Origin of the sequence: Thiothrix nivea DSM 5205 (genome assembly GCF_000260135.1) — a bacterium.
Taxonomy (GTDB): domain Bacteria; phylum Pseudomonadota; class Gammaproteobacteria; order Thiotrichales; family Thiotrichaceae; genus Thiothrix; species Thiothrix nivea.
In genome coordinates, this window is record NZ_JH651384.1 from 407,063 (window position 1) to 464,733 (window position 57,671).

The window sequence follows — 57,671 nt, forward strand, 5'->3', positions numbered from 1 at the left end:
AGGTATTCCCACTGGTTGAGGCAGTATTCCATCGCCTTGCGGGTGAGGCCGCCTTTCATCACCTTGCCGACCTGCGTTTCCAGCCAGGTTTTCAGTTCGTTGAGCAGGGGCACGCTCAACTGCTGGCGCAGGCGGTATTTCTCCGCCGTGTCCAGGCCCTTGATGTTGTCCTCGATGCGGTAGAGCCTGCGGATCATGCCCAGGGCAATATCCGCCAGGGTGGGTTTGCCACGGGCCTGTTTGCCGCCCGCCGCCTTGACGGCCTCCACGAACTTGCGGCGGGCATGGTCCCAGCAGCCAATGCGGGTGATGGCGTTGTTGCGGCACACGGCGGCGTAACCGGAATAGCCGTCGGCCTGGAAAATGCCGTGGAAGTCCATCAGTAGGCGTTCGGGGACGCTCCCCGCCCGGCTGGGGTCGTATTCAAACAAGACCGCCACCTGGTTCGGCGGGCCGCCCCGCACCACCCACATCCATTTGTCGGCCTGGGCGGTTTTGCCGTCCTCCTTCAGCACCTGGATGCGGGTTTCATCGCCTTGCAGGTAAGCGCCGCTGTTCTGGGTTTCGCGCAGCAGGTTGAGCAGGGGTTTGAAGCTGTCCTCCAGACGGATGATCCAGTGGGCCATGCTGCTGCGGCTGAGTTCCGCGCCGTGGCGTTTGAAAATGCCCTCCAGGCGGTACAGGGGGCAGGCCATCGGCGTATTTGGCGATGATGACCTGCGTCAGCAGGTTGAGGCTGGCATGGCATTTGCCCAACGGATGGGGCGGACGGGCGGCGGCGACCAGCGTTGGCCCGCCATCTGCCGTTGCCGGGGCGGGATCCTGGCTGGCCCCGGCGGCAAACACGGCTTTTTCCTGCCAGTATTCCAGCACCACCAGTTGCGCTGGGATGTAGTCCAGCTCTTCCTTGACCTTGGTGAAAACCGTGCGGGTCGCCCCGGCTTTTTCCGCATCACCCAACAACAGCTCCACCCGTTGGCGCTTCAGCCCGGGCGGGAAGCCGCGCTGGCGTTGGCTGGGGCGGGGCCTGGCGGGTTCCGCCTCCGGCAGTCGTCCGGCGATGTCCTCCAGCGCGGTTGCCAACTCGGCTTCATCAAACAGGTCAATCTGGAAGGGGAGCTTTTCAGACTGGGCGCTAAACCGCTGTATTTTGGCCAGGCGCAGCATTTCTTCCAGGAGCTGGATATGGTGGTCACGCTGTTTCAGGACGGCGGCAAATTCCGCCTCTTGCTGCGCCAGCAACTGGCGCAGGCGGGCAGCGTCCAGGTCGCTATGGGATGTGGTTTTGGGGGCTGGCGGCGGTGCTAAATCCATGGGTTAAATGATAACAAAATCATCAGGATAAGTCGCTAAAACAGCGCCCCGTAGCACAACTTTTTATGCCCTTTGAGCAGGCTGATGTCATAACCGTCCAGCAGCCAGTTGATCTGCTGGGCCGTCAGCGCCATCACCCCGCCATCCCCCGTTTGCGGCCAATGGAACTTCTCTTCCGCCAGGGCTTTGTAATACAGCACAAAGCCATTGTCTTCCCAATACAGGCATTTGATTTTCGTGCGCTGGCGGTTGGTGAAGGCGTACAGCGCCCCGGCAAACGGGTCGTGGCCCAATTCCTGCGCCACGATCGCCGCCAGCCCCTGGGCGGCCTTGCGGAAATCAATGGGCGGGCGGTAAAGGTAAATGTCCGGCATCTCCCCGGCGGGGCGGAAATAACGGGCCATTACAACTGCCCCAGCAACCGGCGCAGCAAGGCCACATTGCCGGGGTGGATATTCCTGATCACCAGGCCATTCGGCAGGGACAGCTCCAGGCCATCGCCCGTCCGGGCGTCTGTCCCCGGCTGCGCCGGGCGGACAGTCACGAAACCGGAAGGCTCTGGCAATACCGGGCGTTTGCCATCCCCGGGCGGCTTGCCCGCCGTACCGCATAATTTGCGCCGCCAGTAGACAAAGCCGTGGTAACTCAACTGTTCCTGTTCACAATACTGGACTCCGGAAAGGCCGGAGGACTGGAAGCGTTGGAGCTGGGCTTGCCAGTACGCCAGACGCCCATCTTGACCTGGATTCATCGTGTTCTCCCATGCAATCTGTTGCTGATGGGCTGAGTGTCCGGGATTACGTGGGGCGCTGAAAGGAGGGGGATTTAGAAGCGCTTACGCTTCACGGCTGGCATTGTGGCAGGCAGCCCTACGCGCCATCGGTGGGCGGAGCCAGTGGTAGCCGTCAGCCATGATAGGGTCTACTGCGTGGAACGGTACAATGACATTTTCCCGGATACTCCCGTCACTCAGGCGTACATCGCCGATGATGTGGTGGTTGCTGGATTCGCAGGAGCGGGTTACTCCTGCTTGCGACAGACCGGAATAGGCAAGTAACAAGCAGAAGTAGGTGAACAGGATGGTATTGCGCATTATCGTGGCTCCACTGTTATCAGTTTGGCTGATCCTCATGTCAATGTGTAATTAACTAACAGGAACATTTCTCGCGGTATGCTGCTGGGCGCATTGAATTGAAACCTCCATTCGGTAAGTCCCATGTTAATCTCCGTAACAGCAGCCGTGTTAAGCCCAGCAATAGCCGCTCCAGCAGTAAATGCAGCAGCATCCCCCGTTCCCTCTGCTAGTGACACACCATCCAGTATTTCGGAAGAAAACAAATAAACATTGGCTGCCTTGGCTTGACGGGAACCATTGCTGGCAAAAAATGGGAAATGTCGCAACACGTCTTTTAATACGACGGTTCTCACCTCATCTGTTGCATTCATTGCCCGATACCACTCAGTGGCGTAATCATGCTTTAGATCAATGAGTGCAAACAATCCCTCTTCACGGCTCTCAGTTTCAACCGCTGCAAGGTATTTCAGGGCTGCTTGACTGGCAATTCCCTTGAGTTTGTCACCACCATCAGAAGCAACGTAGCGCACTTGCATAACAACATCTGAAATACTGCTGTAGTCAAATTGACGAATAGTAGACGGCAACTCAAGTCGCCATTTGCTAATGACACCCGCCCCTTCAAAAGGAAGATAGCGTTCATCCCGGAAACTCAGTTCAAAAACGCCACTGTCACCTTGGGCGCTACTGGCTGCAATGGAAGAAATTGGAACCCTGACTGTCTGGAAGCGGTCATCAGATTCAACTTTTTCAAGGTAGTCATCAGCACTTTGGGCAAGAGACTTGATCCGATACTTATGTTCCAGCAAACGTAATGTGCAATTCAGGTTGGTATAAGGGCCAACAATGCACGGGATGGACAATGCCACACTTTTGATTTGACGACGGAAATGCCCTGGATAGTCAAGATCAAACAGTACCTCTGGCAACGTGAATTCACATACTCCGGTTTCACGCAGCGTCAAAAAGGCAAAGGGATTCAATTGACGAAGGGAAACCGTTTTGGTGACCTCAAAGTCATGACCTTTACGTTCCTGGTAAGCCCTTTCCATTTGCTTAAGCGCGAGGTATAGATTTTCACCCGCAAACAAGCCATCACGCCCGGCCTCCCAATAACCCGCCCGTACAAAATCGGAAGTTGCCAGACCCCGCTCAAAGCAGAACGCACTTTCTGCCCGTTTTGCCAATTCATAGGCCAGTGTATAGGCTTGGTAATAAATGTTCCTTACTTGCGCCTCCATCCAGGCATACAATTCACGATTGGTGTACTTGTTTTGCAAGAAGTCTTCAATTTCCTGCGCATGATCAATTTGCTTTTGCTGGGTTTCCAGTTCCCATTGAGCCATGGCCAGGCGAATCTGCTGGGTAGTGATTTGCTTGTCGATATTCATCAACTCATAACCCGCCGAATTGGCTTGCATGATCCGGTCTTGCAGAACACGGGTAAGACCACCTTTCTTTCCTGCATTCGAACTACCAAAAGATATATCACTTGCACGGACTTGAAGCCCTCTTGCAACTGCTTGTGTTGCATTACCAAACATCTGTCCGTGAATTGCTACACCAGCACCAATACCAAAAGGTTTTGCATCACCACTGGCAACTGGAATGGCATGAAGGATGCTGGCTAATGTCTCTACAACACCTATTTCTCTTTGCCTATCCTGGGCTGCGTTTGCCTGATCCAGCTCTTCTTTCTCAAAAGAAATGAGCTTTAAACCTCCCTCATCTACTGGGACAAGCTGTGAATTTTGCAATTCGGTGAAGTCATCGCCTTCGCCCGGAATTTTGGCTATATCCTCTCCAATGAGTTGTAGGTAATGCCGCAAACGGTAGACTGACCCCGTTCTTGATTGCCGAAGTGACTCAAGGGACTTTTCAGCTTCTTCCAGTTGCAGTTTTCTGGTATCCAGCAAGCGTTGCGTCATGACCCGCTCCTGAACCGCACGTAACTGAGAAAGTGCTTCGCCTTCGCCTTTTTCTTTGGCGGAGAGGAATGCAGCGCCTAATGCTTTCACCTCATTACACATTTCCATGGCGCGTTGCAGCAGGTAAGGAAAACGGTAATTGGGCATTGGTGCATTCAAATCACTGAGAACGCTGGCGATGCTTAAGCCTTGTGCCGCCGCTTGTACCAACAAAGCCGGATCAATCGGTGGTTCAAACAAGGGTAATTTACGGAATACACCCTCAATGTTTTGACAATGGCGAATCTTGAACAAACGGTCGTCGATGGTTTCACGCAGTTTGGTCAGTTCTGGGTTATCAGGAATGCAGAAATACAATGCGCTTGCTGATCCGAAAATATTAGTCAGCGCAACAGCTGCATCGTGACCGTCGTCGTAAGCGTCTGGTTGGTTACTGAACGGGAATGCCAGTTCCAGTTCCACCATCGCATTGCTGAAGGCATCCCAGCGGTCGATGAGCGAAAAGTAGGTTTGCGGCTTGGTGCGACCCCGTTTAGGAATACGCTGTCCTTTTGAACCATAGGCGTGCGATGCCAGAATATACAGCTGGCTGGCTTGATTGATGGTTTCAATCGTATCTTGTTGGAACAAATGATCGCCCCACGCAATCAGAATCTGGATGTATTTCATTGCCACCCATTTCATGTACGCGGCTGGGCGGCTTCTGGCTACCACATGCGGCTGGAAGGGGTTGTTACGCCATTCGGTAATCGCGGTATCCGGCTGGCCTGCCTGTAGTGAGAAGAATAAGCGCTCCAGTACCCGCTCAGGGTTAACCTGCATGAAGGGTACGAATTGCCAGAAACGCGCCCTGTCTTCACCATCAGCAAACGGATTCAGCACATAATGGCACATGTTCAATGCCTGCTCGTATTGCTGTGATTCCAGTAAGCGTTCAACTACCAGCATGGGGGCATGGAAATCTACTTCCCAGTTATAAATAGCGGAAGGGCTTTTGAGTTCATGGTATTGATTGCCAGCATCACCACCAAAACGATCCTGAAGATTTACCGAAGCAGGAAGATCATCTAAAGCCTTTAATAACGTTGGCAAATAGCGAGAACCGGCAACGAGTATATCAGCATCTTTATGGGTTAATGTTTGACCATTACTAACCTGAACATCGTTTGTAGTCTCAGTAAATACGCAAGAAGAACCATCTGATTGCAGAGACTTGATTGTCGATGGGCTTTCGTTATAGTGAAAAATGGTTTTTGCAGTTGGAGATTGCGTTGGGTGGTCGTTGGACTTTCCCATCTGCCCGTTTTTGAAAATAAATTTTACTACGCTTTTATTGTTAGTAGGCGCATCATCAGCCGGATAACGATATACATCAATTGCAACGGACGTATCCTCTTCACGAGGAATAAACTGATAATTACTAATTTTTGGTAGTATCTTTCTTGTTAGCTGATATGACCCAACATCCTCAATAGGTTCCTCCTTACTCTCCGGCCTGAAATCAGAAACAGCTTCTGTGGACAGTTGTTTTTGTGTCCAACGACCGCTCCGATATTCTGTCCAGCACAGCTTGATTTCCCAGAACTCGGATATTCCAGTATCGGCAAAAGGTGATTTACCTAACTCTTCTATGGTTGGGGCTCGTTCACCACTCTCACCTGTTATCGTAACTTTTGCTGCCTCAGTCTTTTTCATGAATTGGGGGAAAAAGACTAATAGCCGCCCGTTGGCAACGATTGGGGCGAGATAAGTACCGAAGATTTTTGGTTCATCCTCGGTTTCCTCGGTTTCATAACTGGGAATATCAACCTGCATCAGTTCCCATGGCGTCCAGTAGCCCGTCTCTGTGCCTTTGGTGCGGTAATAGAACTGGTAGGGGGCATTGCGGGTTCTGGCAAAAACATGCAGCACTTTTTTATCCAATTCTTCGTAAAGCCCAACCACTTTCAGGTAAGCGACGCCATCGACCTTGAAGACGTAACTTTTGAAAGCCTCTTCAACATTATGCTCAGTGAGATCCCGCTGTAGCAGTTCTGATTCCAGCTCCTTGAAGAATGGGCTTTTATCATCACGCAATTCAGAGCGAATCCAGTTTTCCGGGTACAGGAAAACCTTGCGGTTAGCTTCCCAGACCCGGTAGCGTTGCATCCATTCCCAGCGTTCGCGATTAAGGACACTATGCCCAACGCCGGACTCAAGCCCTAGCAAACAACGTTGGATAAACAGTTGGACGCTGGAAATGGCCTGTTTGATGCGCGAGGTTTCCATGCAGGGTTCCATTTGCACATCAATCAGGAAAAACTCGAACAAACTGTCTGCGTCGATAACACCCCATTCGCGCAGTTCAGGCTGAACCAATAAATAAGCAATCAGTGCATCGCGTTGTTTGGCGCGTAATGTATCGCTGAGTGGCTTCACGACCTGTTCCCAATCAGATTGCTCAAAACGTGCCCGCGTAATGTGACGGATGTCCTGGGCAATGCGATGCATTGGCCAGAACTGTGACCCCGGTTTTGCCCAGGTAAACAACCGTTCAATATCAACAGCGGTTTTGTCTGCGATATGGGAAGCATCCAGCAGTTTGGCGAGGTGCATCTCATTGACGAAATGGGCAGACGTATTGAGGTTGAAATGATCGGACGCCAGCAAGCTGGAGACACGGCTTGTCTCCATGCCCAAAGCAGCGGCTACACGGGTGCCCAATATCGCCGGGTTATCCTGGGTATCTGTCTGGCTTGCCCATGCAAACAGGTCAAGCAAGCCTTGCGCTCCGCCGGAAACACGCCCACGCACTTGAACATAGGCTAACAAACGTAATACCTGCGGCAAAGTGAGCTGATTGAAATCAAGCCCGGAGAAATCCGCCGCATGGTTGTGTAAATAACGCAGCTCATCCAGGGTCAGGCTTAAACTGTTGATTAATGAAGCGCACTTCGACACTTGGCGTAATGCGGTAGCAATCGCCGTCGAGGCATAATCGGGCAATAGGGCCGATGCAGGAACAGCTGTGCGTGGCGTAATAGCCGTTTTCCACTGCAAGTTAGCTGCCGGGAAAGGGAGTGAAATTGGCGACAAGGTTCCGGCATGTAACAGCACTGGTTCAGAAATCCAGACATCGGAAGGGTCTTCCTGTTGCGTCGGAAAATCAAGCCGCAGGCCATCAAGCACGGCTGATGGTTGAGTATCACGGTTGGTGACGATAAAGGTATAGGTGTCAGTTCTGGGCGGAATCAGATAACCACTAAAACTGCCTGCATCGGTAGCTGGTTTTTCCCGCAGGGACTCGAATACATGCATGGCAGGCGCAGCTGGGTTCCCTGACGCCAGCACTTCCGTCAATAAGGCTCCAGCCAGTGGCTCGTTGAGTCCAGTCGCCGCTGCTACCTCAGCCGCAATCAGACGTTGTGACAAACGCTTACGCAAAATGGGCAACAGGGTTTTCAGCAAATAGCGGCGTTTAACAGAGGCGGTATTTTCGGGTGCGTCCGGGTTTTGTGGATCGTTGACGTCACCAGCTAGCAGTATTGTCTTGGCGCTTTCTTCCTCCCCGGCGAACAAGCCGGATAACACATCACCAAAGAAGCGTCTTGCCTGCTTATCTACCCTGTTAATAGCAGCAAGCCAGGCAGAATCATGGCTTAGAGACTTGGCGATGTCCAACAGTGGTGGAGTCAACCTGCCGGTTATTTTGAGGACTGCACTGGGTGAACCGTTGCTTTGCCTGGTGGTGTATATCAGCCTGCCAAGCAGGGATTCTGGAACGGTTATACTAAGTCCGGCAGGTGCGTTGGTACTATAAACCGTTGTGCCGTCAATTAATCCGACAATATCTTCTACTATCGGCGCATCAAACAACAGCGCTGCTTTGCCTCTTAGTAATGGCGTATCAATACCGCCATTATCGTTATTATCAGTGGGCAAATCGGGATGAGCCAGCCAGATTGCACCCAAACCATCATACAGTTTCTTGCTGAGCAACAGCGTAGCGCGTTGTGACAAACTCAATGGGCGTAACGGGTTTTCGTCATCAGCCACGACAAATGCCAGTTTATTGAAATCCAATCCTGCCGCTTCAAGCTCTGTCCATCGGGTCAACAAGCTTAATGTCGCAGCCGCGCTGACAAAAGGATTACCATAAATAGCGAAGACTTGTGGCAGTTCAGTGACACGCACACGCAGGAATTTAAACAGGATGCTGTGCCGATAGAGTGCTGATACGGTATCTAACCTTAGTACATCCGGTACATTCAGTTGGGAGAGTAAGGGGATTTCCCTGAAAGATTCCCCCGCAATGGCTACACTTGTCTTATCGACAAGCGGAGTCCCTATCCCCATGCCCCCCGAACCCCAAACAGCTAACCCGATCCTGAGTGAATCCCAGATAGCCGACCTGAAACTGGCGGCCTCGAAAATGTCTGGCAGCACCCGCCGTGCGTTCCAGGCGGACATGAGCCGGAAATATTGTGCAGGCAACGCCCGCCAGACTGAAAGGTGTTTTGGCTGGGGTCGGGAGGGGGTGCAGTTGGGTTTGGAGGAACAGCGCAGCGGCATGGTTTGCGTGGGTGCGCAGGCGGCGTATTGTGGCCAGAAGCGCTGGGAGGAAACCCAGCCGGAAGCGGCAGCCGCCTTGCTGGCGCTGGCGGAAGCACATAGCCAGCAAGACCCGACATTCCGCAGCAGCATCGCCTACACCCGCCTGACGGCGGCGGAAGCCATCCGGCAGTTACAGGCCATGGGTTTCAGCGGTGGACAAGTGCCCGCCCCCAGCACCATGGCGCGGATACTCAACCGGAATGGCTACCGCCTGCGCAAGGTGGAGAAAGCCAAGCCGCAAAAAAAATTCCAGAAACCGACGCCATCTTCGCCAATATCCAGGCCAACGATGGGCAGTTTGCCGATGGGGCGGTCAAACGCCTGAGCATGGACTGCAAGGCGACCGTCAACATCGGTGACTACTCACGGGGCGGGAAAACACGGGGTGACAATAAAGCCGCTGACCATGAGATGGGCTGCAAAGAGAAATACATCCCTTTTGGCGTACTGGATGAGGACAGTGGGCAGGTTTACCTGACCTTCGGCAGTTCCAGCAAACCAGTGACTTCATCGTGGATTCCCTGTGCCGGGTATGGGAACAGATGCCTTCTGCTGACAAGGACGCCTGCCAGTGCATCCAGATCAAAGCGGACAATGGCCCGGAAAGCAGCGGGATCAGGACGCAATTCCTCAAGCGCATGGTGGAATTCGCCAACCATACCGGTAAGACAGTCCACCTGCTGTACTACCCGCCTTACCACAGCAAGTACAACCCGATTGAACGCTGCTGGGGATTCTGGAACAACACTGGAACGGCACCCAGCTCAAGGATGCCGAAACCCTGCTGGAATGGGCAAAAACCATGACCTGGAAAGGCATCAACCCCATGGTCGAATTCAGTCGCAAGGTTTATGAGAAGGGTGTGACCCTCAGCAAAAAAGCTATGGAGGCTGTTGAGGCGAGGCTGGAAAGAAATGCTGCTTTACCAAAATGGGACATTCTGATTCGCCCTGTTTTTGGGTAATGTCTTTGAGGTAAATCACCTAAGGCGTTAATATCGTCCCGTTTGAGTTTTAATGCGGCCATCAAGACGGGTAAATGGTCGCTGATTGTCTGTTCCTTCGTCAGGTAGTTACCATCGTCATCGGCCACGAATACCGGGTCAATTGCGCGGATGTTATGCGAGAGAAAAAGCTGGTTGTACAGGGATTTTTCCCCGGCAGTGGAAATATTTCCCCAAAACGCGAGCACCGTTGCCAACGGTAAGCTGGTGCGCTCCATGACCTGAATGACTGCGGGGAGTTGGTGTATAAACGCAGGGCTGATATCAGCTAATTGATCGGTAAAATCAGGGCATACCCAAGGTTCCGGGGTGGCATCGGCATCATGGCCGCAAGTGTTGTTACACCCGCTGCCATCGGTATGGCATTCTTGCTGGAAGACATCAAAATCAACAAAATTATTATGGGCAGGCGATTGTGCGGTGTCTGTTTGACTGGTTACGTCCACATCGCTTAGGGCGGCATTCATACCCAGACCTGTCAATGCCTTGTCAACCTCATCAATGCTCCAACCCAGCTTGCGCCATAAACGCAGGAAACGTTGCATCCGGTCATATTCCCCGGCTTCAACAGGCGTACCATCAAGATGTATCAGGCGTACAGGCTCAAGGTTGCAACTGTCTTGAGGTGGTAGCCAAAGAACAGGTTGGGGAGTGGGAAAGTATCCGGCAAAACCCGTTCCTGCTGGAGGTTGAAGCATGTGATTCGCAGAATCATTATTACTGCGAACCAATTTACCCCCGGATATAGCATAAATCGTGTCTTTCCCATTTTCATCCAAAATTGGAGAGTTTATTGTACTTGGATCAGGATAAGAACTGGTTTCATCTGCTTTTATTAGATATAAATACCCTCCAACGTTCACTTGGGGTGAAACATAATAAGCAATATTGCCAGTCGCCCTATCAATTACTCTCCCATCATTCATAAGTTGAAAGACTTGTGAAACCTCACGCACAGTCGGAAACTCACTTGAATTATCTTCAGTATTTGTAACAACATCAAAACTACCGAAGACGGGCAGTCTTGGCTTATCTCCTGAATCCAGGACAATCAATTTGCCGAGACGCTCAAAGTAACACTGTACCCAACGGGTTAGCTCTTGTGGGTTAAATGAAGGTTCATTGGCTGTTGGTTGTTGGCAATCCCCGCAATACTGTTCCAGTACATATGGGGCGCGAACATTGACTGTTTGAGAAAGCAAAGCATCGACGATAGGTTGTAATCGTTCACACAGTTTAGCTTCTGAATTTATCGAATTTTGCAAATAATGATAGCTGTAGCGAATACTATCGAGAATCGCTCTGGGTCTGCCTTCTGGCATAACAGGGTTGATGAAACGGGTTTTGAGTAATTCAACCAAATCAGCATATTCGATACCTGTACGTTTTAGAAACTGCTTTTTAACAAAAGTCAGCCCTAAAGGGTTATCTTCATCAGCATTAACCATATCCTCATCGGTTGCATAACCATAATATTCATGTATTTGCCTGACACCGATTTTATTGCGGTATTCGTCAACACTAAGCTGCTGATGTTGTGTTAGTTCAAAATAAGGTTTTGGCCAAAATGCTTCACGGGTGAGGATGATATATTCCTCTTGCGACATCTTGAGAAACTCTGCATCAGCAGCACGCTGGAGTATCTGCTCATGAATACTTTGAAACTCGTTGCGTGCCTCACCGGATGTAAAAGAAACCGTCCCCTCTGGTGTTGCCGCGCGAAACGTATTCACCAGTTCAAAACGGCTGGTTTTCAAATACTCCAGATAAGTACGGATAGCATCCAAGGGCTGGTGATAAGGCAGGGTAAACGGATATACCGCATTTTTCAGAACACAATAAGCCTCATAATTGGTATGTTGTGGCTCTGAAAGCAATTCCGGCGTAGTTTCACCATCCACGTTAAAAGCATTGAGCGTGACCTGTTTTTTCCCTGCGTCACTATCGCGGTAACGGCTTTGATAGACCACGAAACTTTCCATCACTTCGTTGGCTAAATCCACATATGGCAACACTTTGAAGGTATTGTCACAGGTCAATTCCAGACAGCCGAGATCGGGGCGACGGCGGAACAGCATTTCTACAGGTGTACCTGCAATGCCGAAAGAAGGAGCCTTTACCTCTGGATCAAGATTATTGTTGCGCAGGTATTGCAAAAGCTCAACGAAATACGCAGCAGGCGAGTAAACCGATAAACATTCATCACACTCGCAGAAATCGAGACTGCCGAATAGCGTTTCCAGATTCAGGCGTTCGGCTGCCTCCCCCAATGCGGAACGAACACTACCCAAACGGGCAAAACGTTCTTCTGGCGTAGCCACCCCATCAACAATGGCCAAACCGGAACCACGCACAGCTTCGCGCATGGCGATGAGCGCCTGTTCGTTACGCATCCGGTTAATCACCGCAGCGGTATGGATTTCGCCAGCAAGCTCAGGCGACCCCAGATCAGCACTCATTGTGGTGACAAATGCGGAGCGCGGCATTTCAGCAATATCAAACGCGGAATTCAGGTGCGTGGCAGCCAGTTTAGGCAGTGCTTCGGGGGTAGGCGTGACGGAGGCCAGACGAATCAGTCGCCCGACCTCTGCAATCGCAGCGGGGGAAGCAGGTGGTGAGCTTGTCTCCTTGTCCACGGATGGTTGGCTGTTAGCGTCCACATTACGCAAAGCCAACAGCGGTTTTGCTGTTGACGGGGTGCTGCTATCCAGTAATGCCGCCACTTCTTCTTTGCTGGCATCGCCTTTTAGCGGGAGTTCGCCAGCACGTACCATCCGCGCCACCATCGCAGCAGGATGGGCGCGAAACAGGCGGGTGGCAAGTTCTTTGGCAACGGTCGCTCTTATTTCATTTTTAGCTGCTTCGTCATTATTTTCGGCGTCAGATTCAGCGTCTGGGTCAACCATTGCTTCCAGTTCAGCGGGGCTAATTGTTCTTGCCACATCAGCAATGGATAGTAACTTCTTATTCGCCGTAAGCTTTTCCACGACAGCAACACGGTTGCCGCTCCATTCGGCCAGCTCACTGGCAAACTCGACTTTTGCAGCCATCGCTTTCGGTAATTCCTTTTTCACGCTATCGAGAGCGGCATTTACCTCACCCTTACTATCATCCAGTGCAGTGCGCAACACTGCTTGATACTTCTCGCCGAGTGCTGCTTCAAGACAGTGTACTCGCGCTTCTTGTACTTTGTTTTTCATCTCAATATCTCCTTGATCCTGTTAGCAGCACTTTCTTCACAATAGACTCATGGCCTATAAACCAATTTCTTCGAAATTACTCACCCCCATTGAACACCCAACTCCGAAGCATTAGTGAACCTAATAATCTCGGCCACTAAAACCATTTAAACTTTAAATTAACAATCAAAAAATCATCTTAACTAGCCTCTCAATCGAGTCTGACCTCTTTGATTAAAAGAAAAGTTCTAATAAAATCTGAGGCTCAATATGCGTTTCAGGGTCTTATCCCAACAGCAGCGAAAGCAAGGACTGTAAGGCAGCTTGCCCCCGTTTCCTGATGTTGTGAAGAGACTCGAAGAATGCAAGGTAACACGGTAGCTTTTCTTGTGAGATCCCCCGATGAGGTCGTAACCATGAGCGTAACAGTGACCAAAAACCTTCCATCGTATTGACGTGGACTTCATGGAAACCGTCACCATCTTCGTCACGGGCATATTCGCCTGCGCCATGGTTGACGGTTTTGTGGGCATAGCCCCATTCTTCCAATCGGCTGTAAATGTTGTACTCATCGGTGTAGACCAGCGTGCCTGCTGCCACCGTTTCCACAATCAACGGCTTGATCGTCGTCTGTTTCACATTCGCCAGCATACGGATCACGACCTCCCCGGAACGCTGGATCATGCCGAAAATGGGTGGTTTGTCCTTTTCCAGTGTCCCACGCCCCGGCGCACCTTTCAGGGCGCGGCGGCGACCTTCACGCCCAGCATCCGCGACGGCTTCGGGGTTTCCCTTGTGTCCAGCCTTGACATAAACCTCATCAAATTCAACATTCCCAAACAGGTTTACTGGCGTTTTTTTTCTCGACACCACGCCGTAACTGTTCCGTCATCGCCTGAACATCATCCTTGTTCAACCCCAATTCGCGGGCGATTTGTTGGTTGGACAGGTTCAACGACATCAGGTACAGGCACAACACCCACACCTTCAGCGGCTGGTGGTGGCCTTCAAACACCGTTCCCGTCAGGTCATCAAAACGCTTTTGGCAATCCTTACACTGGTAACGCTGGCGTTCCTGCTGGGTGTCATCCTTGCCTCGACGGATAGTGTCCTGTGAACCGCAGTGCGGACAAATCACCCCATTAGGCCAACGCACGGAACGGACTTGCTCGAAACAGGCGGCATCACTGGTCAGGCTGGAAATACTGATGAGCGAGGTCATAAAGCCTCTCCTTGGCTATCGGAAATGACTAACTTTACCGCTATCCATCACGTTTGCAATGCCGGGGAAAACAAGACCCTGAAACGCATATTGAGCCAAATCTGATCTAATATCGTTCCTGTACTTCTTTCTATTTGTCCTATCCTTCTAGTTATTTCTCGGCTTATTGACCTATCTAACGATTGTCGTTGCGCTCTATACTCTGCCAGTGGCATCCTTCCACCTCGACTTACAGATGAACTAATAATATTCGAAACAAAAGACTCCGTTAGATCATCAATATTATGATGATCAACACCTAGCGAAGTAAGATTTTCATTACTCACAACGTCAGGATTTCCTGTATGTCGTCGCCCCCTTGAAAGAAGAACGTTACTACCTCCTGGTGAAACCCTATTCTCCTGATAAAAGTTATAATGCAGACCAACATTATCAGGAACGCTGGTTTCAATGGGATTAAATAACCCACATGAAGGGTTATCGAACACACTAAATGCCGGATCAATGGTAACTAATAAATCAACATTTCGATGTTGCTCATTGAACTCATGACTTAAATCCATTGCAATTAATCCTCCATGGCTATATCCAACTATGATTATCGAATCAAATTGATAACCTAACTCAATTTCTCTTTTGTCAAGCCAATCTAATGTCGCTTGAGTACTTGTAAAATTAGTCAAACCTGGTCGAACATAGTGTGCCTCAACGTCAATATTATCAGGATGGTTCGCCTCTTGATGATCTAAAATTCTACCTATAGTCGTATCACCATCTCTTTCTTGCTCACCAGATGTTGGCAACCCCAGCACTCCTCCATCTATGCCAATTATTAGCACTCTTCTCCTTAAATGTGGATCTCGTGGAGTAGATTCTGGTACTCGTGGAGTAGATTCTGGTACTCGTGGAGTAGATTCTGGTATTGGAGTCCCGCAGTTATTACACGGAGAATCACCAACGCCACCAGGTAATCCTGGCATTGAGTACTCAGAAGCAGATGCTTGCAATCCATTCTTATCATTTAATGAAATCGGTAAATTTTTAACGTACAAATATTCATTTAATCCATCTTTAATACCCATGGGGTCAGAGGAAATCCACCGTACCAACCGTGGCAGATAATATCTCGCAGTGTGGTAACTCAATCCTGTTTCTTCATCGCGTTCCATTCCGGTATAGCGGTAGCGTTTTTTGGTGGTGCGGATGTCGGCATTAACGGCGTGATAAGCGGTTGTGCCGTAAGGGTGATATTCTTCGTAGGAAATAATATTGGCAGCCGCGTCCATTTCCAGCGCGACGGAGCCAAGGTGATTGCCGTATTGGTAACGGAACAGGGTAGTGTTGGTTTCAAGCCGTGGGTTATCGGTGGATAGCACGTCTTCGACTATCAGGATGCGCTGGTCATCGGCAAACAGATGATGGGTTTCGATTTCTTCCACCAATGCGCCATTTTGCCAGCGGCGGTATAGCTCCATCCCGCCGAGATAAAGGCGTTCTTCCACCCGGTTGGCATTATGCTCAATGCGCTTGCGGGTGCGCTGCTTGCCCGCATCGTAGTTGTACCAAGCCACCCCGCCCCCGCCCAGATTGACGTGGTGGATCATGTCGCGGTAATCCCAGCGCAGGTAAAACGCTTCCCCCACCCGTTCCAGATTCAACATGCTGCCGTGGGTGTCATAGTCATACCGCAGCGACAAGGTGGGTTGCGCCACATAAGGCGCATGACAGGGCGCATCCGGCGGCGCAATTTCCCCCGCCCGCCCGGTTGCCAGCAAACGGTTGCTATCCAGCGCATACTGATAACAACGCTTCCAGCGCAGATTGCCGCCGCCGGAATGCGTCAGGCTGAGGATATTCCCCACTGCGTCATACTGGTAATCCTCCCGATACCGCTGTAAAGCCTCCGGGCTATTGGCAAACGGAATACCCCCAAGTGGCTCAAACGGCGTATTCTCCCGCTGCACATTGTTTTGCGTGGCATGTTCGCGCCCCTCGGCCTGAATCAGCCGGTACAGCGCGTCATAACGGTAAGCCCCATGCGGCGCGATGGCGCTGTTATTGAAATACACCGTCTGTTGCGCCTCATCGCGGATCGCCACAATATTCCCCACCGGGTCATAGCTGTAGCGCAAATCCTGCAATCGGCGTGAACCCGTCAGTGACTCAGTTCTCAGCCGCACCAGCCGGAAGGTCTGCGGGTCATATTCATAGCGGCTTTCAGTGTTATTGCCATACCTCAGGCTTGAGCGCTGCCCCTTGGCGTTATAGCGGATAAGGCCGATAGCCTCAGTCACCCGACCCCGCACCGCTAACGTTTCCCCCTGCAACACCCCGCGCTCGTTATAAGTGGGCGTATACACCGCCGCCTGACTACCTTCCCTATGCCAGTTTTCCAGCCGGATCATGCGGTTGAGCGCATCATATCCGGTACGCTGGATAAAGGTTTCCGCCTCCAGTTGCGCCGTGGCCGCACCCTCTGCCCAATCCACTACCGGCGCGGTGTAGGCTTGTGCAAGCTGGCGGCTGGTTTCCAGCAGGTTGCCCTTGAAATCAAATGCCCGGTTAGTCACCAGGCCACTGGGGTCATAATGCTGGTAAACCTGCCCACGCAGATTATGTGTCTCAGGCTCTGGTTGGGATTCGCCATAGACAAACCGCTCCACCACCTGCCAGCCCGCGTCATTGATGGATAACTGCTGGGTCAAAGGGCGGTGCAGCGCATCATAGGTATTATGGAATACCCGCGTTTCCATCACCCGGGGGCTATCTGTTTGTATCCGCTCATTCTGATCCCAGGCCAGAAACGGTTTGCCCGCCGCATCGGTAATCATCCAGCGTGCGCCTGCATCCATGCTGTACTGGTACAACAGGTTGCCCGCGATGTCATAACACGGCGCAAACCCGCTGACCGGATCGTCTGCCTGATTGGCAGGTACGGGCGGGTAAATGTACTGCATCACCCGGTTGCCGCGTGCATCCTGAATCCACAACGGTTTGCCCTCGGTATCCAGACGGGTGAAGGTCAGATACTGCTCATCGTGCAGGACGCCAGCCGCATCGGAATAACGGTTATGCGCAAGGCTCACCACTTCGCGCCCCAGCTTGTCCAGGAAGGTACGGGCAGGCGTTCCGGCATAACTGGCTACCTGCTGCATCAACGCCGTATCACCAACATGGCTGCCATACCAGACATTGCCAGACTCCAGCACGGTGTCGCCGGGGTCGTAACTGCTGACATGCCAGGGTGAAAATTCCACCCGGCTGAGCGTGCCATCCGGCAATTCAGTACGCATCACCCGTCCGGCGGCATCGTAATACAGGATGGGCGTAACGCCTTCCTCACGCGGCTCTTCAAAACGGTGATCGGGTATGTCCTCACCCGTTACCGTGCGGCTGGTGCTGAAATAAGGCTCGTATTGTTTGACCGGCTTGCCCTTGTTATTGAGGACAGTCTTGCCATTGGCAATCCAGCGCAATGCCCCGCCAGCCTGTTCCGGTTCAGCCTGTACCTTTTTCACCAGCACATTGCCGCCACCATCCGAATACTCGAAGGCCACCTGAAGCGGGCTGGGGTTGCCATCCGACTGGCTGACATGCCGTTCGCGCACAATGCCGCAGGCGCAAGCCGGGTGTTCGCCCCACACGGTCACGCTATTGCCATTGGCATCAGTACGCTGGACTTCGCCGAAGTAGTAAATGTGCCGGGATGTGGCATTACCCAGCCATACCCGTGTCTGTTCCGCATGAGCAGCCGTATAAGGGCTGCCAGTAAAAAATGCCGCCAGTGTGGCGCTATCTGGATCAAGCTGGGCGTTTTCCAGCCCATCCAGATGATCTCCTTCGCCTTGTTTGCCACGACTGGCGGTAATTACAGGTAAACCCAACAAGTCAAAGCGGGCTTCAGTTTCATTGCCGTTCATATCACGCAGGATGCGTGGCGCAAGCACCCGATAATCAAACGCCTCGATGGATGCCCGATTACCTATCGGGTCAGTGCTGGCGGTAATGAACAAATCATCCTGGTCATATGCCAGTTCCGTCGTATTGCCAAATGCATCGGTATAGCGCTCCGGCAGGTAGAAATGCCGGGCGGCATCGGCAGAAAACCCGGCGATACCGGAACGCATCCAGTATTCACCACTGCCCGTTTTATCGGAAAACCGCGCGGCCAGATTGTTCCCGCCCAAATAGCCGCTTTGGGAGGCATCATCCAGCATTTGACGGCTTGGGGAGTTTGTTTCCAGACGGCCAGCAAACACCCTGTCCAGCAGGTCGCTGGTCAAAGCCAGCTTGTAGCTTTCAAACGGCAGCCCCAAACGGCTCAATGAGCGGAAGGGTAAGGGGTTGATCAGGTCATCATTGAAAAACAGGGTTCTGACATGCTCAACGCAACGTTTTTGCGGCAGGTTGCCCGCGATGTCGTGATACGCAATCTCCACCAGCGCGGTTCTGCCATCCAGCGGCTGGTATTCCTCACAGAAGGAATACTGATTCCGTAACTGGGCAAGGCTGTAATACAAACTGCCGGAACGCAGGGGAATGCCGGTCACTTCATAAGTTAAAACCTCACAGGGGACGGGTAGACGGTAAACATCAGGGGTATTTACCCATTCCTCAGCGCGGGTCAGGTGATTTTCCGTATACAGCAGATGTGGCTCGCCCTGTTGCACCGCTATGATCTTTGCCAACGCTGCTTCAGGCAGCCCTGTTTCTGTGTAGGGTTGCCGCCGGGGATAAACGGCAGCTACTGCCTGCAACACATTGCCGTGATTATCTGTGGTGAGGTTCAGGGTATGGGCAATACGCGGATCAGGTTCCGGCAAGACTTCGGCAGGGTCGGCGGGCAACGCCAATTCGTAGTGATAGGTCAGGGCTTCACTTTCTGTTACCAGAAAAACGGCATATCGGTTATTGCCCCGCTCCTGCAAACGCCGGATATGGCAATTGTGGAAGGCGGTGGAAAACAGCTTGACCGGCAAATGTTCACCCCGCTCCAGCGCCGCCACATCCAGCTCATAGATTTCCTGCCGCAGCATCATGCCTTTGCAAGCCCGCAACGCTTCCCGCCATTCACTATCACTGAGGTCATGATCCGCGAAATCCGGTTCCGGTAACGGATGTTCCCGGTAAGACGTATTGAAACCGTTGGGGAAATATTCTTCCCCGAAGTGACTCAGGATTCGCTGCCGATCAAGGAATACGCCAGTGTGGAACCAGGTGACGGTTTTGACCGGAGGCTGGTAAAGGGTTTTGTCCTGGCTGATGTAGGGGCTGCTGGCATTGCCTGCGGAAAACTCCCCGTAGGCTTCCACATCCACCTGTTCCACCCGACCGAATCCCCGGAATTCACGTTCCACGCCATCAAAATAACCATGGTGGTAACTGTATTGGGTCGTGAAGCGCGTGCCACGCCATTTATCCGTCACTGTTACCTTTTCCACACAATGTACCGGAAAAGGTAGGCGGGTAATCCACGGCTTGCCAGCCAGCTTGTCCTGCAAGTAAAACCGGGTGGATGGGGTATATTCAATCCGGGTTTCCAGCCCCAGGTTATTACGGCTGGCAATCAGCAGATGCGGTTTTTGCCCGCCCATCAGGTCAAGATAACGTAACGGTTGGCGAGTATCCGCAGGCAAAGGCGATGACCACACCAGACAGGCTGTGCCATTCCCCAGCAGGTCAACCACCTGCACATTGCCAATATTATCGGTAGCAGGGAAATGACGGATGTCATGCCTGTTACCCCAAGTATTCCCGGACAGATTGAAATAGACCTGGATGTTATCCCTGCCCAGATACAGGATGTCCGTTACGCCTGAACCATCAATATCCGCCAGACGGATACGTTGCTGATTAAACAAATCCGGGTGGTCGAACCACGGCGCTGCATCCATGCTTATTCTGGAGCCAAAATGCCCATACCCCTGATTCGGCCAATAGCACACCTCACCATTACGGATACGTACAATGTCAGTCAAGCCATCACCTGACATATCCGCCAGAAAAATTGACTGGGTTCCATCGGCAAACACAATGCGGGGGCCGTGCTCTTCATCCAGCACCTTGCGCACGGTTTCCGTTAGCCCGAAACCTGCCTCGCCCAATGAGGGATACCAGCAGAATAGCTCGTCCTCACTGATCAGGATGTCGGCATGACCGTCACCGGTCAGGTCAACAAACTTCAGATTTGGATTTGCCCAGTCGATATTGGGCAGGGAGCGGAATGGCTGGAACCACTCCCAGTCATCCAGGGTTGTGCGCTCATAGAAGCCAGGGGTGGTTCCGGCAAATGTCACCGCCTCAAGCTGGCCATCGCCTGCCAAATCCAGAAACTGATATTGCCCATCTCCGGCTGTCATCAGCGAGGGTTTACGGGCAACCATTTCCTGTGATGCGAAACGCGCCCGTGTCTGGAGTTCCCCCTGATCATCCCGGAACGTATTCAAGGGGCTGTAATTGCGTTTATAAAACCAGCCTTCCGCCTGCTGTGTCAGGATGCCGGACAAGCCCTCTCCATCCAGGTCAAGCCACTGATAAACCTGCCCATCCAGCCCGGCTGGCAAATTTTCCAGGCTTTCCTTATCCAGTATGCATAGCTCGCCACTAATCTGTGCCTGACTGTATTCAAACTCCAAGGGTGGCAACTGACGGGATTGATAACGGCCATCTGCCTGCTTGTGATAACCGGATTGGGTGACTGAGCGGATAACGCTATAGTGTTGGTCGGTATAGTGAAAATCTGTGGATCGCACCAGACAGTTCCTGCCCACCTCAGCCTGTTCAGGGAAATGGTGGAACATCAGCACCCGTTGGCAAAGACGGGATGTCCTGACTTCAAACCCGGCACGATAATTGGAAAAAGCATCCGGGCGATACGGCCACTGCCCTGTTTCATCTGGTGTCGGTGTGTCGCCCGTATGTTCGCCATAATCCAAGACGACCTCAAACATCCAGTCTGCATTGAGCAATTGATCGTTTGATAAAAAAACCGGGCGATTTCCCTGCTCATCCAATAAGGTAAGTTTGTTGCCATAACGGATGCGCTTGATATAACGGTTGGCGGTAATCTCAGTACGATTGCGTTGGTGCAGAAGGCTTACGTCAACACCGTCAGTATTTTCAGCTTTATAGTCATACAGAACAGCATTGCCTTTGTCGTCGCGGGTTTCACTGAGCAGCCAGCTAAAAGTTCTCGTTCCATCTGCGGGATCAGTAATCCGTGATCCGGTATCACGACCATAAATGCTTAGAATGTTATCTTTGGAAAAGGAACGCCAATGGACATCACCATCGCGGTTACGTGTCCAGCACTCAATACGGGCAAACAGACCTTCGACGCGGGGGCGATATAATCTGACCTGATAGGTTTCTGAATCAACTTCCCTGCTGGAGAGGCTATTCAGCGGTACAAGGTCTTCAGAGCCAGAAAGAATAAAACTATCGGAATTCTCTCCATCCCGATATTGCGGTAAACCTTTGTCAGTCCTGCGGGTAATGGATGGCAGGGCAAGGTTCCACCCCAGCCCGAAAATACCATTACCCGCACCAGAATCGTAACTGAGGGCAAGTTGCGGGCCGAATCCATTTCTGCCCGGACTCGTTGCAATTGGTACGGATAATGAACCTGTGCCGGTGACGGGATTGGCAGCAAACTTTTCCCCCATACCGCGAATGGCACCGCCTCCTTTAGGCAGTGAGATTGCAGGCGCGGTTACCCGAAAATTATCCTCGGAAGTATTTTTCTGGTCATGTTGTTCTTGCACCACCAATCTCCTTTATATGCGATATTTTTATACTTACTCGGCAATTCATCCATTCGCCAACCCAATCATCCGCTCCACAACCGCCGCCAACGGCACGCCTTCCCCCGCCGCCCTGACTGCCGCCGCCCGCCAGCTTTCCGGCATCACCTGCCCCTCACCCCATTCCCCGCTCGCCATACCTTCATAGCGGCTGGCAGCCCGCGCCCCCGCTGGCGGCGTCCACAGAAAATCCGGGTGTTCCCGCGTATACCATTCCCCACCAATAATCCTGCCAGCCACATCCAGTTCCAGGTCGTAGTAATAATCAACGTCCGCCAACTGCCATGCACGCCGCATATCGGCGATTTCCTCCGGGCTTTCGACGTACTGAATTTCCACGGTTTCCGGCTCATTTACTTCCGCCGGCTCAATCGCATACGTCACGCGCATGATGACGCCGACAACAGATACCGCCTCAGCACTACGGAATTTATGGAAAATATCGCTGGTGAAATCCGCCATGCTGACTGTCGCATCAGCCAACACATCGGTTTGTTGCAAGGTATGCGGATTAAAGTAGGTATAACGGTAGGCCTGGAGCGGCTGGTTCCAGACTTCATTGCTGAAACTGGCATCCATGATCATGCCGCGCTGGGAAACCCCTATCTGGTTAATGACCGCCAAATGCCAGGCTCCCGGATTGGTATCGGCACATTCGCTGGCAATCAAACGCCCACCCAAAGTATGGAATTCATTCGTTGCCTCATCCCATTCCTCCCAGGACAGGGAAACAGGAACCATACCTGGTTGAGGTACGTCTTCCGGCAGTTCCTCACCCTCGCCTCCACCATAACGTTCACGCTGTCTTGCAATATCTTCGGCCACAAAGGGATTGAACAACTGAATCGCCCGTTGGGTATCAGGGTCATATTCATAGGGTGGTTCCAGATTGCAACGCCCACCAATGAAACGCACGCCAGGCGCGGCTTTTGCCCACAACAGGCTGGCCAGCGCCTTGATGTCGGCAGGCTGGAATGTGATTGGCACATTCTCGGGAGAAAGTACCGTCACAGGCTTTTGTGGGCGGGGCAGCATAAAAGAGGCAGGCGACCAGCCATGACAAATTCCGAACCAGGCAGGCACTTCACCAAACCGGTCAAAGGCTTTTTGCCCCTCCCCCCACATGGCTTTGGTCAGGGTGTAATTGCTGTCCCCAATCAAGGCGTCATACTTTTCAGCGGGAGACAATTCCGACACCCAGCCCGCCAACCCTGACCCTACAATAACCTCAGCCGGATGATTGCGGATGTAGGCAAACTGCTTTTCCCAAGTTCCCTGGAAGGATTGATTAAAGTCCAGGTAACGGCAGCCCAACAAGCCAGCTGCCATGAGGGTCGTTACGTAATGCCCCGCCCATGGTTGAACAAGCAACGCCGCCTCGCGCAACCCCGCTTGCTCCATGGCTGACAGGTTGTCATGCGCAAACCGGTCAACCAATTGACGGGGGTCATCATTACGGGCAACCACCGCACGGCTGGAAATCTCGGCTCCACCAACATGCATGATCTGTGTTCTAACTGCGTCCCGCACCCGGAGCAGGTTGTTTTCAGGTACATTATTCAGAAACGGGTTGACTATCTGCTCATGCTTATCCAACGCCATGGCACACTCCTTGTAAATCTCTCTATTCATATGCTAACCTGCGGCCAACCCAGTAAATAGCACCCGTTTGAATACATCCAAATGGGTTCACCAACCGCACCGCATCCAAGAACTGGACGAATATCCAGACCATCCATGGGCGTCCGTTGCTGATTCTGGCATCACTCTGGTTACTGGCGCGACTGCTGCCGTTTACCGGCCTACTGCCGCTGGCGGCGCTGGCTGATACTGCATTCCTGTGCTGGTTGACGTATGAAATCACCCGCTTGGTGATCAAGGCCAAAAAATGGAATCAAAGCGCCATAGGCGGCAAGATTGCCCTGCTGATTCCGGCCAATATCGTGTTCTATACTCACGGCAATTCAAAATTCGGTTTTCTCAAAATTCATAACTCATTGATATTTAAGTGATAGTGAAAAATAAGGAAACCGAAAACTGAATTGCCGATGGTATACCTTGGTCTGCTGGGCTACTGACCAGAGGGTGTAAAAGTTGGCTTGTACGTCGGTTTCTACATTATCCTCGCCCTGATTTTCACCATGGGGCGACGGGTCATTCCCAATCAATTCCTGACCAGCCTCAGCAATAAGGTTTTATCTTTGCCATAACGGGTGTCTTTAAGAACTGAATCCGGTACCGCATAAAAGGTGTAACCCCACGCCTTGCTGGCGTCGTTTGCTGAAGGTGTTGAAGACCAGAAATACCGGGCATGGTCACTCTCAGGCATACCAAAAACCTCGGTATTCATACTGGGCATCGCGCAACGCAATTCCTGGATGGAGCGCAATTCCTGGATGGTCGGCACACGCCAATCATGATGACCCGCAAAGCCCCCCGAATTGTTTACTGTCTGCGCCTGTTGCATTGCCGCCCCCCAAGTAAAAGGCTGCACCCCATCGAAAAAGCCATTACCCCCACAACGGTTGCGGGCTGCATCCCACGTTTGCCCTTCACTGCATACTTTCCACATTAACCCGGTTTTATTATCAGTCACCGTACCGTTGCGGTGGTCAGTAAACTGGCTGGTGGGTGTGCTTGCCGGGAGGCTGTAATCACATGCAGCAAACAAGGTGCTGGGGGCAGCCAACATCCATACACTCAAACTGGTGAGGAAAACCCGGCGCGGATTGATGAAAAATGTTTTGCTATCCATAACTTATCTCCCTTCGCTTACTAAACGGACAGCCTTCCGGCTTTGGCTACTTTTGGGGGTGGCGCCGCTGTAACCATCCATAAAACCGACACCTGCGATGAAATCACGATTGAAGTTTTCCAGATAGTTCAAACCGTCACGTACTGTGGTGCTTGATGTCCACACTGGAGAGGATGACCAATGGAACACGGATGCTGTCGGCCCAAATCGCCCAGTATCAATGGCGGGATCCCGCCTGCCATAGTCAACGATGGATTCCAGTTCGCTCAGGGTTGGCAAACGCCAGTCGTGCCTGCCGCACAAACCCTCTGCATTGACCATGTTGACATAGCCGGGAACAGCGCCCCACAAGTAGGATTTGTCCTTCCAGTGCGGACTGGTTTGATCATCATTCTTGAGTTGCCATAACAGCCCCGTCCGCTCGTCCCGCACACAGCCATCCAATGCGATGACGCCGGGGTCACCGGTGCTCCCGGAAGGGTTGCCTGGCGGTTGCCCCCCGCCACCACCAACCAAATCCGGAGCCTGTCTGATCCAGCAGCCGTCATCAGCCGAGCCACGCCCACCGCCTGATTGGTCACAATGCGCATACGGGTCACGGTGGATCTCGCACTTGTTGTGTACCCACCGCCCTTCCTCTTCCCAACCATTGGGGTTAGAGACATACTCAATGCCTCGGCAGTCTTCGTATAGCCTTTCCTCGCAAGCCTGTTTACAAGCATCAATGCCGATGTCAAAACGGTTCTCAGCATCATCACGTTGCACCCAACCGCCAGCACCATCACTGGTACGCCAACCGCCAATGCCCTGATACTTCATTTCCGCCAGTGCGGCTGGAATGGCACACACCAGGGGAAGCAGTGTGGCGGTCACTAAAAACAACTGCTTGTTCATCTTTTTGCATCTCCATTGCAGGGGTAATATTTGTTTCTGATGCCCTTCATAAAACATTATTATTTTTTATTGATGACTTTTAAAGAACCACCAGCAGATAGTCATTGTACCACCCCGTTTATAGGCACACTTCACCCAACTGGATACATTCAAATGGGTGTAGTCATCCTCGTCATTTTGAAAATACCCCTTATGCACCCGGCCTTAGTCAGTTCAGCCAATACGCCAACACCGCTTGTGTATGGATTTTCTGGCAGTGCAGCGTAAAATCCCCACCTGAATACCGCCCACTTATCAACACGGAAGTGATCATGCTAACCATCGAAAAGCCCTACACTGGCAAATATGCCCTTGACCATCTCGGTTTCCGCCCTTTTTTCCTCGCGGCTGGCCTGTTCGCCATGGTGGCGATGCTGTTATGGCTTGGCATCTACCATTTCGCCTGGCCGTTGCTGCCCGTCAGCTATCCATCCACGCTGTGGCACGCGCATGAAATGGTGTTTGGCTATGCGGTGGCGGTGGGTGCGGGTTTCCTGCTGACAGCCGTCAAGAACTGGACGAATATCCAGACCATCAACGGGCGTCCACTGCTGATCCTGGCTTCACTGTGGTTGCTAGCGCGGCTGCTGCCGTTTACCGGCCTCCTGCCGCTGACTGCACTGGCCGATACCGCATTCCTGTGCTGGCTGACCTATGAAATCGCCCGCCCGGTGATCAAAGCCAAACAATGGAACCAAAGCGCTATCGGCGGCAAAATCGCCCTGCTGATTCCCGCCAATATCGTGTTCTACCTTGGCTTGCTGGGCTACTGGCCGGAAGGTGTGCAAGTGGGTTTATACTCCGGTTTCTACATCATCCTCGCGCTGATCTTCACCATGGGGCGGCGAGTCATCCCGTTTTTCATCGAGCGTGGCGTAGGTTGCCCGTTTGAGGCAAAAAATGACGTGTGGGTAGACCGCTTCAGCCTGGTCCTGTTCCTCGGTTTTGCGGTGGCGGATGTGCTGGCCATCAGCTTCGGCAACACCACTGCGCAATTCATCGCCGCCCTGCTGGCGTTGGCGCAAGTGCCGTTCCACGCCTTCCGCATGGTCGGTTGGTATCACCCCAATATCTGGGAAAAACCGCTACTATGGGTGCTGTTCATGGCCTACGGCTGGCTGGTGGCCGGTTTCCTGTTCAAGTTCCTCGCTACCACCATGGGCGTTTCGCCGTGGATTGGCATCCATGCCTTCTCCGTGGGCGGCATCGGCATGATGACCATTGGCATGATGGCGCGGGTAGCGCTGGGGCATAGCGGGCGCAATGTGTTTGACCCACCGCAAATCTTGATCGTGGTCTTTCTGGTATTGTTCAGCGCTGCTTTTATCCGCGTGTTGAACGTGTGGCTGGTGCCAGAATTTTACGGGGAATGGATTCTAAGCGCACAACTGCTATGGATAACCGCATTCGCGCTGTTTGTGTGGCACTATGCCCCCATGCTGGTGAAACCCCGTGTCGATGGCCGATACGGGTGAGCTTTCACACTGTTTGCACAATCTGACAGTAGAATAAGCCTCGTTTTGGAGGCAAAACGGGTATGTACACATGAAAAAAATCATCATCCCCATCGTGGTGTTGGCCATTGGCATCGGGCTGGGCAAGTTTTTACTGGCAACTGGCCCCGAGCCTGAGAAACAGCGCGTCAACAACCCGTCACCGGTGGTGGAAGTGCAAAACCTCAAGCTGGAAGATTACGCCGTCACCATCAACGCCTCCGGCACGGTGCGGGCGCAGACGCAAACCAATATCGTCGCGGAAGTCTCCGGCAAGGTGCTGGAGATTTCCCCGCAATTTCAGGAAGGCAGCTACTTTGACCGGGGAGCCACCCTGCTGCGGATCGACGACGCCAACTACCAGAACGCCATCACCATCGCCGAAGGCGAACTTGCCCAACGCCAGTTGACCCTGGCCGAGCAACAAGCACAAGCCAAACTCGCCCAGCAGGACTGGAGCCTGTTCGACAAATCCAGCCAGAAGCCGCAAGGCGATTTCGCCGCCCGCCGCCCGCACATCGCCGCCGCACAAGCCAACATCAGCGCCGCCAAAGCCAAGCTGGGGCAGGAAAAGCTCAACCTTACCCGCACCCGTATCAAAGCCCCTTACGCCGGGCGCGTACAGGAAAAACGCGTCGATGTCGGCCAGTACGTCACCCCCGGCACGGTGCTGGGCGTGGTCTACGCCACCGACTACGTGGAAGTGCACCTACCGCTTTCGCTTGCCCAATACGAACTGCTCAATATACCGGAAGCCTTCCGTGGCCAGGAACTGGAATCCGCCAGCCTGCCCAAAGTCACCTTCCGCACCAGCAGCGCTGATAGCAACGTGTGGGAAGGCCGTGTAGTCCGCAGCAGTGCAGCACTCGACGAAAAAAGCCGCCAGATCACCGTCATCGCCCGCATCGACAATCCCTACGAAGCGAAGAGCGGCGCAAGCAAACCGATCCGCATCGGCCAGTACGTGAACGCGCAGATTCAAGGCAAAACCTTCAACAACGTCTACGTCGTACCACCCGCCGCCGTGCGCCAGGGCAAGGAACTGCTGCTGGCTGACAACGGCAAGGTGCGCGTCGTGCCAGTGCAACTGCTGTGGAGTACTGAAACCGAAATGGTGGTGAAAGCCGACGAAGATCTGGCACAACAACGCGCCATCACTACCCCACTGCCACTGGCAACCAACGGTTCCCCGATCGAAATCCTCGGTGAGGGCAAACAAGGCAAGGAGGGTTAAGCCATGCACGGCATGATCGCCTGGTTCGCCCGCAACCCCGTCGCCGCCAACATCCTGATGGTTACTGTCATCGCGCTGGGTCTGTACGCCGTCGCCAAACGCCTTCCGCTGGAAGTGTTCCCCGAATTCGCCCGCGATGTGGTCAATATCACCGTCCCCTACCCCGGCTCCACCCCGTATGAAGTCGAGCAGGGCGTGATCCTGCGGGTGGAGGACGCCATTGCCGACCTGCAAGGCATCGACAAGGTGTACAGCGACGGCGCGGAAGGTTCCGCCCGCATCCGTGCTGAAGTCCGCAAGGGCTTCGATGTCACCAAGGTGATGAATGAAATCAAAACCCGCGTCGATGGCATCAGCACTTTCCCCGACGATGCCGAACGTCCGGTGATCGAACAGCAGACTCGGGTACGTGAAGTCATCAGCGTGATGGTGGCCGTGGATGACAGCACCTCCGAAGCCGAACTGCGCCGCACCACCGAGCAAATCCGCGACGAAATCCTCAACCTGCCCGACATTACCCAGGCCGACCTCGGCGGCGTGCGCCCATGGGAAATCAGCATCAACGTGCCGGAAGCCACCCTGCGTCAGTACGGCCTGACACTGGACACTATCGCGCAAGCCATACGCAATGCGTCGCGTGACATCCCCGGTGGCACGGTCAAGACCGCAGCGGGCGAAATTCTGGTGCGCACCCTCGGGCAGGTATACACCGGCTCCGAGTTTGCCGACATTCCGGTGATTTCCCGCAATGATGGTACACGCATCCGCATTGGCGAGATTGCCACCATCGTGGACGGCTTCAATGAAGAGCCGCTGTACGCCGAGTTTGACGGCAAGAAAGCCTCCTTTGTAAACGTTTCCCGCGTTGGTGATCAGAACGCCATCAAGCTGGCCAATACCATCAAGCAATATATTGAGAAACGTTCCGTTACCTTGCCCGCCAACGTGAACCTGAGTTATTGGCGCGACAGTTCCAAAATCGTCAAGGCGCGTTTGAGCACCCTGACCACCAGCGCCATCCAGGGCAGCATTCTGGTATTCCTGTTGCTGGCGCTGTTCCTGCGGCCTGACCTGGCGCTGTGGGTAAGTGTGGGCATTCCGATCAGTTTCCTCGGTGCGCTGGCGCTGATGCCGGAAATCGGCGTAACCCTCAATATCGTCAGCATGTTCGCCTTCATTCTGGTGCTGGGGATCGTGGTGGATGACGCCATCGTGACCGGCGAAAACGTTTACACGCACCTGAAACGGCACAATGATTCCTACCGTGCGGCAGTGGAAGGCACGCAGGAGGTGTCGATTCCTGTCACCTTCGGGGTGTTGACCACGGTGGCGGCATTTTTCCCGCTGCTGATGCTGGAAGGCGACCGTGGGCCGGTTTTCGCGCAAATCCCCATGATCGTGATCCCGGTGCTGTTGTTTTCGTTGGTGGAGTCGAAACTGATCCTACCCGCCCATTTGCGCCACATGAAACTGCGCACAGCCGAGGCCGACAAGAATCCGCTGACCCATTTCCAGCGCAAGATTTCGCACGGGCTGGAATATTTCGTCGAGCATTATTACCGCCCGGCACTGGAAGTGGCGCTCAACTGGCGCTACCTGACCATCAGTATCTTTATCGTGATCCTGATCATTTCCTTTTCGCTGGTGGGCAGCGGGCGCTATAAATTCACGTTTTTCCCGCGCATCCAGAGCGAACGCGCCACTGCCACCCTGCAAATGAAGGAAGGCACGCCGATCGAAACCACCGAGAAATACGTCGGGCGCATCGCCAAAGCCGCCGAACAGATGCAGGCCAAATACGTGGAACCGGATGGGGAAAGCATCATCGAACACATCCTGGTGATCGTCGGTTCCACCGACTCGCGCCCACGCGACGGTGCAACTGGGCAGGCACATCTGGCCAGCGTTTCCTTTGAGATTACCCCGCCGGAAGAACGCGAGCTGGCTGTCACCAGTTCCGAACTGACCAGCGAATGGCGCAAGCTGATCGGGCCGATTCCGGGCGTGCAGGAACTCAGTTTCCGCGCCGAAATCGGTAACGCGGGCAGCCCCATCGACGTGCAACTGGAAGGCAGCAATTTCGACGACCTCAACGCCGCCGCCGAACAGGTCATGACCAAACTGCGTGAATACGATGGCATTTTCGACATCAAGAACAGCTTCGACGGCGGCAAGCAGGAAGTGCAGCTACGCCTGCGCCCGGAAGCCGAGCAGCTTGGCCTGACCCTGAGCGCCTTGGGGACGCAGGTACGCCATGCCATTTTCGGTGCGGAAGCCCAACGCATCCAGCGTGACCAAAGCGAAGTGAAAGTGATGGTGCGCTACCCCAGAGAGGAACGCTATTCCTTGGCCGACCTGCAAAACCTGCGCATCCGCACCCCTGACGGGGCAGAAATCCCGCTGATCGAAGTGGCGGATGTGGCGCTGAAACAAGGCACTTCCAAGATTTCGCGGGTCAACCGCCAGCGCATCCTCAACGTCACCGCTGACCTGAACAAACAGAAGGTGGATGCCAACAAGGTGGCGGCTGACCTCAAGGAATGGTTGCCGGGAATGCTGGCACAATACCCTGGCGTGAGTTACGACATGGAAGGCGAACGCCGCGAACAGCAACAGTTTTTCAGCAGCCTGATGACCGGTTTCGGCATCGCCTTGCTGGGGATTTATGTGCTGCTGGCAATTCCGTTCAAGTCCTACTCCCAGCCGTTAATGGTGATGAGCATTATCCCGTTTAGTTTCATCGGCGCACTCGGCGGGCATATACTGATGGGGATGGACATCAGCATCAGCAGCGTGATGGGCTTCCTCGCGCTGGTCGGCGTGGTGGTGAATGACTCACTGGTATTGGTGGAATACATCAACCGCAAGGTGCGCGAGGGGATGCCGATGCACGAAGCCATCCGCCTCGGTGGCGGGGCGCGTTTCCGCCCTATCCTGCTGACTTCGCTGACGACGTTTGCCGGGCTGACGCCGCTGATCCTGGAAAAGAGCACGCAGGCTCAATTCCTGATCCCGATGGCGGTGAGCCTCGGTTTCGGCATCATGTTCGCGACGCTGCTGACGCTGTTCCTGATTCCCTCGCTGTATTTGATGGCAGAGGATGTGAAGGCGTTGCCGGGCAGGATTTGGGAAGTAGTGACGCGGAAGAAGGCTGCTGTGTAGACTAGGGGTAACGGGGACATGCAAAAGATGGATAACCGGTGTAAAAAGGGTGATGAAAAGGGCGTATGCAATACACCCCTACGAAGATCCCTTGCAGGGGTGTATTGCATACGCCCTCTTCTACTATCCCTGCTGCTATTACCGGGGCTGGTATTCGCCGTACCGTCCGAGCGCCCTGCCGAATGGGCAAAGCCGGTGGCCAACAGCAAGCTGGACAACTTTTATCAGGTAAGCCCGTTGCTATACCGCTCCGCCCAGCCGCTTCCGGAAGATTTCCGCGAACTGCAACAACGTGGTATCAGCGAAGTACTGGATTTGCGCCTGTACCACCGCGACACGCCTGTGCCTGATTCAACACTGGAATTACAGCAAGCTCCGCTGTCACCGGGCAATATCAACCCCCGGTATCTGACCAAAGCCTTGCAGGTTATCGCCAACGCCAAAGGGCCGGTACTGGTGCATTGCCTGCACGGCTCCGACCGTACCGGGCTGGTGGTCGCCCTGTATCGCGTCGTCTGCCAAGGCTGGAGCAAACAGCAGGCAATCGAGGAAATGCAGGATGGTGGGTATGGTTTCCACCTCTTTTTTAGCAATATCCCGGCATTTATCGAAGAGGTCGATGAGGAAAAGCTGCGCAGGGATGTGCGTGGGAAAGCATGTCCGGCAATACAATAAGGAAAACACAGCGTGTTCATCAGCGTACTGGAATTGTTCAAAATCGGCATCGGCCCGTCGAGTTCCCATACCCTCGGCCCAATGGTCGCCGCCCACAGCTTTATTCAGCGCATTCGCTCACTGGGCATGGAGACTGGCCGATTCAGCCATGCCCACCTGCGCTGCACCCTGAAAGGCTCCCTCGCGTTTACCGGCAAGGGGCACGCTACTGATCGTGCCATTACCCTGGGCGTGCATGGCTACCTTCCCGCCAATCTCCCTGAAAACGACCTGGATGCACTGGCCAAACAACTCTGGGCAAGCAATTATGTGCGACTGGATGAACAACTCACCATAACATTCAATCCAAGCAGCGATATTGTGTTCGACTACGGCGAACCTTTACCCGAACACCCTAACGGCATGATCTTCGAGCTACTTGACGCCGACCAGCAACCCATCCTTGCGGAAACCTGCTTTTCCATCGGTGGCGGTTTCATTAGCAGCCGCGAAGAAATTACCCAGCTACAAGCCCCGCTTAAAAGCACGCCGCTGGCTTCCTGCCAATACCCGTTCGACTCCGCCAGCGCGATGTTGCAGATGGCGCAGGCAAGCAGCTTGTCCATCGCACAAATGAAACGCTGCAACGAACTGGGGCGCATGACCGAAACCTGCCTCGACGCAGGTCTGGATAACATCTGGCAAGCCATGCGTACCTGCATTGAAAAGGGTTTGCATACGGAAGGCGTGTTGCCCGGCGGCCTAAACATCCCGCGCCGCGCCAAACACCTTTATCAGGACATTCGGCGCAATCCAGCCAGCGCCACCATCAATGACTGGTTATGCGCCTACGCCATGGCCGTCAACGAAGAAAATGCTGCCGGTAACCAGGTCGTAACCGCCCCAACCAATGGTGCTGCCGGTGTCATACCCGCCGTCCTGTACTATTTCCTTACCCATGAAAACGGTACGCCCGCGCAAGTACACAACTACCTGCTGACCGCCAGTGCCATTGGCGGCCTGATCAAGCACCGCAGCTCTATCTCTGGCGCGGAAGTCGGCTGTCAGGGCGAAGTCGGTTCCGCCGCCGCCATGGCCGCCGCCGGTCTGTGCGCGATCCGTGGCGGCACGCCCGAACAGGTGGAAAATGCCGCCGAAATTGCCCTCGAACATCACCTCGGCATGACCTGCGACCCGGTGAAAGGGCTGGTGCAAGTTCCCTGCATCGAGCGCAACGGATTTGGAGCCATCAAAGCTTATACAGCCGCATCCCTCGCCCTGCGTGGTACAGGCGTACACTTTATGCCGCTGGACAGCTGCATCGCCGCCATGAAACAAACCGGCCTGGAAATGTCCCACAAATACAAGGAAACCTCACTGGGTGGGCTGGCGGTTAGCATCACCGAATGCTGACCGCCAGCAACGTTTGATTATTTTTCAATCAATCTGATAAACTTCCTCTGCTGGTAAGCACTTATCAGCGCTATCCTCACTTTATCCACAGGCTTGTGCACGCACTGTGGGGATAACCCATCTTTTTATTCCCGGGCAACAACCACAGAGAAGGCTCACATTGTTACCCACACCCATCACCAGCCCTCTTCTCCAAAACAAAAGTTGGTTCACAATAGCGCCACCGCTGTAGTAATCGCCCCCACAATCCCCGCCTGATGCTCCATGGCAAATTTGGCAATATCGGTGGTGGTTTTGGTAACACCCAGCACGTCTTTCAGCCCATTCCAGACACTGCCCAACAACTTGCGGGATTCTGGTTTGCCGCCTTTATCTTCCAGCGCCTCTTTGACCTGACCAACAGCAATGATTTCTTTTGCTGGTAGACTGCCCGCCTGCTTGAGCAACTCATCAACAATCACCGCAATCTGCTGGCGCTGGTCGGTAGTAATTGTATTTTCAGATTTATCCAGAAACTGATTCATCTCCACATCATGACTATGCGTCACGTACTGACCATCACCTTCGTTGTGCGTTGAATCGTAGTAGTTGGTTACTTTACCTGCTGCCATAGCCTTAATCTCCTCAACCAATTGTGGACGATTGTTTATTTGCCCCAATACACCAACCAGCCGTTCGGCGGAATGCACGGAAAATACCTGCTGATCCAGCACCACGGAGGGCACAATCTGCTCCTCGCGGATGCCCTTGCCTTCCAGCAGCACGGCCTTCAGGTTGACCAGCACGGTGTTGAGCAATCCGGCGAAATCCTGCCAGTCTCCGGCCAGCGCCAGTTCCACCACGCTTTTGCGCGTCAGGTAATGGACGACCGCGCGGCTGTGGTTTTTGCGCAGGATGAAGCCTTGCCGCCAGATGTCAGCCGTACTGCTGATGCCACCCGGCACAAACAGGCGATGCACCAGCGCGGCATGGAAACCCAGCGGCAGATAAGGCAGGTCGAAACGGATCGCCAACCCCTGCGCCTTGTCCCCGAGCAGTTCGCTGGCCTCCGGCAATTCATCGGCGGGGGCTGCGTCCGGGAAGAAATAACCGTCATCGCTGGTCAGTTTGCGGCACAGTGAGCGCATCTGTAAAAACTCGACCAGATGGGTCATGTGCTGGGTTGCGATTTGCCCCTTGAATTCGCGTTGCAGGGTTTTCAGTTTCAACACGCCCTTGGCTTCACGCAGCAGGGGTGAATACAGCACGGCGTAGGCGTTATCCACCGCCCAGGCCGGTTTCAGGCAGTAGTGCTGGTCGTCGCTGTCCACCCGCACCAGAAAACCCAGTTGCTCCAGTTTGTTGGGCAGGGTTTCGACAGACTCCGGCCTGCGCGTGACCTGTTCAATGATGTCCTCCAGATCGGCGGATTCGAGGAACACATCGTCCTGATACTGTTGTTGCAGGGCTTCGTTCACATCCAGCGTTTCTTTCAACACCATGCGCTGGCTGTCGAGACAGGCTTTTTCCAACGCCTGCACGAAATCCTTGAAACCAGGCGCATCCGATTCATGGCAGGAAAAATAGAAGAAACTGCCTTCATCCAGCAAATCGGGGAATTCGCGCCGCAATCGTACTTCGTTCTGGCGGGTTTCACATTTTTCATACCAGTTTGTCACCAGCAATGTTGTTACTGCCCGTCCCTTCGTTATCTCTCTGATTTGATAAAGCCATTCATCCGGCGCTTGTTCGTGGCGGCTATCCACCACCAGCACGTACACGCAGTTTTCATGCAGGAAGGCACGATGCAAGCCGTGGAAAATGGTTTGTCCGCCGAAGTCCCATAGGTACAAATCCAATGGCTTATATTCCTGCCGTAAATAGCCGAATATTTTGTACAAATTCAATGACTGATGATTTAGATAATCCACTCCAACTGTCAATTTTTTATCCTGTTCCACCAAAGGTCTACCCTGTAAACGGTCAGCCAAAGAACTTTTCCCGGCTCCACCCGGCCCTAACAATAAGACCCGGACAGCGTGGATGTGCTCTGCTGTCTCACCTTCCAGAATCAAGCGACGCAATATAGCTGGGTCATTTAATTCACCATAAGAAAATGCTTCCAAATAATTTTTTGCATGATTACTTAATGGCTTTGATTCCCACAAATCATTCAAGTCATTTGCTATAAAATCTAAATCCAGATTTCGCAATTGTTGAGTAAAATCAAACCAATGCTGATTGATTTCTGCTAATTTAAATTTATCTGCATCTGACTCCGCACATTCCCATAAGGGTTGGCTATACCACCACTTTGGTGTCAAAGCATTTATCTGGCTTATTAACTTATAATCAACAGCAGCGCTATATTTGTTGGCTGAGCAGGCATCAGTGACAGAAGTAACAGCAATGGCGGATGCATCATGAACGGCACGTTCAACGGCAGTAGCGCTAACAACAACTTCCGTATAAGTGTAAACAGAAGCAGCCTTACCAGCGACTCCAGCAGCGCAGGTGGCGGCAGAAACTGCACTAACAGCGTGTGTGTCGGCTCCAAGAGTCGCAGCATGAGCTGAAGCTCTGAGGGCTGCGTTCTGTTTTGGGACTTTCATCCACTGTCCCAAAATCAAAGATATATGGCAAATTGCAATTAAATTCTCAACAGATTTATCTCCCCAAATATGTTTAACAGACAAATGTCCCAAAGTGGGCAATGCACGCAAAGCATTTCGCCATGCATACCACACCAACGCATCTATCCCTTTTTCACGATAAAGCTTTTCAAGGTCTTCTTTGGTGGGAAGTTCTGCCATAGCCGCCAGATTTGTGGTGGGGATGGTTTACATTTTGGCACAGGCAGGCTGGAAATTCAGCGGATTATTAATACCCACAAAACTCGGCAGACTTCATCACTTGCACACCTTGAATGTGCTGATCAGGATGCTGGTGTTGATAGCAGATATTTCCCCTCAGCCATTCAGGATGTCATCCAGTATTTCGGGAGTCAGGCCGTTACGCTGCGCTTCTTCGCCCATTTCCTGCAAACCCTGGATAACGCTTTCGGCAGACGGCGCAGGAGCTTGGCGTTTCTTTTCCAGCATGGCGTATATGGCCAACAGGCGGCGTTTCCTTTCAGCATCCAGCGGCAATGAAGCATTGGGTGTGTTCATCACGATATTTCTCACATTGAGTGGTCAGTTCTCAGTACGCTGATACTCCGTAAGCGCTTCTAAATCCCCCTCCTTTCAGCGCCCCACGTAATCCCGGACACTCAGCCCATCAGCAACAGATTGCATGGGAGAACACGATGAATCCAGGTCAAGATGGGCGTCTGGCGTACTGGCAAGCCCAGCTCCAACGCTTCCAGTCCTCCGGCCTTTCCGGAGTCCAGTATTGTGAACAGGAACAGTTGAGTTACCACGGCTTTGTCTACTGGCGGCGCAAATTATGCGGTACGGCGGGCAAGCCGCCCGGGGATGGCAAACGCCCGGTATTGCCAGAGCCTTCCGGTTTCGTGACTGTCCGCCCGGCGCAGCCGGGGACAGACGCCCGGACGGGCGATGGCCTGGAGCTGTCCCTGCCGAATGGCCTGGTGATCAGGAATATCCACCCCGGCAATGTGGCCTTGCTGCGCCGGTTGCTGGGGCAGTTGTAATGGCCCGTTATTTCCGCCCCGCCGGGGAGATGCCGGACATTTACCTTTACCGCCCGCCCATTGATTTCCGCAAGGCCGCCCAGGGGCTGGCGGCGATCGTGGCGCAGGAATTGGGCCACGACCCGTTTGCCGGGGCGCTGTACGCCTTCACCAACCGCCAGCGCACGAAAATCAAATGCCTGTATTGGGAAGACAATGGCTTTGTGCTGTATTACAAAGCCCTGGCGGAAGAGAAGTTCCATTGGCCGCAAACGGGGGATGGCGGGGTGATGGCGCTGACGGCCCAGCAGATCAACTGGCTGCTGGACGGTTATGACATCAGCCTGCTCAAAGGGCATAAAAAAGTTGTGCTACGGGGCGCTGTTTTAGCGACTTATCCTGATGATTTTGTTATCATTTAACCCATGGATTTAGCACCGCCGCCAGCCCCCAAAACCACATCCCATAGCGACCTGGACGCTGCCCGCCTGCGCCAGTTGCTGGCGCAGCAAGAGGCGGAATTTGCCGCCGTCCTGAAACAGCGTGACCACCATATCCAGCTCCTGGAAGAAATGCTGCGCCTGGCCAAAATACAGCGGTTTAGCGCCCAGTCTGAAAAGCTCCCCTTCCAGATTGACCTGTTTGATGAAGCCGAGTTGGCAACCGCGCTGGAGGACATCGCCGGACGACTGCCGGAGGCGGAACCCGCCAGGCCCCGCCCCAGCCAACGCCAGCGCGGCTTCCCGCCCGGGCTGAAGCGCCAACGGGTGGAGCTGTTGTTGGGTGATGCGGAAAAAGCCGGGGCGACCCGCACGTTTTTCACCAAGGTCAAGGAAGAGCTGGACTACATCCCGGCGCAACTGGTGGTGCTGGAATACTGGCAGGAAAAAGCCGTGTTTGCCGCCGGGGCCAGCCAGGATCCCGCCCCGGCAACGGCAGATGGCGGGCCAACGCTGGTCGCCGCCGCCCGTCCGCCCCATCCGTTGGGCAAATGCCATGCCAGCCTCAACCTGCTGACGCAGGTCATCATCGCCAAATACGCCGATGGCCTGCCCCTGTACCGCCTGGAGGGCATTTCAAACGCCACGGCGCGGAACTCAGCCGCAGCAGCATGGCCCACTGGATCATCCGTCTGGAGGACAGCTTCAAACCCTGCTCAACCTGCTGCGCGAAACCCAGAACAGCGGCGCTTACCTGCAAGGCGATGAAACCCGCATCCAGGTGCTGAAGGAGGACGGCAAAACCGCCCAGGCCGACAAATGGATGTGGGTGGTGCGGGGCGGCCCGCCGAACCAGGTGGCGGTCTTGTTTGAATACGACCCCAGCCGGGCGGGGAGCGTCCCCGAACGCCTACTGATGGACTTCCACGGCATTTTCCAGGCCGACGGCTATTCCGGTTACGCCGCCGTGTGCCGCAACAACGCCATCACCCGCATTGGCTGCTGGGACCATGCCCGCCGCAAGTTCGTGGAGGCCGTCAAGGCGGCGGGCGGCAAACAGGCCCGTGGCAAACCCACCCTGGCGGATATTGCCCTGGGCATGATCCGCAGGCTCTACCGCATCGAGGACAACATCAAGGGCCTGGACACGGCGGAGAAATACCGCCTGCGCCAGCAGTTGAGCGTGCCCCTGCTCAACGAACTGAAAACCTGGCTGGAAACGCAGGTCGGCAAGGTGATGAAAGGCGGCCTCACCCGCAAGGCGATGGAATACTGCCTCAACCAGTGGGAATACCTGAGTGGCTACTGCCAACGCGGCGACCTGCATATCAGCAATGTGCTGGCGGAGAACGCCATCCGCCCCTTTGCCGTGGGCCGCAAAGCCTGGCTGTTTGCCGACACCCCGCATGGCGCGCGCGCCAGCGCCGCCTGTTATTCCCTGATTGAAACCGCCAAGGCCAACGGCCTCGAACCGTATGCCTATATCCGCTATCTGCTGGAGCATATCGCCCAGGCCGACACCCTGGAAAAATGGGAGGCCCTCCTGCCATGGAATGTGCCGCTGGAGAAATGTGCGAAAAAAGTCCCTTTTTTTGACAAGGGCAAGTAGGGCGATTTAACGGCGCTTACGATACTCCGCAATTTCCAGCAGCACATCTTCGAGTGAGGGTTCACAGCTATCACGAATCACATCCCGGTCGTGTTTGTGGTGGGGAAATGTCGCAATCTGCCGGTGATGAGGGGCATTGTCATAACGGAAAATCATGTTCTGCCCGGCATCCATGTATTGATACCGATATTTGACCTTACCCGCGTGATCGGTATTTTTGACTTCGGCAAAATCAAGCCGATCACCACCCTCAAACATGATAGAGCCAGCGATGTAACCTTGTTTATCGTTTGTTTATCGTTATAAAGGGTGGCTCAATATGCGTTTCAGGGTCTTGTTTTCCCCGGCATTGCAAACGTGATGGATAGCGGTAAAGTTAGTCATTTCCGATAGCCAAGGAGAGGCTTTATGACCTCGCTCATCAGTATTTCCAGCCTGACCAGTGATGCCGCCTGTTTCGAGCAAGTCCGTTCCGTGCGTTGGCCTAATGGGGTGATTTGTCCGCACTGCGGTTCACAGGACACTATCCGTCGAGGCAAGGATGACACCCAGCAGGAACGCCAGCGTTACCAGTGTAAGGATTGCCAAAAGCGTTTTGATGACCTGACGGGAACGGTGTTTGAAGGCCACCACCAGCCGCTGAAGGTGTGGGTGTTGTGCCTGTACCTGATGTCGTTGAACCTGTCCAACCAACAAATCGCCCGCGAATTGGGGTTGAACAAGGATGATGTTCAGGCGATGACGGAACAGTTACGGCGTGGTGTCGAGAAAAAAAACGCCAGTAAACCTGTTTGGGAATGTTGAATTTGATGAGGTTTATGTCAAGGCTGGACACAAGGGAAACCCCGAAGCCGTCGCGGATGCTGGGCGTGAAGGTCGCCGCCGCGCCCTGAAAGGTGCGCCGGGGCGTGGGACACTGGAAAAGGACAAACCACCCATTTTCGGCATGATCCAGCGTTCCGGGGAGGTCGTGATCCGTATGCTGGCGAATGTGAAACAGACGACGATCAAGCCGTTGATTGTGGAAACGGTGGCAGCAGGCACGCTGGTCTACACCGATGAGTACAACATTTACAGCCGATTGGAAGAATGGGGCTATGCCCACAAAACCGTCAACCATGGCGCAGGCGAATATGCCCGTGACGAAGATGGTGACGGTTTCCATGAAGTCCACGTCAATACGATGGAAGGTTTTTGGTCACTGTTACGCTCATGGTTACGACCTCATCGGGGGATCTCACAAGAAAAGCTACCGTGTTACCTTGCATTCTTCGAGTCTCTTCACAACATCAGGAAACGGGGGCAAGCTGCCTTACAGTCCTTGCTTTCGCTGCTGTTGGGATAAGACCCTGAAACGCATATTGAGCCTAAAGGGTTTTACGCAATGTGAGATTTTGCGTATTGGGGACAACTTGCAGCACCTGTTCGATTTGCGCGAAATACGCCTCGATCATTGCAGCTCCTGCAAGCGCTGCTGGTTATCCTTCAGCATTTCATACAAGCCTGACCACAACATGTAGTCTTCGCTATCATCCACGATGCCCTGCTCAAACTGGCTGTAGAATAGTTCGGAAGGCATTTGGTACTGCTCTTCAAACTTCTTCAAATCCAGCCGCAGGTTCAGGATACCCCGTTTCAGCTCATGCACCTGAAAAGCAATGACGTTGCGGGCAAAAGTTTCCTGATCCGCCACTTGCGACATTAAGCGACGCAAACGCTGCTCGGTGGCAGGCTGCACATCCAACTGTAAGCTCAACATGGTGAAGCATCTCCGTTTGCGGATTCATGGCAACAAGCATAACGTATCAGATGACGACACGCACCGTTTACCATGACAGGCTACAGCAGCCTCATTGCTCCTGTAGTAAACTACCCCCATCAGCCCTTCACGGGCGTTCCCCATGAACCAGAACCTGAATGGAGCCACCCCACCCAACACCGGCAAGATTACCGCCGTGCGCGGCAGCGTCATCGACATCCGCTTCCCACAACGCTTACTAACACAATGCAGGGGCTGTGGTATGCTTTCCGAAAAGCCGTAAGAGGTACAGCAACCAATGAACTTAGGGGATTTCCCTGAAAGATTCCCCCGCAATGGCTACACTTGTCTTATCGACAAGCGGAGTCCCTATCCCCATGCCCCCCGAACCCCAAACAGCTAACCCGATCCTGAGTGAATCCCAGATAGCCGACCTGAAACTGGCGGCCTCGAAAATGTCTGGCAGCACCCGCCGTGCGTTCCAGGCGGACATGAGCCGGAAATATTGTGCAGGCAACGCCCGCCAGACTGAAAGGTGTTTTGGCTGGGGTCGGGAGGGGGTGCAGTTGGGTTTGGAGGAACAGCGCAGCGGCATGGTTTGCGTGGGTGCGCAGGCGGCGTATTGTGGCCAGAAGCGCTGGGAGGAAACCCAGCCGGAAGCGGCAGCCGCCTTGCTGGCGCTGGCGGAAGCACATAGCCAGCAAGACCCGACATTCCGCAGCAGCATCGCCTACACCCGCCTGACGGCGGCGGAAGCCATCCGGCAGTTACAGGCCATGGGTTTCAGCGGTGGACAAGTGCCCGCCCCCAGCACCATGGCGCGGATACTCAACCGGAATGGCTACCGCCTGCGCAAGGTGGAGAAAGCCAAGCCGCAAAAAAAATTCCAGAAACCGACGCCATCTTCGCCAATATCCAGGCCAACGATGGGCAGTTTGCCGATGGGGCGGTCAAACGCCTGAGCATGGACTGCAAGGCGACCGTCAACATCGGTGACTACTCACGGGGCGGGAAAACACGGGGTGACAATAAAGCCGCTGACCATGAGATGGGCTGCAAAGAGAAATACATCCCTTTTGGCGTACTGGATGAGGACAGTGGGCAGGTTTACCTGACCTTCGGCAGTTCCAGCAAAACCAGTGACTTCATCGTGGATTCCCTGTGCCGGGTATGGGAACAGATGCCTTCTGCTGACAAGGACGCCTGCCAGTGCATCCAGATCAAAGCGGACAATGGCCCGGAAAGCAGCGGGATCAGGACGCAATTCCTCAAGCGCATGGTGGAATTCGCCAACCATACCGGTAAGACAGTCCACCTGCTGTACTACCCGCCTTACCACAGCAAGTACAACCCGATTGAACGCTGCTGGGGGATTCTGGAACAACACTGGAACGGCACCCAGCTCAAGGATGCCGAAACCCTGCTGGAATGGGCAAAAACCATGACCTGGAAAGGCATCAACCCCATGGTCGAATTCAGTCGCAAGGTTTATGAGAAGGGTGTGACCCTCAGCAAAAAAGCTATGGAGGCTGTTGAGGCGAGGCTGGAAAGAAATGCTGCTTTACCAAAATGGGACATTCTGATTCGCCCTGTTTTTGGGTAATGTCTTTGAGGTAAATCACCTTAAGCGACCGCATCACCATCGACCCAAATATTTGCCACGGCAAACCTACCATCCGTGGTCTGCGTTACCCGGTGGAAAACATGCTGGAACTGTTCAGCGCAGGCATGACCATTGAAGAAATTCTGGATGATTACGAAGACCTGGAACGCGAAGACTTGTTGGCTGTTCTGGCCTATGCCACCCGTCTTTCCCAGGTCAAACGCATTGAAGTAGCGCAAGCCGCAGCTGCTGGGGGATTCTGGAACAACACTGGAACGGCACCCAGCTCAAGGATGCCGAAACCCTGCTGGAATGGGCAAAAACCATGACCTGGAAAGGCATCAACCCCATGGTCGAATTCAGTCGCAAGGTTTATGAGAAGGGTGTGACCCTCAGCAAAAAAGCTATGGAGGCTGTTGAGGCGAGGCTGGAAAGAAATGCTGCTTTACCAAAATGGGACATTCTGATTCGCCCTGTTTTTGGGTAATGTCTTTGAGGTAAATCACCTTAAGCGACCGCATCACCATCGACCCAAATATTTGCCACGGCAAACCTACCATCCGTGGTCTGCGTTACCCGGTGGAAAACATGCTGGAACTGTTCAGCGCAGGCATGACCATTGAAGAAATTCTGGATGATTACGAAGACCTGGAACGCGAAGACTTGTTGGCTGTTCTGGCCTATGCCACCCGTCTTTCCCAGGTCAAACGCATTGAAGTAGCGCAAGCCGCATGAAGTTTCTGGTCGACGCGCATCTGCCCCGCAAACTGGCAACCCAGCTCAAGGAAGCAGGCTATGACACCCGGCATACGCTGGGTTTGCCTTTGGGGAACAGCACCACCGACCAATCCATCAATGAACTGTCTATTGCAGAACAACGCATCCTCATCACCAAGGATTCCGATTTCGTGGATTCCTTCTGGCTGTAAAACAAACCGTGGAAATTGCTGCTGGTTTCAACTGGTAACATCCGCAACGATGAACTGAAAGCCCTGTTTTTTGCCAATATTGAAAAAATTGACCCGCGCCCGCCTGATTTTTCACGCTTAGTAAGCTATTCATCCCGCAGGCGGCGTTTACTGGTTTTCAAACCGGTGAAAAATACCGCTAGCTCGACGAAGCAACAACATACCCCAGCTGCAACCCTCTGTATCCCCACCATCAGCCCTTCACGGACGTTCCCCATGAACCAGAACCTGTCCTGAAACAAAAAAAAAGCGGCTTGTTTGTTCAGGACAAGCCGCCAACCGGTTTCTCACTTAACGTGAGGAGTCAAACCATGAAAGGGGTAAAAACTACTTCTTCGGCGCGTAAATATCCGTACACGTCCCTTCCGCCACTTCCGCCGCAAAGTTCAGTGTTTCGGAAAGCGTCGGATGAGGGTGAACCGTCAGGCCAATATCATGTGCGTCCGCACCCATTTCCAGCGCCAGCACTGCTTCGGCGATCAGTTCGCCTGCATTTTTGCCAGCAATACCTGTACCGATGATACGACCGGATTCCTTGTCGAACAGCACCTTGGTCACACCGTTGCCTGCGTCCATCGACAGTGCGCGTCCGCTGGCTGCCCACGGGAAAACGCCTTTTTCAATGGCGATGCCTTCAGACTTGCATTGCTCTTCGGTCTTGCCCATCCAGGCCACTTCGGGGCTGGTGTAGGCAACCGAGGGAATGGTTTTCGCATCAAAATAGGATTTGTGTCCGGCGATAACTTCAGCAGCAACTTTGCCTTCGTGCGTCGCTTTGTGCGCCAGCATCGGCTGACCCACGATGTCGCCAATCGCGAAAATGTGCGGCACGTTGGTGCGCATCTGCTTGTCGACCGGAATAAAGCCGCGCGCGCCAACAAACACGCCCGCCTTGCCAGCATCAATCAACCCACCATTCGGTGAACGCCCGATCGCAACCAGCACACGGTCGAAGGTATCCTTTTCCGGTGCGCCCTTGCCTTCAAACGTACACACCAGACCTTCCGGCGTCGGCTCGATAGCCGTGACCTTAGTGTCCAGATAGATGTTTTCGTACTGCTTTTTGATGGCATTGTGCAGCGGCTTCACAATATCGCGGTCAGCACCCGGCATCAGCCCCGGTGACAGTTCCACCACCGTGATTTTTGCGCCTAGCGCGTGGTACACCGTGGCCATTTCCAGCCCGATAATGCCGCCACCAACCACCAGCATCCGCTTGGGCACTTCTGCCAGCGCCAGCGCATCGGTGGAATCCATCACACGCGGGTCGTCCCACGGAATGAATGGCAGTTTGGTCACGCGTGAACCAGCTGCGATGATGCAGTTGGCAAACTTGACGGTTTGCTTGCTGCCATCTTCCGCTTCCACTTCGACGGTGTTGGCGGAAGTGAAACGGCCATAACCATGAACAATCGTGACCTTGCGCTGTTTAGCCAATGCCTTCAGGCCGCCGGTCAGCTTGCTGACTACGCCATCCTTGTGTGCACGGATCGCGTCGATGTCGATTTCCGGCTCGCCGAATTTCACGCCGTAATGGGCGAATTCTTTAGCTTCGTTGATCACTTCCGCCGTGTGCAGCAATGCTTTGGAGGGAATGCAGCCGACATTCAGGCACACACCGCCGATATTGCTGTAGCGTTCGACCAGCACTACTTTCTTGCCGAGGTCAGCAGCGCGGAAGGCTGCGGTGTAACCACCGGGGCCGGAACCCAACACCACAACCTCAGTTTCGAGATCAGCACTGCCACTAAATGCAGCAGCCTGTGGAGCTGGAGCCACCTCTTGCCTCTCCCCTGATAAGGGGAGACTGGGGGGGGTTTCTTCCGAAGCGTTAGCTTCGCTAACCTCCAACATCAAAATCAGGCTCCCTTCCGAAACCCGATCCCCCACCTTGACCTTCACTTCCCTGACAGTCCCGGCCAGCGGGCTAGGAATCTCCATCGACGCCTTATCCGACTCAATGGTAATCAGAGACTCTTCCGGCTCGATCTGGAAACCGGGTTCCACCAGTACTTCAATAATTTCAACATTATCAAAACTGCCGATGTCGGGGACTTTTACTTCGACGATATGACTCATACCAGTAGCCTCCGGATGTCGCCCAGCATTTTCGCAAGGTAAGTGGTGAAACGCGCCCCGTCAGCCCCATCAATCACGCGATGGTCATACGACAGCGACAGCGGCAGCATCAGGCGCGGCGCGAATTCCTTGCCATTCCACACCGGCTGCATGTCGGATTTGGAAACGCCGAGGATAGCGACTTCCGGCGCATTCACAATCGGGGTGAACTTGGTGCCACCAATCCCGCCGAGGCTGGAAATGGAGAAACAACCGCCCTGCATGTCAGCAGGTTTCAGCTTCTTGTCACGCGCCTTGCCGGAGATTTCTTTCAACTCTTCGGAAAGCTGCATGATGGACTTTTTGTCCACGTCACGGATAACCGGCACCACCAGACCATCCGGCGTATCCACTGCCACGCCGATGTGGAAGTAGTTCTTGCGGATCAGGTTCTCTCCCTTCGCATCCAGCGAGGAATTGAAACGCGGGTAAGCCTTTAAACCAGCCACTACCGCTTTCATGATGAACACCAGCGGCGTAATCTTGACACCGGATTTGGCGTTTTCCTCATTCAACTGTTTGCGGAAAGCCTCCAGATCGGTGATGTCAGCCTGATCGAACTGGGTAACATGCGGAATATGTACCCAATTACGGTGCAGGAACTCGCCTGTCAGCTTGTTGATGCGGGATAGCGGAACCGTTTCGATTTCGCCCCACTGGCTGAAGTCGATTTCCGGCATCGGTGCAACACCCAGCACATTGCCCGGTATTGCTGCCTTCCCAGGTACACCACCGAGGCTCATCACATCCTTGACATAGCCTTTTACATCTTCCTGGGTAATGCGCCCTTTGCGGCCAGAACCTGATACCTTGTTGAGGTCGACGCCAAGTTCACGGGCAAACCTGCGTACCGACGGGGTCGCGTAAGCCTTGCTGAAATCGACATTTTTCATGTCAGCTTGTACAGCGGCGGTCGGGGAGGAAGCGCGTTGCGGACGTGTCTCCTGTTTTGGTGCAAGTGAGGCAGGCGCGGGAACAGGTTCAGTTTTTGCAGGTGCAGATTCTTTCACCTCCCCTGATAAGGGGAGGCCGGGAGGAGTTTCTTTACCCTCTGCCACATCCATCAGCAGCAACAAACTGCCTTCCGACACCCGATCCCCAACCTTGATTTTCAGTTCCTTGACCACGCCAGATGCAGGCGACGGAATCTCCATCGACGCCTTGTCGGATTCAACCGTAATCAGTGAGTCTTCGGCTTGCACCGTGTCGCCAGCACTGACCAGCACTTCGATGACTTCGACATTCTCAAAACTGCCAATGTCTGGCACCTGTATTTCCTGGATTGCCATGGTATGCCCTCCTTATGCCAGACGCGGGTTGGATTTTTCGGGGTTGATGCCGTACTTTTCCATTGCCTTGACCAGATCAGAAGCCGGCAGGGATTTTTCATCCACCAGCGCTTTCAGAGCGGCGATAACGATGTAGTGGCTGTTGACCTCGAAATGCTTGCGCAGTTTGGCGCGGGTGTCGCTGCGTCCGAAACCGTCCGTGCCCAATACGGTGTACGGCATCGGCAACCAGGCGCGAATCTGGTCGGCGTACTGGCGGATGTAGTCGGTCGCCGCAATCGCCGGGCCGCGCTGGCCCTTCATCAACTGCGTCACATACGGCACTTTGGGCGTTTCCAATGGGTGCAGCATGTTCCAGCGGTCGATGTCGCGGGCTTCGCGGGCAACTTCGTTGAAGCTGGTCACACTCCAGACATTGGCATCCACGCCCCATTCCTTGTCGAGCATTTCAGCTGCGGCAATGACTTCGCGCAGGATAGTGCCGGAACCCATCAGTTGCACTTTCTTACGCTTCTTGCCACCGCCACTGAGCAGGTACATACCCTTGACAATACCCTCTTCCGCGCCTTTCGGCATTTCAGGATGCGTGTAGTTCTCGTTCATCGCGGTGATGTAGTAGTACACGTCTTCCTGATCCTGATACATGCGCTTCAGGCCGTTCTGGACGATCACCGCCAGTTCGTAAGTGAAGGTCGGGTCGTAGGACACACAGTTGGGGATCATCGCCGCCTGGATTAGGCCGTGGCCGTCCTGATGCTGCAAGCCTTCGCCCGCCAGCGTGGTGCGGCCAGCCGTGCCACCGATCAGGAAACCGCGCGCACGGCAATCACCCGCCGCCCATGCCAGGTCGCCAATGCGCTGGAAACCGAACATGGAATAGTAAATGTAGAACGGCACCATGTTGACGCTGTGGGTGCTGTAGGCAGTCGCGGCGGCAATCCATGAAGAAAATGCACCCGCTTCGTTGATGCCCTCTTCCAGAATCTGGCCGGACTTATCCTCCTTGTAGAACATGACCTGATCACGGTCTTGCGGCTCATAGAGCTGGCCGACGGAAGAGTAAATGCCCATCTGGCGGAACATGCCTTCCATACCAAAGGTGCGCGCTTCATCCGGCACGATCGGCACGACGTGCTTGCCCATGCCCTTGTCACGCGCCAGCAGGGTCAGCAAACGCACAAATACCATGGTGGTGGACATTTCGCGCTCGCCGGTGCTTTCCAGCAGGCTCTGGAAGATCGACAGGTCTGGCACTTTCAGCGGCGCTGCATGGGTCTGGCGTTGCGGGAGGAACCCCCCCAAAGCCTTGCGGCGTTCCAGCAAGTATTGCATTTCCTCGCTGTCTGGAGCCGGGCGGTAATATTTGGCTTCTGCCGCATCCGCATCGCTCAGCGGAATGTTGAAACGGTTTTTGTAGGCGATCATTTCCTCGCCTGACAGTTTTTTCTGTGAGTGGGTGCGGTTCTGGCCTTCACCGGCGGAACCCATACCGTAGCCTTTCACGGTGTGGGCCAGGATCACGGTTGGCTGACCGGTATGATTAACAGCTGCGTGGTAAGCCGCGTAAACCTTGTGCGGGTCGTGCCCGCCCCGGTTCAGGCGCCAGATGTCGGCATCGCTCATCTTGGCGACCATTTCCTTCAATGCCGGGTATTTGCCGAAGAAATGTTCGCGGACGTATGCGCCATCCTTGGATTTGTAATTCTGGTATTCGCCATCGACCGCTTCCATCATGCGCTGCTGGAGCAGTCCGTCTTTATCCATGGCCAGGAGCGGATCCCAGTAGGAACCCCACAGTACCTTGATGACATTCCAGCCAGCGCCACGGAACACGGCTTCCAGTTCCTGCACGATCTTGCCGTTGCCACGTACCGGGCCATCCAGACGTTGCAGGTTGCAGTTGACTACCCAAACCAGATTGTCGAGTTTTTCACGCCCGCCGAGAGAAATCGCGCCGAGGGTTTCCGGCTCGTCAGTTTCGCCATCGCCGACGAATGCCCACACCTTACGGTTGGCGGTTTCAGCCAGTTTGCGGTCTTGCAGGTATTTCATGAAACGGGCCTGGTAGATCGACTTGATCGGCCCCAGCCCCATGGATACGGTCGGGAATTGCCAGTAATCCTGCATCAGCCACGGATGCGGGTAAGACGACAGGCCGCCGCCATCCACTTCCTGACGGAAATTATCCAGCTCTTCTTCGGTAAAACGGCCTTCGAGGAAGGAGCGTGCGTACATGCCCGGCGCTGCGTGCCCCTGGATATACAGCAAGTCGCCGCCATGCTTGGGGGAAGGCGCGTGCCAGAAATGGTTCATGCCGATGTCGTACAGGGTGGCGGCAGAAGCAAAAGTCGCAATATGCCCACCGAGTTCCGCGCTCTTGCGGTTGGCGCGTACCACCATCGCGGCAGCATTCCAGCGGATGTAGGAACGCAGGCGCGACTCGATGGTGCGATTGCCCGGCGTGTGCTGTTCCAGATGTGGCGGAATAGTGTTGATGTAGGCAGTGTTGGCGGAGTATGGCAGGTTAGCGCCGTTATGGCGGGCTGCGTCGATCAGCTTCTCCAGCAGGAAGTGGGCGCGTTCCACGCCTTCTTGTTCGATGACTGATTCCAGCGAATCAATCCATTCCTGCGTCTCTTGAAAATCAACATCTTGTAATTGATTATTCATTTTAAATCCTCTTGTATCCAGCAGCTTACCGGCACCGAAAGTGGTATTTCAGTTGCCGGACTGGAGTAACTTTAGCACGCTCTGGAGCATTTTGAAATTAAAATAAATATCAAATATTTAATTATTTATTTTTCAAAAACTTGAAGAGTTAGAATCTTTTTTATAAAGATTTCTATCCATTTGTTATCAGTTCCGTTAAGCTCTTGCCCATGACTGATGAGATCGAAATAATCCCTATTGGCGGGCGCTTTCGCGGTTTCCTGCCTGTCGTGATAGATGTGGAGACTGGCGGGTTTGACTGCCGCAAAGATGCGTTGCTGGAACTGGCAGCTGTCGTGCTGCGCATCGATGAAAAAGGTGAGCTTTCCCGTCATCGCACCTACAACTGGCATATCGAGCCGTTCCCCAACGCCAATATGGATCCAAAATCGCTGGAAGTGAACGGCATCAAGCCATTCAGCCCGCTGCGCATGGCCGTGCCGGAAGAAAAGGCGATGGAAGAGTTTTTCAAGATCATCCGCAGGGAAGTGAAAGTCAACCGCTGCAACCGGGCAATCCTGGTTGGGCACAATGCACCGTTTGACCTTAATTTTGTCCATGCCGCATCCGACCGGATCAAGTGCAAACGCAACCCGTTCCACCCGTTCAGTACACTGGATACGGTAACACTGGGTGCCGTGGTTTACGGCCAGACCGTGCTGGCAAGGGTCGCGCAGATGGCAGGCATGGGCTGGGATGCCGAATCAGCCCATTCAGCCGTGTATGATGCTGAAAAGACAGCGGATTTGTTTTGCCATTTCGTAAATACGTGGCAGACGCTGGATGCCGCGTTCAAAGCTGTCGAGAATTGAGTTAAAGAAACCCCTCCCCGGCCCTCCCCTGATAAGGGGAGATTAGGAGGGGGTTCTTACTTCCCTGCTTTCAATTTTTCCCAATACTCATTGTAGAGCTTCATCGCATCACCCACATCTTTCTGGAATTCACCTTTCTCAACGGCATCAGTGGGTGGGAAAATGACCCGATTGTTGCGAACCTTTTCCGGCAGCAAATCCTGCGATGCCGTGTTCGGCGTACTATAACCCAGTTCCTCCACCACTTTCTGGCCGACTTCCGGGCGCAACATGAAGTCGATAAACTTATGGGCATTGTCGACGTTTTCCGCACCAGCCGGTATTGCGAAACTGTCGACCCAGAAACCGGCCCCTTCCTTGGGGAAAATGTACTGGATGTCAGGGTTTTCCTCCTGCGCCATCACCACTTCCCCACTCCAGATCATGCCGAGGTTCACATCGCCCGCCAAGAACGGTTCGCGCGGTGCATCAGCGTTGAACACCAGCACGTTGGGCATCAGCTTTTGCAGGTCTTCGTAGGCAGCCTTGATTTCGTCCGGGTTGGTGCTGTTGGTAGAAAAGCCGTTTTTCTTCAACGCCATATGGAAAACTTCACGCACGTCATCGGTCAGCAGCAGTTTGCCCTCCCACTTTGGATCCCACAAATCTGCCCAGGCGGTGATGGTGGCGGGGTCGATTTCCTTGGCATTCACGCCAATGCCGGTGCTGCCCCACAGATAAGGGATACTGTATTCATTGCGCGGGTCATACGGTTTGTTCATCAGGCTGATCGACAGGTTGTCCACATTTTTCAGCTTGGTATGGTCGATCTTTTGCAGCAGCCCCTCATCGCGCATCTTGGACACCAGATAGGTAGAAGGCACCACGATGTCATAACCCTTGCCCTTTTGCAGCTTGAGTTTGGAATACATAGTTTCGTTGTTGTCATAGGTGGAATACTCAACCTTGATGCCGGTTTCCTGGGTGAAATCTTCCAGCGTACTTTCCGGGATGTATTCCGCCCAGTTGTAGACCACAACTTTTTCTTCGGCGGGCACGGCAGTGGCCGCCAGCAGCAACAATAGGGCAGCAATGAGGGGGGCTTTGTTCATTTCAGTGTTTTCTCCTGAGCAACAGGGTTGAGACAGTAACCAGCAGCAGTGAAATTGCCAGCAACAGCGTCGCCAATACATTTACCTCGGGCGAAACGCCCACCTTCACCATGGAAAACACCCGGATCGGCAGGATTTCAAAGCTGGAGCCGGTAACAAAGGAACTGATGATTACATCATCGAGCGACAGGGTAAAGCTCAACAACCAGCCAGAGATAATCGCCGGAAATATCAGCGGCAAGATGATCAGGCGGAAAATACGGCTTTCATTCGCCCCCAAATCCTGCGCAGCTTCCAGCAAATACTTATCAAAACCTTTCAGTTGCGCATACACCGTGATCACCACGAACGGTAGACAGAACGTAATGTGCGCAATCAGCAACGACCAGAACCCCAACTGGATGCCGAGCGCAATAAAAATCACCAAGAAGGTAATTGCCAACACAATATCCGGCGACATCATCACCACAAACAACAAGCCGCTGGCCGTACCTTTCAACGGGAAGCGGTAACGGTGCAAAGCCAGCGCCATCAACGCGCCGATGATCGTCGCCGCTGTCGCCGCCAGGGTTGCAATCAGCAGCGAATTTAAAAACGCCTGCATAAGCGCTTCATTCCCAAGCAACTTTTCATACCACTTCAGGGTGAAGCCTTTCCACTCATAACCGTACTTGGAATCATTGAAGGAATTGATCACCAGGATCACGATCGGCAGGTACAGCCAGGCGAAGATGGCGGCAACGAAACTCCATTTAAAGGCTTTCATCATCCAGCCCCCCCTGCCGGTTAATACGTTTGTTGGCGATAAAATACAGCCACATCAGCAGCGCCATGATGCCAATCAGCGCCACGCTGAACGCCGCCCCAAACGGCCAGTCACGCACCACCAGGAACTGGTTCTTGATGATATTGCCCAGCAACAGGTTTTTCGCCCCACCCAGCAAATCCGCCACGTAAAACATGCCCATCGCGGGCAGGAACACGATCAGGCAACCCGCAATCACCCCCGGCATGGTCAGCGGCAGGATAATATGCCGGAAACGCTGCCAGAAACCTGCCCCCAGATCGTGCGCCGCCTCGATCAGGCTCTTGTCCAGCTTGTCGAAACTGGACACCAGCGGCAGCACCATAAACGGCAACAACACATAGGCCAGCCCAAAAATCACCGCAAACGGCGTATACAGCAACTGCACCGGTTCATCCACCAAGCCCAGCCCCAGCAGAAAAGTATTCACCAGCCCCTTGTTACCCAGGATCAACTTAATGGCATAGGTGCGGATCAGACTATTCGTCCAGAACGGCACAATCATCAGAAACAGCAACACCCCGCGCCACATCCCCGGCAGTTTCGCCACAATCCACGCAAACGGGTAGCCCAACAGCAAGCAAATAGCAGTCGTCACCGCCGACAGCCACAGGCTGTGCCAGAATACTTCGGCATACAGCGGCTCCAGCAAGCGTTGCCAGGAATCCAGCGTCAGCGGCCACACCGCCAGATGCTGCGGGTCGGGCGTCATGACGCTGGTCATCAGCACCAGCACATGCGGAGCCAGCACAAACAGCCCCAGCCACACCAACGTCAGAATGATGGCGAAGCGGCGAAAGCTCATGCCTTGCCCGCCTGTTCCACCAGCACAAACAGCCCCAGCCACACCAACGTCAGAATGATGGCGAAGCGGCGAAAGCTCATGCCTTGCCCGCCTGTTCCACCGGAATCACGTGTTCCCAGCCGGGAACCCAGTCCACCCCGACCTTCTGGTTGATGCTGTAATCAAAATCGGGGTCATCTTCGTCGAAAAACTCATGCGCCATCACCGTCTGGCCGTCTTCCAGCTGAATATGGGAATTCAGGGTCTGGCCGGTGTAATTGCGCTCCAGCACCACGCCGGGAAAGCCCTTGCGCTCGGCGGCATCCGGGCGGCAGTCGATGCGTAGGTCTTCCGGACGCAACATCACATGCACTTTGTCACCGACCGCAAAACGGTGGTCACAGCGGATTTCACGTTCAACACCGTTGATACGTGCCTGATACTGGTACTCGCCCAATGCGTGCAGGATTTCGCCTTCGAACACATTGATTTCGCCAATGAACTGCGCCACGAACAGGTTGCGGGGGGATTCGTAGATCTCGCGTGGCGTACCCACCTGTTGCGCCTGCCCGTTGTGCATGACCAGAATGCGGTCGGACATGGACAGCGCTTCCTCCTGGTCATGGGTAACGTAGACGAAGGTAATCCCCAACTGGCGCTGCAACTGCTTGAGTTCCAACTGCATTTGCTGACGGAGTTTATGGTCGAGGGCACTAAGGGATTCGTCCAGCAACAACACCTTGGGGTGGTTAACCACAGCGCGGGCAATCGCCACCCGCTGTTTTTGCCCACCGGAAAGCTGGTGCGGCTTGCGGGTCGCGTAATCGGACAGACGCACGATTGCCAACGCATCCGCCACCCTAACCGCAATATCCTGCGCATCCACGCCCGCCATTTTCAGGCCGAACGCCACATTGTCGAACACGCTCATGTGCGGGAACAGCGCGTAACTCTGGAATACGGTGTTGACCGGGCGGCGCTCGGCGGGGATGCCAGCAATGTCTTCACCATTCAGCAGGATACGCCCTTCATTCGGTTGCTCGAACCCGGCAATCAGACGCAGCACCGTGGTCTTACCGCACCCCGAAGGCCCCAGGATCGTGAAAAACTCACCATCCTCAATCACCAGACTAAAATCAGACAAGACTTCCTGAGCCGCAAAACGTTTGTTAATGTTGCTCAGGGTCAGGATGGGTGGTCGGTTCAAGCAACGCTCCTGTCGTGTAAGCCCCTGAAGTGGAGCCGCGCAACCATTATATTTCCCACAGCAACACATTCAATGGATAATGTCAGGAAATAGAGGAACCTCCGAGAAACGATGAAGATTACCCGACGTTTACGCTGGCTGCTGGCAGGCGGCATACTACTGCTGACCCTGTTCCTGCTGGTATTCCTGTTTTTTGCCACCAAAAACTTTCTCGACCTGTGGGATCGGTTGCAAGAGCTTCCGGCCTGGCTGTTTTACACCTACACCGGCCTGATTGGCGTTGTCCTGCTATTCAGCGGCTGGATCATGTTCAAGCTGATCTTCGGCGGGCCGAAAGCCAAAAGTATCGGCAACCCCACCAAGCCCAAGCCCGTCACTGAAGCGTCCGTAATCCAGGAAATCACCCAGATCAAAGAAACGGGGCTGGACACTTCCAGCCTGCAAACCGAGATTGACCGCCTGCACGCCCGCAAAGCCGCCGGGCAAGTGCATATCGCGTTTTTCGGCGATGTCAGTACCGGCAAATCCTCCATTATCAAGGCGCTATTGCCGGAAGCCGGGGTGGAAATTAACCTGCGCGGCGGTTCCACCCGCGACATCCGCGAATATGCGTGGCAAACCATCGCGGGCGACTGCCTGCTGCTGACCGACCTGCCGGGGCGTAACGAAGCCGAAGGCACGCTGGACGCTGCCGCCCGCGACGAAGCCATCCGTGCCCAGATCGTGGTCTATGTCACTGATTCCGACCTCAGCCGCAACCAGTTCCACGACATCCGCGAACTGGCTGCGTTTGGCAAGCCCATGGTCATCGCCATCAACAAAAGCGACCAATACACCGCTGCCGAACAAGACCAGATTGCCCAGCGCATCCGCAGTCGTCTCGGCGAACAGCTTGCCGCCGACAGCAAAGCCGAACCACCCGACGTGGTGTTCATCCAGTCCGGCGGCACGGAAGAAATTGTGCGCGTTTACCCGGACGGGCGCGAAGAAACCATCCAGCGCCCGCGCAAGGTGGATGTCTCCGCCCTGGCCGAACACTTGCAAACCGAAATCGACAACCGGCTGGAATGGCTATCGCAATTACGCGACGCCAGCGTTTTCAACCTGGTGCAGGAAAAACTCGACACTACCCGCGACCAATACCGCCGCCAGCAGGCCGAAAAGATCGTGCGCAGCTCCACCCACAAGGCCATACTGGGGGCATTGGCCTCCGTCAGCCCCGGCACCGATCTGGTCATTCAGGGCGTGATCGGCACGCGCATGGTACAAGAGCTGTGCAAGTTGTACGATAGCCCGGTCAGCCAGCTCGACATCGACCAGTTCCTGAATTTCAGCCAGGGGCAGTTGAAGAAAAGCGTGCCGGTACTATTGGCAGTCGCGGGCAATGGCCTGAAAGCCTTCCCTGGGGTAGGCACGGTAGCCGGGGGGCTGGTTCACGCCGTCGCTTATGGGCTGATTTTCGACGCGCTCGGGCATTCCGTCGCGCATACACTGGAACAACGCGGCGCGCTCAAGGCAGCGCCCGCAGCCGCCACTTTTCAGGAGATGCTGAGTGGAAATCTGGAAGAACGTACAAAAACATTTGCCCGACTGGTTATTGACCAATACAAAAGCCGCCAAGACAGCTGAAGAACCGGAGAATCCCACGCCCTCCTCCAGCGGCGACGCACACCTGCAACTGGCCACCGAAAGCCTGCGCCAGTTACTGGATGATTCCCGCATCCCGGATGACGTGCGTGAAAGCCTGCGCGACGACTACATCCAGGTACGCGGGATGCTCGACAAGCTGGAACACGGCCACTTGCATATCGCCGTGTTTGGGCGCGTCAGCGTGGGCAAGTCTTCCCTGCTCAACGCCCTGCTCGGCAAACCAGTATTCAGCGTCAGCGTGCTGCACGGTGAAACCCGCAGCGTTTCCATGCAGCAATGGCAAGAATACAGCGACAGCGGCATCTTCCTGATCGACACCCCCGGCATCAACGAAATCGATGGCGAATCACGTGAAAAGATGGCGCATGAAGTCGCCAACCGCTCCGACCTGGTGCTGTTCGTGATCGACAGCGACCTGACCGACGTGGAATTCCAGGCGCTAAAAATCGTCGCCGCCAAGCACCGCCCCACCCTACTGGTGGTGAACAAGGCCGATCGTTACACCGAAGATGAACAACGCCAGTTGCGCGGCATCTTGCGCAACCGCACGCAGGGCATCATCACCCCGGAAAACATCATTTTCACCACCGCGCAAGCCAGCCGCCAGACTGTCATTTTCGTCGACGAAAACGGCGAAGAACGCGAAGGCATCCGTGAGCGCCCTATCAATATCATTTCCCTCAAGACCCGGCTGTGGGACATTGTTGAGGCAGAAGGCAAAACCCTGGCCGCCATCAATGCCTCATTGTTCGCGGGTCACCTCAGCAAGGAAGTCGGTAAGCGCATCTTGACTATCAAACGGGAACTGGGGGAAAAGACCATTCGACTGTATTGTCTTGGTAAAGGCATTGCCGTTGCCCTTAACCCTATTCCGGTTGCAGATTTGCTGGCAGCAGCCGTGATCGATGCCGGCATGATTATCCACCTTTCCAGGCTCTATGGTTTGCCTATTTCCCGTAATGAAGCCAGTGACCTGGTACGTACCATCCTGGCACAAATGTTGTTACTGATGGGGTCAGTCTGGGCCGTACACTTGGTATCCGCTGCCCTCAAGTTAGGCACGGGCGGGATTTCCACCCTGATTACCGGCGCAACCCAGGGTGCGGTCGCCTGGTACAGCACCTTGGTGGTCGGGCGTGTGGCCGAACAATGGCTGGCGAATGGCAAATCCTGGGGGGACACCGGTCCAAAACTGACCGTGGAACGGATTCTGGATTCGCTAGACCGTGATTCGGTACTCTCGGAAGCCCGCGAAGAAATCCTCACTTACCTGCGCAAAACCGTCAAAAACTGATAACGAAAGGCATCCCAATTCATGCAGCCAAAACTCACCAAGGCCATTGTCATCCTGGCCAGCGCCGGTTTACTGGCGCTATACCAGCATTTCCAGCCTCCTGCCAATTCCGGTGGGCAAGCCAAAGCGCCAGCAGCATCCGTTAATACAGCCAGCGGTG

36 protein-coding genes and 8 pseudogenes (2 of these 44 running past the window's edge) are annotated in these 57,671 nt (G+C 54.1%); 22 read left to right on the forward strand and 22 right to left on the reverse strand.

Features of this window, described 5'->3' with window-relative positions; genetic code table 11:
* The 5 genes and pseudogenes from tnpC (THINI_RS02195) to THINI_RS23050 all read right to left on the reverse strand — a co-directional run.
* A pseudogene (tnpC, locus tag THINI_RS02195) lies at positions 1-1,314 on the reverse strand (IS66 family transposase); it reaches 313 nt to the left of the window's first position.
* Positions 1,315-1,349: 35 nt separating this feature from the next.
* Positions 1,350-1,718 (reverse strand): IS66 family insertion sequence element accessory protein TnpB, encoded by a 369-nt coding sequence (gene tnpB / locus THINI_RS25550; protein ID WP_002706841.1) that lies wholly within the window; start codon positions 1,716-1,718, stop codon positions 1,350-1,352.
* Positions 1,718-2,065: an IS66 family insertion sequence element accessory protein TnpA gene (tnpA, locus tag THINI_RS25555; protein WP_002706643.1), complete on the reverse strand. Its 348-nt coding sequence runs from the start codon at positions 2,063-2,065 to the stop codon at positions 1,718-1,720. The genes tnpB (THINI_RS25550) and tnpA (THINI_RS25555) overlap by 1 nt, the downstream gene beginning before the upstream one ends.
* Before the next feature lie 84 nt (positions 2,066-2,149).
* Positions 2,150-2,407 (reverse strand): hypothetical protein, encoded by a 258-nt coding sequence (locus THINI_RS02210; protein ID WP_002707053.1) that lies wholly within the window; start codon positions 2,405-2,407, stop codon positions 2,150-2,152.
* Positions 2,408-2,442: 35 nt separating this feature from the next.
* Positions 2,443-8,652, reverse strand: coding sequence for a Tc toxin subunit A-related protein (locus tag THINI_RS23050; RefSeq protein ID WP_154724325.1), 6,210 nt, complete (start codon positions 8,650-8,652; stop codon positions 2,443-2,445).
* Positions 8,653-8,866: 214 nt separating this feature from the next.
* Here THINI_RS23050 and THINI_RS27120 point away from each other — a divergent pair.
* A pseudogene (locus THINI_RS27120) lies at positions 8,867-9,341 on the forward strand (ISAzo13-like element transposase-related protein); the annotation flags it as partial.
* Positions 9,342-9,452: 111 nt separating this feature from the next.
* Positions 9,453-9,874, forward strand: a pseudogene (locus THINI_RS27125) (ISAzo13-like element transposase-related protein).
* On the opposite strand, the gene THINI_RS24915 reads toward THINI_RS27125, so the two are convergent.
* From THINI_RS24915 to THINI_RS23055, 4 genes and pseudogenes are all read right to left on the reverse strand, one after another.
* Positions 9,760-13,113, reverse strand: a complete 3,354-nt coding sequence (locus THINI_RS24915; protein WP_002707055.1) for a Tc toxin subunit A — start codon at positions 13,111-13,113, stop codon at positions 9,760-9,762. The pseudogene THINI_RS27125 and the gene THINI_RS24915 overlap by 115 nt on opposite strands.
* A 264-nt stretch (positions 13,114-13,377) precedes the next feature.
* Positions 13,378-14,314: pseudogene (locus THINI_RS27130) on the reverse strand (IS1595 family transposase).
* A 47-nt stretch (positions 14,315-14,361) separates the two neighbouring features.
* Positions 14,362-22,077 (reverse strand): SpvB/TcaC N-terminal domain-containing protein, encoded by a 7,716-nt coding sequence (locus THINI_RS02250; RefSeq protein ID WP_002707057.1) that lies wholly within the window; start codon positions 22,075-22,077, stop codon positions 14,362-14,364.
* A 45-nt stretch (positions 22,078-22,122) separates the two neighbouring features.
* Positions 22,123-23,718, reverse strand: a complete 1,596-nt coding sequence (locus THINI_RS23055; RefSeq protein WP_002707058.1) for a hypothetical protein — start codon at positions 23,716-23,718, stop codon at positions 22,123-22,125.
* 71 nt (positions 23,719-23,789) lie between these two features.
* On the opposite strand from THINI_RS23055, the gene THINI_RS02260 reads away from it, so the two are divergent.
* Positions 23,790-24,128 (forward strand): NnrS family protein, encoded by a 339-nt coding sequence (locus THINI_RS02260; protein WP_081485747.1) that lies wholly within the window; start codon positions 23,790-23,792, stop codon positions 24,126-24,128.
* Between the two features lie 152 nt (positions 24,129-24,280).
* Here THINI_RS02260 and THINI_RS23060 read toward each other — a convergent pair whose 3' ends face one another.
* Together THINI_RS23060 and THINI_RS02270 are read right to left on the reverse strand one after the other, a co-directional pair.
* On the reverse strand, positions 24,281-24,871 hold the full coding sequence (locus THINI_RS23060) for an Lcl C-terminal domain-containing protein (protein ID WP_002707059.1): 591 nt from the start codon (positions 24,869-24,871) through the stop codon (positions 24,281-24,283).
* A gap of 3 nt (positions 24,872-24,874) precedes the next feature.
* A complete protein-coding gene (locus THINI_RS02270) occupies positions 24,875-25,765 on the reverse strand; it encodes an Lcl C-terminal domain-containing protein (RefSeq protein WP_002707060.1) in 891 nt (296 codons plus the stop codon).
* Between the two features lie 311 nt (positions 25,766-26,076).
* Between THINI_RS02270 and THINI_RS02275 the strand changes: the two genes are divergently transcribed.
* The 5 genes from THINI_RS02275 to THINI_RS02295 all read left to right on the forward strand — a co-directional run bounded on the left by THINI_RS02275 (position 26,077) and on the right by THINI_RS02295 (position 33,760).
* Entirely contained in the window at positions 26,077-27,279 is a 1,203-nt protein-coding gene (locus tag THINI_RS02275) for an NnrS family protein (RefSeq protein WP_002707061.1), read from the forward strand.
* A 70-nt stretch (positions 27,280-27,349) separates the two neighbouring features.
* Positions 27,350-28,531, forward strand: a complete 1,182-nt coding sequence (locus THINI_RS02280) for an efflux RND transporter periplasmic adaptor subunit (RefSeq protein WP_002707062.1) — start codon at positions 27,350-27,352, stop codon at positions 28,529-28,531.
* A gap of 3 nt (positions 28,532-28,534) precedes the next feature.
* Positions 28,535-31,693, forward strand: a complete 3,159-nt coding sequence (locus tag THINI_RS02285; RefSeq protein WP_002707063.1) for an efflux RND transporter permease subunit — start codon at positions 28,535-28,537, stop codon at positions 31,691-31,693.
* A 99-nt stretch (positions 31,694-31,792) separates the two neighbouring features.
* Positions 31,793-32,368 carry a tyrosine-protein phosphatase gene (locus THINI_RS02290; RefSeq protein WP_169314579.1) on the forward strand — a complete coding sequence of 192 codons (576 nt, stop codon included), beginning with the start codon at positions 31,793-31,795 and terminating at the stop codon, positions 32,366-32,368.
* 12 nt (positions 32,369-32,380) lie between these two features.
* A complete protein-coding gene (locus THINI_RS02295; RefSeq protein ID WP_002707065.1) occupies positions 32,381-33,760 on the forward strand; it encodes an L-serine ammonia-lyase in 1,380 nt (459 codons plus the stop codon).
* 209 nt (positions 33,761-33,969) lie between these two features.
* Here the strand turns inward: THINI_RS02295 and THINI_RS02300 are convergent, their stop codons facing one another.
* Complete coding sequence (locus tag THINI_RS02300; RefSeq protein WP_040839004.1) at positions 33,970-36,552, reverse strand: COR domain-containing protein; 2,583 nt, start codon at positions 36,550-36,552, stop codon at positions 33,970-33,972.
* Positions 36,553-36,708: 156 nt separating this feature from the next.
* Positions 36,709-36,912 (reverse strand): hypothetical protein, encoded by a 204-nt coding sequence (locus THINI_RS02305; RefSeq protein ID WP_154724326.1) that lies wholly within the window; start codon positions 36,910-36,912, stop codon positions 36,709-36,711.
* Positions 36,913-37,046: 134 nt separating this feature from the next.
* Here THINI_RS02305 and tnpA (THINI_RS25560) point away from each other — a divergent pair, with 134 nt between their 5' ends.
* From tnpA (THINI_RS25560) to tnpC (THINI_RS02320), 3 genes and pseudogenes are all read left to right on the forward strand, one after another.
* The gene (tnpA, locus tag THINI_RS25560; RefSeq protein WP_002706643.1) at positions 37,047-37,394 is read left to right on the forward strand and encodes an IS66 family insertion sequence element accessory protein TnpA; all 348 of its coding nucleotides are present in this window, start codon (positions 37,047-37,049) and stop codon (positions 37,392-37,394) included.
* A complete protein-coding gene (gene tnpB / locus THINI_RS02315; protein ID WP_002707068.1) occupies positions 37,394-37,795 on the forward strand; it encodes an IS66 family insertion sequence element accessory protein TnpB in 402 nt (133 codons plus the stop codon). The genes tnpA (THINI_RS25560) and tnpB (THINI_RS02315) overlap by 1 nt, the downstream gene beginning before the upstream one ends.
* Before the next feature lie 3 nt (positions 37,796-37,798).
* Positions 37,799-39,422, forward strand: a pseudogene (tnpC, locus tag THINI_RS02320) (IS66 family transposase).
* A 6-nt stretch (positions 39,423-39,428) separates the two neighbouring features.
* Here the strand turns inward: tnpC (THINI_RS02320) and THINI_RS02325 are convergent.
* Positions 39,429-39,698: pseudogene (locus THINI_RS02325) on the reverse strand (toxin-antitoxin system TumE family protein); the annotation flags it as partial.
* A gap of 132 nt (positions 39,699-39,830) precedes the next feature.
* Between THINI_RS02325 and THINI_RS27135 the strand changes: the two are divergent.
* Positions 39,831-40,767 (forward strand): annotated as a pseudogene (locus tag THINI_RS27135) (IS1595 family transposase).
* Between the two features lie 105 nt (positions 40,768-40,872).
* On the opposite strand, the gene THINI_RS02340 reads toward THINI_RS27135, so the two are convergent.
* Positions 40,873-41,181, reverse strand: coding sequence for a hypothetical protein (locus THINI_RS02340; protein ID WP_002707070.1), 309 nt, complete (start codon positions 41,179-41,181; stop codon positions 40,873-40,875).
* A 142-nt stretch (positions 41,182-41,323) separates the two neighbouring features.
* Here THINI_RS02340 and THINI_RS24925 point away from each other — a divergent pair, with 142 nt between their 5' ends.
* From THINI_RS24925 to THINI_RS02370, 6 genes and pseudogenes are all read left to right on the forward strand, one after another.
* On the forward strand, positions 41,324-41,464 hold the full coding sequence (locus tag THINI_RS24925; RefSeq protein ID WP_154724328.1) for a hypothetical protein: 141 nt from the start codon (positions 41,324-41,326) through the stop codon (positions 41,462-41,464).
* Between the two features lie 310 nt (positions 41,465-41,774).
* Positions 41,775-42,784 (forward strand): annotated as a pseudogene (locus THINI_RS24005) (ISAzo13 family transposase).
* 38 nt (positions 42,785-42,822) lie between these two features.
* Positions 42,823-43,113 (forward strand): DUF433 domain-containing protein, encoded by a 291-nt coding sequence (locus THINI_RS02355; RefSeq protein WP_281054686.1) that lies wholly within the window; start codon positions 42,823-42,825, stop codon positions 43,111-43,113.
* Positions 43,044-43,271 (forward strand): ISAzo13-like element transposase-related protein, encoded by a 228-nt coding sequence (locus THINI_RS02360; RefSeq protein ID WP_425358292.1) that lies wholly within the window; start codon positions 43,044-43,046, stop codon positions 43,269-43,271. Before THINI_RS02355 ends, THINI_RS02360 begins: the two co-directional genes overlap by 70 nt.
* A 38-nt stretch (positions 43,272-43,309) precedes the next feature.
* Entirely contained in the window at positions 43,310-43,519 is a 210-nt protein-coding gene (locus tag THINI_RS02365) for a DUF433 domain-containing protein (RefSeq protein WP_281054687.1), read from the forward strand.
* On the forward strand, positions 43,516-43,713 hold the full coding sequence (locus tag THINI_RS02370) for a DUF5615 family PIN-like protein (RefSeq protein ID WP_050987984.1): 198 nt from the start codon (positions 43,516-43,518) through the stop codon (positions 43,711-43,713). The genes THINI_RS02365 and THINI_RS02370 overlap by 4 nt, the downstream gene beginning before the upstream one ends.
* 366 nt (positions 43,714-44,079) lie before the next feature.
* Here the strand turns inward: THINI_RS02370 and lpdA are convergent, their stop codons facing one another.
* The 3 genes from lpdA to aceE are packed head-to-tail and all read right to left on the reverse strand — an operon-like array spanning position 44,080 to position 49,829.
* Positions 44,080-45,831, reverse strand: a complete 1,752-nt coding sequence (gene lpdA, locus THINI_RS02375) for a dihydrolipoyl dehydrogenase (RefSeq protein WP_002707074.1) — start codon at positions 45,829-45,831, stop codon at positions 44,080-44,082.
* Complete coding sequence (aceF, locus tag THINI_RS02380) at positions 45,828-47,159, reverse strand: dihydrolipoyllysine-residue acetyltransferase (RefSeq protein WP_002707075.1); 1,332 nt, start codon at positions 47,157-47,159, stop codon at positions 45,828-45,830. Before aceF ends, lpdA begins: the two co-directional genes overlap by 4 nt.
* A 12-nt stretch (positions 47,160-47,171) precedes the next feature.
* Entirely contained in the window at positions 47,172-49,829 is a 2,658-nt protein-coding gene (gene aceE / locus THINI_RS02385; protein ID WP_002707076.1) for a pyruvate dehydrogenase (acetyl-transferring), homodimeric type, read from the reverse strand.
* A gap of 209 nt (positions 49,830-50,038) precedes the next feature.
* On the opposite strand from aceE, the gene rnt reads away from it, so the two are divergent.
* Entirely contained in the window at positions 50,039-50,680 is a 642-nt protein-coding gene (rnt, locus tag THINI_RS02390; RefSeq protein ID WP_002707077.1) for a ribonuclease T, read from the forward strand.
* A gap of 56 nt (positions 50,681-50,736) precedes the next feature.
* On the opposite strand, the gene THINI_RS02395 is transcribed toward rnt, so the two are convergent.
* The 4 genes from THINI_RS02395 to potA form a co-directional block, all read right to left on the reverse strand.
* Complete coding sequence (locus THINI_RS02395; RefSeq protein WP_002707078.1) at positions 50,737-51,771, reverse strand: extracellular solute-binding protein; 1,035 nt, start codon at positions 51,769-51,771, stop codon at positions 50,737-50,739.
* A gap of 1 nt (position 51,772) precedes the next feature.
* Positions 51,773-52,540 (reverse strand): spermidine/putrescine ABC transporter permease PotC, encoded by a 768-nt coding sequence (potC, locus tag THINI_RS02400; RefSeq protein WP_002707079.1) that lies wholly within the window; start codon positions 52,538-52,540, stop codon positions 51,773-51,775.
* Entirely contained in the window at positions 52,524-53,381 is an 858-nt protein-coding gene (gene potB / locus THINI_RS02405) for a spermidine/putrescine ABC transporter permease PotB (protein ID WP_002707080.1), read from the reverse strand. Before potB ends, potC begins: the two co-directional genes overlap by 17 nt.
* Before the next feature lie 76 nt (positions 53,382-53,457).
* Positions 53,458-54,567 carry a spermidine/putrescine ABC transporter ATP-binding protein PotA gene (potA, locus tag THINI_RS02410; RefSeq protein WP_002707081.1) on the reverse strand — a complete coding sequence of 370 codons (1,110 nt, stop codon included), beginning with the start codon at positions 54,565-54,567 and terminating at the stop codon, positions 53,458-53,460.
* Between the two features lie 111 nt (positions 54,568-54,678).
* Between potA and THINI_RS02415 the strand changes: the two genes are divergently transcribed.
* The 3 genes in view from THINI_RS02415 to THINI_RS02425 are tightly spaced (at most 21 nt apart) and all read left to right on the forward strand, a layout consistent with a single transcriptional unit that may run on beyond the window.
* Entirely contained in the window at positions 54,679-56,196 is a 1,518-nt protein-coding gene (locus THINI_RS02415) for a GTPase (protein ID WP_002707082.1), read from the forward strand.
* A complete protein-coding gene (locus THINI_RS02420; protein WP_154724330.1) occupies positions 56,120-57,511 on the forward strand; it encodes a YcjF family protein in 1,392 nt (463 codons plus the stop codon). Before THINI_RS02415 ends, THINI_RS02420 begins: the two co-directional genes overlap by 77 nt.
* A 21-nt stretch (positions 57,512-57,532) precedes the next feature.
* Positions 57,533-57,671 carry the start of a DUF3465 domain-containing protein gene (locus tag THINI_RS02425; protein ID WP_002707084.1) on the forward strand. 353 nt of this gene lie beyond the right edge of the window, so only the first 139 of its 492 coding nucleotides appear in the window; its start codon is at positions 57,533-57,535; its stop codon lies beyond the right edge, outside the window.

Bases quoted from the DNA above. Each gene is read 5' to 3' on its own strand.
- tnpB (WP_002706841.1), bottom strand. From the start codon at position 1,718: ATGGCCCGTTATTTCCGCCCCGCCGGGGAGATGCCGGACATTTACCTT.
- tnpA (WP_002706643.1), bottom strand. From the start codon at position 2,065: ATGAATCCAGGTCAAGATGGGCGTCTGGCGTACTGGCAAGCCCAGCTC.
- THINI_RS02210 (WP_002707053.1), bottom strand. From the start codon at position 2,407: ATGCGCAATACCATCCTGTTCACCTACTTCTGCTTGTTACTTGCCTAT.
- THINI_RS23050 (WP_154724325.1), bottom strand. From the start codon at position 8,652: ATGGGGATAGGGACTCCGCTTGTCGATAAGACAAGTGTAGCCATTGCG.
- THINI_RS24915 (WP_002707055.1), bottom strand. From the start codon at position 13,113: ATGAAAAACAAAGTACAAGAAGCGCGAGTACACTGTCTTGAAGCAGCA.
- THINI_RS23055 (WP_002707058.1), bottom strand. From the start codon at position 23,718: ATGGCGTTGGATAAGCATGAGCAGATAGTCAACCCGTTTCTGAATAAT.
- THINI_RS23060 (WP_002707059.1), bottom strand. From the start codon at position 24,871: ATGGATAGCAAAACATTTTTCATCAATCCGCGCCGGGTTTTCCTCACC.
- THINI_RS02270 (WP_002707060.1), bottom strand. From the start codon at position 25,765: ATGAACAAGCAGTTGTTTTTAGTGACCGCCACACTGCTTCCCCTGGTG.
- THINI_RS02275 (WP_002707061.1), top strand. From the start codon at position 26,077: ATGCTAACCATCGAAAAGCCCTACACTGGCAAATATGCCCTTGACCAT.
- THINI_RS02280 (WP_002707062.1), top strand. From the start codon at position 27,350: ATGAAAAAAATCATCATCCCCATCGTGGTGTTGGCCATTGGCATCGGG.
- THINI_RS02285 (WP_002707063.1), top strand. From the start codon at position 28,535: ATGCACGGCATGATCGCCTGGTTCGCCCGCAACCCCGTCGCCGCCAAC.
- THINI_RS02300 (WP_040839004.1), bottom strand. From the start codon at position 36,552: ATGGCAGAACTTCCCACCAAAGAAGACCTTGAAAAGCTTTATCGTGAA.
- tnpA (WP_002706643.1), top strand. From the start codon at position 37,047: ATGAATCCAGGTCAAGATGGGCGTCTGGCGTACTGGCAAGCCCAGCTC.
- tnpB (WP_002707068.1), top strand. From the start codon at position 37,394: ATGGCCCGTTATTTCCGCCCCGCCGGGGAGATGCCGGACATTTACCTT.
- THINI_RS02340 (WP_002707070.1), bottom strand. From the start codon at position 41,181: ATGTTGAGCTTACAGTTGGATGTGCAGCCTGCCACCGAGCAGCGTTTG.
- THINI_RS24925 (WP_154724328.1), top strand. From the start codon at position 41,324: ATGAACCAGAACCTGAATGGAGCCACCCCACCCAACACCGGCAAGATT.
- THINI_RS02370 (WP_050987984.1), top strand. From the start codon at position 43,516: ATGAAGTTTCTGGTCGACGCGCATCTGCCCCGCAAACTGGCAACCCAG.
- lpdA (WP_002707074.1), bottom strand. From the start codon at position 45,831: ATGAGTCATATCGTCGAAGTAAAAGTCCCCGACATCGGCAGTTTTGAT.
- aceF (WP_002707075.1), bottom strand. From the start codon at position 47,159: ATGGCAATCCAGGAAATACAGGTGCCAGACATTGGCAGTTTTGAGAAT.
- aceE (WP_002707076.1), bottom strand. From the start codon at position 49,829: ATGAATAATCAATTACAAGATGTTGATTTTCAAGAGACGCAGGAATGG.
- rnt (WP_002707077.1), top strand. From the start codon at position 50,039: ATGACTGATGAGATCGAAATAATCCCTATTGGCGGGCGCTTTCGCGGT.
- THINI_RS02395 (WP_002707078.1), bottom strand. From the start codon at position 51,771: ATGAACAAAGCCCCCCTCATTGCTGCCCTATTGTTGCTGCTGGCGGCC.
- potC (WP_002707079.1), bottom strand. From the start codon at position 52,540: ATGATGAAAGCCTTTAAATGGAGTTTCGTTGCCGCCATCTTCGCCTGG.
- potB (WP_002707080.1), bottom strand. From the start codon at position 53,381: ATGAGCTTTCGCCGCTTCGCCATCATTCTGACGTTGGTGTGGCTGGGG.
- THINI_RS02415 (WP_002707082.1), top strand. From the start codon at position 54,679: ATGAAGATTACCCGACGTTTACGCTGGCTGCTGGCAGGCGGCATACTA.